This window comes from Stenotrophomonas sp. PFBMAA-4, from assembly GCF_030053215.1.
GTDB lineage: Bacteria > Pseudomonadota > Gammaproteobacteria > Xanthomonadales > Xanthomonadaceae > Stenotrophomonas.
Map to the genome: position 1 here is coordinate 1 of NZ_JASGBW010000006.1, position 56,852 is coordinate 56,852.

General features: G+C 67.4%; 49 protein-coding genes, 1 pseudogene and 2 riboswitches (1 of these 52 running past the window's edge). Of the genes and pseudogenes, 19 read left to right on the forward strand and 31 right to left on the reverse strand.

All coding sequences use genetic code 11. The features are described 5' to 3' along the window. Positions 1-93: 93 nt before the first annotated feature. Together QMZ26_RS05830 and QMZ26_RS05835 are read right to left on the reverse strand one after the other, a co-directional pair. Positions 94-324: pseudogene (locus QMZ26_RS05830) on the reverse strand (CDP-glycerol glycerophosphotransferase); the annotation flags it as partial. A 221-nt stretch (positions 325-545) separates the two neighbouring features. Then, positions 546-1,604 (reverse strand): CDP-glycerol glycerophosphotransferase family protein, encoded by a 1,059-nt coding sequence (locus QMZ26_RS05835; RefSeq protein WP_283220936.1) that lies wholly within the window; start codon positions 1,602-1,604, stop codon positions 546-548. Here QMZ26_RS05835 and QMZ26_RS05840 point away from each other — a divergent pair. Further along, positions 1,603-2,409: a glycosyltransferase family 2 protein gene (locus tag QMZ26_RS05840; RefSeq protein ID WP_283220859.1), complete on the forward strand. Its 807-nt coding sequence runs from the start codon at positions 1,603-1,605 to the stop codon at positions 2,407-2,409. The genes QMZ26_RS05835 and QMZ26_RS05840 overlap by 2 nt on opposite strands. Positions 2,410-2,609: 200 nt before the next feature. Here QMZ26_RS05840 and QMZ26_RS05845 read toward each other — a convergent pair whose 3' ends face one another. From QMZ26_RS05845 to def, 5 genes are all read right to left on the reverse strand, one after another. Then, complete coding sequence (locus QMZ26_RS05845; protein ID WP_283220860.1) at positions 2,610-3,914, reverse strand: O-antigen ligase; 1,305 nt, start codon at positions 3,912-3,914, stop codon at positions 2,610-2,612. A gap of 95 nt (positions 3,915-4,009) precedes the next feature. Next, positions 4,010-5,725, reverse strand: a complete 1,716-nt coding sequence (locus QMZ26_RS05850) for a glycosyltransferase family 39 protein (RefSeq protein WP_079223637.1) — start codon at positions 5,723-5,725, stop codon at positions 4,010-4,012. A gap of 22 nt (positions 5,726-5,747) precedes the next feature. Next, positions 5,748-7,079: a 16S rRNA (cytosine(967)-C(5))-methyltransferase RsmB gene (gene rsmB / locus QMZ26_RS05855; RefSeq protein WP_283220861.1), complete on the reverse strand. Its 1,332-nt coding sequence runs from the start codon at positions 7,077-7,079 to the stop codon at positions 5,748-5,750. Between the two features lie 4 nt (positions 7,080-7,083). Continuing rightward, a complete protein-coding gene (gene fmt, locus QMZ26_RS05860; protein WP_283220862.1) occupies positions 7,084-8,007 on the reverse strand; it encodes a methionyl-tRNA formyltransferase in 924 nt (307 codons plus the stop codon). Between the two features lie 121 nt (positions 8,008-8,128). Beyond that, positions 8,129-8,641 (reverse strand): peptide deformylase, encoded by a 513-nt coding sequence (def, locus tag QMZ26_RS05865; protein WP_079223642.1) that lies wholly within the window; start codon positions 8,639-8,641, stop codon positions 8,129-8,131. Between the two features lie 129 nt (positions 8,642-8,770). Here def and QMZ26_RS05870 point away from each other — a divergent pair, with 129 nt between their 5' ends. The 9 genes from QMZ26_RS05870 (at position 8,771) to QMZ26_RS05910 (ending at position 18,939) form a co-directional block, all read left to right on the forward strand. Next, a complete protein-coding gene (locus QMZ26_RS05870; RefSeq protein WP_283220863.1) occupies positions 8,771-9,898 on the forward strand; it encodes a LysM peptidoglycan-binding domain-containing protein in 1,128 nt (375 codons plus the stop codon). Positions 9,899-10,466: 568 nt separating this feature from the next. Further along, positions 10,467-11,600 (forward strand): DNA-processing protein DprA, encoded by a 1,134-nt coding sequence (gene dprA, locus QMZ26_RS05875; RefSeq protein ID WP_283220864.1) that lies wholly within the window; start codon positions 10,467-10,469, stop codon positions 11,598-11,600. 43 nt (positions 11,601-11,643) lie between these two features. Further along, positions 11,644-12,117, forward strand: a complete 474-nt coding sequence (locus QMZ26_RS05880; RefSeq protein WP_079223647.1) for a DUF494 family protein — start codon at positions 11,644-11,646, stop codon at positions 12,115-12,117. Between the two features lie 39 nt (positions 12,118-12,156). After that, positions 12,157-12,891, forward strand: a complete 735-nt coding sequence (locus tag QMZ26_RS05885; protein ID WP_283220865.1) for a GYF domain-containing protein — start codon at positions 12,157-12,159, stop codon at positions 12,889-12,891. A gap of 55 nt (positions 12,892-12,946) precedes the next feature. Beyond that, positions 12,947-13,903, forward strand: coding sequence for an RDD family protein (locus QMZ26_RS05890; RefSeq protein ID WP_283220866.1), 957 nt, complete (start codon positions 12,947-12,949; stop codon positions 13,901-13,903). A 249-nt stretch (positions 13,904-14,152) separates the two neighbouring features. Next, positions 14,153-16,630, forward strand: coding sequence for a DNA topoisomerase I (locus QMZ26_RS05895; protein ID WP_283220867.1), 2,478 nt, complete (start codon positions 14,153-14,155; stop codon positions 16,628-16,630). A 167-nt stretch (positions 16,631-16,797) separates the two neighbouring features. Further along, positions 16,798-17,358: a Sua5/YciO/YrdC/YwlC family protein gene (locus tag QMZ26_RS05900; protein ID WP_079223653.1), complete on the forward strand. Its 561-nt coding sequence runs from the start codon at positions 16,798-16,800 to the stop codon at positions 17,356-17,358. A 43-nt stretch (positions 17,359-17,401) separates the two neighbouring features. Beyond that, on the forward strand, positions 17,402-18,109 hold the full coding sequence (locus tag QMZ26_RS05905; RefSeq protein WP_108747460.1) for a DUF4124 domain-containing protein: 708 nt from the start codon (positions 17,402-17,404) through the stop codon (positions 18,107-18,109). Between the two features lie 104 nt (positions 18,110-18,213). Next, the gene (locus tag QMZ26_RS05910) at positions 18,214-18,939 is read left to right on the forward strand and encodes a hypothetical protein (protein WP_283220868.1); all 726 of its coding nucleotides are present in this window, start codon (positions 18,214-18,216) and stop codon (positions 18,937-18,939) included. Between the two features lie 109 nt (positions 18,940-19,048). Here the strand turns inward: QMZ26_RS05910 and QMZ26_RS05915 are convergent, their stop codons facing one another. Continuing rightward, complete coding sequence (locus QMZ26_RS05915; protein ID WP_079223656.1) at positions 19,049-19,825, reverse strand: SDR family oxidoreductase; 777 nt, start codon at positions 19,823-19,825, stop codon at positions 19,049-19,051. Between the two features lie 111 nt (positions 19,826-19,936). Here QMZ26_RS05915 and QMZ26_RS05920 point away from each other — a divergent pair, with 111 nt between their 5' ends. Then, complete coding sequence (locus QMZ26_RS05920; protein WP_079223657.1) at positions 19,937-20,143, forward strand: hypothetical protein; 207 nt, start codon at positions 19,937-19,939, stop codon at positions 20,141-20,143. Positions 20,144-20,225: 82 nt separating this feature from the next. On the opposite strand, the gene sppA is transcribed toward QMZ26_RS05920, so the two are convergent. The 4 genes from sppA to QMZ26_RS05940 form a co-directional block, all read right to left on the reverse strand. Continuing rightward, entirely contained in the window at positions 20,226-22,148 is a 1,923-nt protein-coding gene (sppA, locus tag QMZ26_RS05925; protein WP_079223658.1) for a signal peptide peptidase SppA, read from the reverse strand. A 115-nt stretch (positions 22,149-22,263) separates the two neighbouring features. After that, positions 22,264-23,628, reverse strand: coding sequence for an MATE family efflux transporter (locus tag QMZ26_RS05930; protein ID WP_283220869.1), 1,365 nt, complete (start codon positions 23,626-23,628; stop codon positions 22,264-22,266). A 177-nt stretch (positions 23,629-23,805) separates the two neighbouring features. Further along, positions 23,806-24,381 carry a DUF3106 domain-containing protein gene (locus QMZ26_RS05935; protein WP_200732503.1) on the reverse strand — a complete coding sequence of 192 codons (576 nt, stop codon included), beginning with the start codon at positions 24,379-24,381 and terminating at the stop codon, positions 23,806-23,808. Further along, on the reverse strand, positions 24,374-25,372 hold the full coding sequence (locus QMZ26_RS05940; protein WP_283220870.1) for a hypothetical protein: 999 nt from the start codon (positions 25,370-25,372) through the stop codon (positions 24,374-24,376). Before QMZ26_RS05940 ends, QMZ26_RS05935 begins: the two co-directional genes overlap by 8 nt. A 414-nt stretch (positions 25,373-25,786) precedes the next feature. On the opposite strand from QMZ26_RS05940, the gene QMZ26_RS05945 reads away from it, so the two are divergent. After that, entirely contained in the window at positions 25,787-27,964 is a 2,178-nt protein-coding gene (locus QMZ26_RS05945) for a primosomal protein N' (protein ID WP_283220871.1), read from the forward strand. A gap of 40 nt (positions 27,965-28,004) precedes the next feature. Here QMZ26_RS05945 and QMZ26_RS05950 read toward each other — a convergent pair whose 3' ends face one another. Beyond that, positions 28,005-28,625, reverse strand: coding sequence for a glutathione S-transferase (locus QMZ26_RS05950; protein WP_079223662.1), 621 nt, complete (start codon positions 28,623-28,625; stop codon positions 28,005-28,007). 82 nt (positions 28,626-28,707) lie between these two features. Next, positions 28,708-29,484 (reverse strand): NYN domain-containing protein, encoded by a 777-nt coding sequence (locus QMZ26_RS05955; protein WP_079225393.1) that lies wholly within the window; start codon positions 29,482-29,484, stop codon positions 28,708-28,710. Between the two features lie 108 nt (positions 29,485-29,592). On the opposite strand from QMZ26_RS05955, the gene QMZ26_RS05960 reads away from it, so the two are divergent. Both QMZ26_RS05960 and QMZ26_RS05965 read left to right on the forward strand, forming a co-directional pair. Beyond that, on the forward strand, positions 29,593-30,870 hold the full coding sequence (locus QMZ26_RS05960) for an NAD(P)/FAD-dependent oxidoreductase (RefSeq protein ID WP_200732506.1): 1,278 nt from the start codon (positions 29,593-29,595) through the stop codon (positions 30,868-30,870). Between the two features lie 59 nt (positions 30,871-30,929). Beyond that, positions 30,930-31,250: a DUF2004 domain-containing protein gene (locus QMZ26_RS05965; RefSeq protein ID WP_283220872.1), complete on the forward strand. Its 321-nt coding sequence runs from the start codon at positions 30,930-30,932 to the stop codon at positions 31,248-31,250. Between the two features lie 155 nt (positions 31,251-31,405). Here QMZ26_RS05965 and QMZ26_RS05970 read toward each other — a convergent pair whose 3' ends face one another. After that, a complete protein-coding gene (locus QMZ26_RS05970) occupies positions 31,406-31,816 on the reverse strand; it encodes a hypothetical protein (protein WP_283220873.1) in 411 nt (136 codons plus the stop codon). A gap of 74 nt (positions 31,817-31,890) precedes the next feature. Continuing rightward, positions 31,891-32,166, reverse strand: a complete 276-nt coding sequence (locus QMZ26_RS05975) for a GIY-YIG nuclease family protein (protein ID WP_283220874.1) — start codon at positions 32,164-32,166, stop codon at positions 31,891-31,893. A 40-nt stretch (positions 32,167-32,206) separates the two neighbouring features. Beyond that, positions 32,207-32,296: riboswitch (glycine riboswitch) on the forward strand. A 13-nt stretch (positions 32,297-32,309) separates the two neighbouring features. Further along, positions 32,310-32,413, forward strand: a riboswitch (glycine riboswitch). An 84-nt stretch (positions 32,414-32,497) separates the two neighbouring features. Between QMZ26_RS05975 and QMZ26_RS05980 the strand changes: the two genes are divergently transcribed. The 4 genes from QMZ26_RS05980 to QMZ26_RS05995 all read left to right on the forward strand — a co-directional run bounded on the left by QMZ26_RS05980 (position 32,498) and on the right by QMZ26_RS05995 (position 40,744). Continuing rightward, positions 32,498-33,115 carry a trimeric intracellular cation channel family protein gene (locus QMZ26_RS05980; RefSeq protein ID WP_079223669.1) on the forward strand — a complete coding sequence of 206 codons (618 nt, stop codon included), beginning with the start codon at positions 32,498-32,500 and terminating at the stop codon, positions 33,113-33,115. 308 nt (positions 33,116-33,423) lie between these two features. Further along, on the forward strand, positions 33,424-34,608 hold the full coding sequence (locus tag QMZ26_RS05985; RefSeq protein ID WP_283220875.1) for an MdtA/MuxA family multidrug efflux RND transporter periplasmic adaptor subunit: 1,185 nt from the start codon (positions 33,424-33,426) through the stop codon (positions 34,606-34,608). Beyond that, positions 34,605-37,682, forward strand: coding sequence for a multidrug efflux RND transporter permease subunit (locus tag QMZ26_RS05990; RefSeq protein ID WP_283220876.1), 3,078 nt, complete (start codon positions 34,605-34,607; stop codon positions 37,680-37,682). The genes QMZ26_RS05985 and QMZ26_RS05990 overlap by 4 nt, the downstream gene beginning before the upstream one ends. After that, on the forward strand, positions 37,679-40,744 hold the full coding sequence (locus QMZ26_RS05995) for an efflux RND transporter permease subunit (RefSeq protein WP_283220877.1): 3,066 nt from the start codon (positions 37,679-37,681) through the stop codon (positions 40,742-40,744). The genes QMZ26_RS05990 and QMZ26_RS05995 overlap by 4 nt, the downstream gene beginning before the upstream one ends. Before the next feature lie 63 nt (positions 40,745-40,807). On the opposite strand, the gene QMZ26_RS06000 is transcribed toward QMZ26_RS05995, so the two are convergent. The 9 genes from QMZ26_RS06000 to QMZ26_RS06040 all read right to left on the reverse strand — a co-directional run bounded on the left by QMZ26_RS06000 (position 40,808) and on the right by QMZ26_RS06040 (position 51,384). Beyond that, positions 40,808-41,344 (reverse strand): type II TA system antitoxin MqsA family protein, encoded by a 537-nt coding sequence (locus QMZ26_RS06000; protein ID WP_283220878.1) that lies wholly within the window; start codon positions 41,342-41,344, stop codon positions 40,808-40,810. Between the two features lie 28 nt (positions 41,345-41,372). After that, entirely contained in the window at positions 41,373-41,810 is a 438-nt protein-coding gene (locus QMZ26_RS06005; RefSeq protein WP_283220879.1) for a hypothetical protein, read from the reverse strand. Between the two features lie 510 nt (positions 41,811-42,320). Beyond that, positions 42,321-43,394 (reverse strand): 3-deoxy-7-phosphoheptulonate synthase, encoded by a 1,074-nt coding sequence (locus QMZ26_RS06010; protein ID WP_200732514.1) that lies wholly within the window; start codon positions 43,392-43,394, stop codon positions 42,321-42,323. 251 nt (positions 43,395-43,645) lie between these two features. Next, positions 43,646-43,915, reverse strand: a complete 270-nt coding sequence (locus QMZ26_RS06015) for a PAAR domain-containing protein (protein WP_283220880.1) — start codon at positions 43,913-43,915, stop codon at positions 43,646-43,648. A gap of 67 nt (positions 43,916-43,982) precedes the next feature. Next, entirely contained in the window at positions 43,983-44,318 is a 336-nt protein-coding gene (locus QMZ26_RS06020; RefSeq protein WP_283220881.1) for a hypothetical protein, read from the reverse strand. A gap of 186 nt (positions 44,319-44,504) precedes the next feature. Next, positions 44,505-46,190, reverse strand: coding sequence for a DUF2875 family protein (locus QMZ26_RS06025; protein WP_283220882.1), 1,686 nt, complete (start codon positions 46,188-46,190; stop codon positions 44,505-44,507). Between the two features lie 2 nt (positions 46,191-46,192). Then, a complete protein-coding gene (locus tag QMZ26_RS06030) occupies positions 46,193-48,178 on the reverse strand; it encodes a DUF3274 domain-containing protein (RefSeq protein ID WP_283220883.1) in 1,986 nt (661 codons plus the stop codon). Continuing rightward, on the reverse strand, positions 48,171-50,864 hold the full coding sequence (gene tssI / locus QMZ26_RS06035; RefSeq protein ID WP_283220884.1) for a type VI secretion system Vgr family protein: 2,694 nt from the start codon (positions 50,862-50,864) through the stop codon (positions 48,171-48,173). The genes QMZ26_RS06030 and tssI overlap by 8 nt, the downstream gene beginning before the upstream one ends. Positions 50,865-51,126: 262 nt before the next feature. Continuing rightward, positions 51,127-51,384, reverse strand: a complete 258-nt coding sequence (locus tag QMZ26_RS06040) for a hypothetical protein (RefSeq protein ID WP_079223682.1) — start codon at positions 51,382-51,384, stop codon at positions 51,127-51,129. 796 nt (positions 51,385-52,180) lie between these two features. Here QMZ26_RS06040 and QMZ26_RS06045 point away from each other — a divergent pair. Continuing rightward, positions 52,181-52,546, forward strand: coding sequence for a hypothetical protein (locus QMZ26_RS06045; RefSeq protein ID WP_283220885.1), 366 nt, complete (start codon positions 52,181-52,183; stop codon positions 52,544-52,546). 89 nt (positions 52,547-52,635) lie between these two features. Here the strand turns inward: QMZ26_RS06045 and QMZ26_RS06050 are convergent, their stop codons facing one another. From QMZ26_RS06050 to groL, 6 genes are all read right to left on the reverse strand, one after another. Beyond that, the gene (locus tag QMZ26_RS06050) at positions 52,636-52,977 is read right to left on the reverse strand and encodes a DUF6616 family protein (RefSeq protein ID WP_283220886.1); all 342 of its coding nucleotides are present in this window, start codon (positions 52,975-52,977) and stop codon (positions 52,636-52,638) included. A gap of 54 nt (positions 52,978-53,031) precedes the next feature. Further along, positions 53,032-53,769, reverse strand: coding sequence for a DNA alkylation repair protein (locus tag QMZ26_RS06055; RefSeq protein ID WP_283220887.1), 738 nt, complete (start codon positions 53,767-53,769; stop codon positions 53,032-53,034). Continuing rightward, positions 53,766-54,266 (reverse strand): MarR family transcriptional regulator, encoded by a 501-nt coding sequence (locus QMZ26_RS06060; protein ID WP_283220888.1) that lies wholly within the window; start codon positions 54,264-54,266, stop codon positions 53,766-53,768. Before QMZ26_RS06060 ends, QMZ26_RS06055 begins: the two co-directional genes overlap by 4 nt. A 76-nt stretch (positions 54,267-54,342) precedes the next feature. Next, positions 54,343-55,068 (reverse strand): Fic family protein, encoded by a 726-nt coding sequence (locus QMZ26_RS06065; protein ID WP_283220889.1) that lies wholly within the window; start codon positions 55,066-55,068, stop codon positions 54,343-54,345. Further along, positions 55,061-55,528, reverse strand: coding sequence for a hypothetical protein (locus tag QMZ26_RS06070; protein WP_100462233.1), 468 nt, complete (start codon positions 55,526-55,528; stop codon positions 55,061-55,063). The genes QMZ26_RS06065 and QMZ26_RS06070 overlap by 8 nt, the downstream gene beginning before the upstream one ends. Before the next feature lie 138 nt (positions 55,529-55,666). Next, a protein-coding gene (gene groL / locus QMZ26_RS06075) for a chaperonin GroEL (protein WP_006473018.1) crosses the window boundary here: on the reverse strand, positions 55,667-56,852 show its 3' portion. It continues 464 nt past the right edge of the window; only the last 1,186 of its 1,650 coding nucleotides appear in the window; its start codon lies off the right edge, out of view; the stop codon is at positions 55,667-55,669.

Sequence of the window (56,852 nt, forward strand, 5' to 3'; positions counted from 1 at the left end):
CCGGCATCCACGCATGGCGTGGATCTACTGTAGAGCCGAGCCCATGCTCGGCTTGCCGCAGCCGAGCATGGGCTCGGCTCTACATCACACCCATCACCGCTGCGACGGGCCCCAGTACCCCAGGTCCTTGCGGATCTGCAGGTCGCGTACCCAGCTGCCAAACGGCTTGCGCCGCAGCGCACCCATTTCGCCGGACAGGAAATCCTCGGTCGCGGTGATCACCCGCTCGCTGGAGCGGCCATCGCGGAACGGGTGGATGGCATCGGCATAACGCACGATCTCGGCCTGCAGCGCCGCCTCCGGGTGCAGCGCGCGCTGCAGCATCACACGGCCGGCGCCCATGGCGATGTGGCGCTGGCACTGAACTACCTGCCGCAGGCGCAGGCGCAACAGGTGATGGAGCAGCTGGCCGCAGCACTCGCGCGGCGCAAGCTGCGCTGGTGACGGCGGGACCGGCATCCACGCATGGCGTGGATCTACTGTAGAGCCGAGCCCATGCTCGGCTTGCCGCAGCCGAGCATGGGCTCGGCTCTACATCACACCCATCACCGCTGCGACGGGCCCCAGTACCCCAGGTCCTTGCGGATCTGCAGGTCGCGTACCCAGCTGCCGAACGGCTTGCGCCGCAGCGCACCCATTTCGCCGGACAGGAAATCCTCGGTCGCGGTGATCACCCGCTCGCTGGAGCGGCCATCGCGGAACGGGTGGATGGCATCGGCATAACGCACGATCTCGGCCTGCAGCGCCGCCTCCGGGTGCAGGGCGCGCTGCAGCATCGCCGGCAGCTGCGTTGCATCATCGAAGTCGATCATGTGCGGCTTGGGCACGCGGTTGCGGAAGGTCACCACCGGCTTGTGCTGGACGATGAACTCCGAAACGATCGAGGAGGTATCGGACACCAGCACGTCGGCCGCACGCTGGGCGGCCATCACCTGTTCCGGCTCGATGAAGCGCGCATTGGCACCGGCCAGCGCGCGGTAGCGCTCGAACAGTTCCGGCGGGCACTTGGGGTGCAGGGTCAGCAGCCAGTAGCGCTCACCGGCGGCGATATCGGCGGCGATCGGCGCCAGCAGATGCGGGGCCGCACTCAGCCGCTCGGTGAACGTCGAGCCGAACAGGATGACCGGACGCCCGCCGGCCGGCGCACGCAGCGCGGCACTCTCGCCACCATCGTCGCGGAACAGCGGATCGAGCTTCGGCCAGCCGGTTTCGGCCACCGCGAAGTGCCCCTGCTGATCGGCGATCTGCCGGAACGGTGCGGTGGTGGCCGGCCCCTGCGTGCAGTACAGGTCGAACATGCCGCGCACCCGGAAGTGGCCACGCGCACTGTCCCGTTTCTCCACGTTGAAGCCATGGAACAGCTGCACCTTGGCCCCGGCGAGGAAGGTCGGCACCCAGTTGGCGGCGCTGAACACCGCGCGCGGGCGCATCGCCAGGGCCTGCTTCAGGCCGATGCTGGGCACCCCGAGCAGGCTGCTGCCAGCCGCGCCGCCCTCGAACCAGGCGGCCACCTCCTGCCCGGACGCGTGCAAGGCCTGCGCCAACGGGGCGAGAATAGGCAGCGCATAGCGCTCCGTCGCAAACAACAGGTACCCGGCCATCATGTCCTCCACGACCGCTCCCATCGAACGGCCTCGCATCTCGGCGTGCATTATCGCGTTCAACGAGGCCGGGCGCATCGGCGACTGCCTGGCCTCGCTGGCCTTCTGCGATGAGATCGTGGTGGTGGACTCGCAGTCCACCGATGCCACCGTGGCCATCGCCGAGGCCGCCGGTGCCCGCGTGCTGCAACGCCCGTTCGATGGTTTCCGCAGCCAGAAGGCGTTCTGCGTCGAGCAGGCCCGCCACGACTGGGTGCTGTGCCTGGACGCCGATGAGCGCGTCAGCCCGGAACTGCGCACGGCCATCGAGCAGGCCCGCGACGGCGGTTTCAGCGGCCACGCCGGCTACCGCTTCGCCCGCCTCTCGGAGTATTTCGGGAAGTTCCTGCGCCACGGCAACGCCTACCCGGACCGGGTGATGCGCCTGTTCGACCGGCGTCAGGGCGGCTGGCGCGGCAAGCGCGAGATCCACGAGGCGGCCAGCGTCGATGGCAGCGTCGGCACCCTGTGCGGTGATCTCATCCACTACCCCTACCGCTCGCTGCAGCAGCAGCTGGCCAAGACCGAGAAGTACGCGCGGATGATGGCCGAGCACGAGTTTGCGCGCGGCAAGCGGGCCACGCTGGGCAAGCTGGTGCTGGCGCCGGCCTGGCGGTTCTGGCGCGGCTTCGTGTTCCGCGGTGGCTTCCGCGATGGCTGGCACGGCCTGGTCTACGCCTACGTGCGCGCCAACTACGTGCGGCAGAAGACCATCATGCTGTGGATGCTGGGCAACGGTCAGGCCGTGGCCGACCCGCGCAACGAATGATCCGGCATCTGTGCCGACCAACGGTCGGCACCCACCGGCAACTCTGGGCCATGCGGCATCTGTGCCGACCAACGGTCGGCACCCACCGGCAACTCTGGGCCATGCGGCACCCGTGCCGACCAACGGTCGGCACCTACCAGTAGATCCACGCCATGCGTGGATGAGCGCAACGGTCGGCACCTACCACGGCGGAACCCCCGTCAGGCCTTCGCCCGATGGCGTGCGCCTTCCAGCAGCGACAGGCCGGTCAGCAGGCCGACGATGGTCACGTAGAAACTGGCCGTCATCTGGTGGGCGAACATCGACTGGGTCAGCCCGCACAACGCGTAGGCAATGACGATCATCACGCCCGCCGCCGCCGGCCCGCGGAAAGTGGCCCGCCCGCTGCGCCGGTGCAGATGGACGAACACCCACAGAGGCACGCCGTACACCGCGATCAGCATCAGCAGGCCGGGCAGGCCCTGGGTCGCCGCCCATTCGGCCACGTCGTTGTGTGCATGGCCCAGGTGGCAGCGCTCTTCGTCGGGGTCTTCGCGGCAGGCCGGCACGCGCTGCATGGCGCTGTCGAAGTGGCCAATGCCCACACCCGTCAACGGATGGTCGAGGAAGGTCTGCCAGGCCACCTGCAGGCGCTCGACGCGCGCACCGGCAGAGGAATCGACGTCGCCCTGCTCCAGCTTCTGCACATCGCTGTGCAGTTCGGTCAGGCGCACCTGGTGGCGCAGTTCGGGCACCGACAGCAGCAGGGTGGCGCCGATGGCCAGCATGCCCGCCAGCACCGACAGGCGGGCCACGCCGGTCCGCCAGCGCAGGCTCAGGGCGAGGACCACCAGCAGCGCCAGCAACGCAGCGAAGACGCCGCGGCTGCCGGTCAGCACGATCGTGCCGCAGCCGGCCGCCATGCCGACAATCACCAGCGACCAGCGTCGCGACGGGCGGCAGAACACCAGCAGCACCATCAGCATGACCACGATGTCAGCCAGCACGATGGCATTGGTGGTCAGCTCGGCACGCGGCGCGCCCTGCAGCACCTGCACCAGCGACAGCACGAAGCTGCCCAGCAGGCCGGCCAGCGCGCCGCGCCAGAGCCAGCGCAGGTCCGGGCGCAGCGCACAGACCCACAGTGCGATCCACGGGATGACCAGGAACCGCGAACGGTTGTCGACATCACGCAGGCCCTGCTCGAACAGCAGCACCGACAGCAGGCCCAGCGCCACCGCCGCCAGCATCAGCGCGGTCAGCGCACGCACGGGCATGCCGCCCATGCCCCGCGCACGCCACAGCAGCTCTGGTGCCAGCAGCGTGCTGACCAGCAGGGTCAATGCATACGGCAACAGGTTCACCGGTACGGTCAGTACCAGCGCCGGCATGCAGAACAGGCCGATCTGCGCGATCCAGTGCGCAGCGCCAAGGCGACCGCCGGCAGGCGCGGGCAACGGATCGGCGCGGGTGGGGCTCAGGTTGTCCGGTGAAGCTGGCACGTCGGGATTGATCGCTGCGGTCATGCGGAAGAAAACGGCGGCCCATCTCGCAGACCGCCCGCCTGATGTTTTACTGCCTTTGTGCACGCTTGGGCAGTCTGGACAATCCAGCCGCCACGTTATTGCTCGTTTCTCTGCAACCGCCGTTCACGTTTCAGTTCGGCTTCGGTCGGCACGCAGGGGCCATGCACCGCTCCGGCCGGTACCAACCACCAACGGCGACGGTTGGCGACACCGGCCAGCACCGCCCCGTCGCGGTCCACGCAGCCCAGCAGCGCGTCCTCGTGGGCCAGCAGCCAGCGCCGCTGCGGCGACAGCTGTTGCCACTGCACGCCCGCCTGCAGCTGCTCATGCCAGGGCACGGTGAAACCAAAGGTTGCTGCCGGGCGGTCCACCATCAGCAGGTTCTGTTCCTTCCAGGCCACCAGGCCCAGCTCCGCATCGGCACCGATGCGCGCCCCGACCGAGCGCATCAGGCCGCGGGCCGAGCTGGAATCATTCAGCACCGGGTAGCCGACCAGGCTGTACAGCACCCACACCACGGCCAGCATCGAGACCAGCGCCAGGTGCCGCCGGGCCGGGCCGAACAGCAGCAGGCTGGCAATGCCGGCACCGCCCATGGCCAGCGCCGCCCACGCCATTGCCTCCATCGCCCCCGGGGCCAGGCCACGCTCCAGCACCAGCCTTGCCTCGAAACCGGGCGTGCCGAGCAGGGCCGACGCACCGGCGGCCAGGGTGCCCAGCGCCAGCAGCAGGGTGAAGCCGCCCAGCAGCCGCTGGACGTCACGCCGGCGCAGCAGCCCTGGTATCAGGGGCGCCAGGGCCAGGCAGAACATCGGCAGCGTGGGCAGGATGTAGACGTCGCGCTTGCCGTGCGGAATGGAGAAGAACAGCACGATCAGCAGCCACCAGCCCAGCAGCAGCAGGTAGCGTGCATCGCGCCGCTGCAGGCGCCGCCGCCACGCCGGGATCGCCCATGGCAGGGCCAGGAACGCCGGTATCCACATCGATGGCATCGTGCCCAGGAAGTACCACCACGGCTGGTGGTGATCCCACGACTGCGTGTAGCGCTTGGCCGTCTGCCGGAACAGGATGTCGTCCAGGTAGGCCTGGTACTCGCCCGACTTCGTCGCCAGCGCGGTCATCACCATCGGCACCAGCCACAACGCGGCGGCCAGCACGAAGGCCAGCGGCGCCAGCCAGAAACGCAGGTCGCGCGCATGCAGGCGCACCCGCGGCCAGTGCCGTGCCGAGGCGATCGCCGCCGGCAGGATCATCAGCAGCGCGAGCATGCCCACGCCCTTGGTGATGACCCCGATGCCGGCGAAGAACCAGCCCGCCCACCACCAGCGCCAGGCCGGCCCCAGCAGCAGGTGGCGCAGCAGCCCGTAGTTGGCCAGGGTGATGAACAGCACCAGCAGCGGGTCGATCTGCGCCTTCTTGGCCTGGAAGGTGAACTGCAGCGCGAACAGCAGCGCCCAGCCGGCGTACAGGCCGACCCGGCGCGTCCACAGCCGCCGGCCCAGGTCGACCACGCACCACAGGGTACCCAGCGCGGCGATCAGCGAGGGCAGCAGGAAGGCCACCCGCCAGTTGCCGATCACGCTGTAGAGGGTGGCCTGCCACCACATCAGCATGGGCGGCTTGTCCGAATACAGCTCCAGCCCCCGGTGCGGGAACAGCCACTGGCCGCTGTCCACCATCTGCTTGGCGACCAGCGCGAAACGTGGCTCGTCCGACGGCCAGGGGTCGCGCAATCCGAGCCCCGCGCCAAGCACAAGCAGGGCCATCACTACGAACAACCACGTCTCGCGTGACGCGCGGGTTTTCAGCATGAGGACTTGGACAGCGGAGAGGTCAGGCTGTTTTTAGCAGACGCGCGTAGAAGAATCCGTCAGCATCGTCTTCACCGGGCAGGCGCTGGCGGGCGATGCCCTCGCAGTCCAGGCCGAAAGCGTCATCCAGCGGCGCCGCCTGGGCATCCGGATGCCACTTCAAGAAGGCCCGCACCTGGTCCACGTTCTCGGCGCGCAGGATGGAACAGGTGGCATAGAGCAGCACGCCGCCGGGGCGGAGCATCGCCCAGCAGGCTTCCAGCAGGCGCGCCTGCACCCCCACCAGCGCCTCGACGTCCTCGGCACGGCGGTGGAACATCACGTCCGGTTGGCGGCGGATGACGCCGGTGGCCGAACACGGGGCATCCAGCAGGATGGCGTCGAACAGGGTGCCATCCCACCAGGCCGCGGTATCGCTGGCGTCGGCCACCTGGGTCTGCACGTGCTCGCCCACGCCGGTGCGCGCATAGGTGTCCTTGGCCCGGGCCAGGCGCCGCGCATCGATGTCCAGCGCCAGCAGGCGCAGGCTCGGGTCGCGTTCCAGCAGGTGCGCGGACTTGCCACCGGGGGCGGCACAGGCGTCCAGCACCCGCGAACCGGCCGGCGGCGCCAGCGCATCGGCCGCGCACTGCGCCGACAGGTCCTGCACCGACAACGCGCCTTCGGCAAACCCCGGCAGCTGGTTGACCGGGCTGGCCACGGCCAGGCGCAGCGCATCGGCGCTCAGCGGGCTGGCCTCGGCGGCAATGCCGGCCTCGGCCAGTGCGGCCAGCGCCTTGTCGCGGCCACCGAGCTGGCGGTTGGCGCGCAGCCACAGCGGGGCCGGCTGCAGGCTGGCGCTGAAGATCGCCTCGGCCTGCTGCGGCCAGTCGCGCTCGACCGCCTCGGCCAGCCAGGCCGGGAACGCGTCGCGCGCGGGTTGTTCGGGGAAGCCTTCGCGCTGCGCACGGCGCAGGATGGCGTTGACCAGGCCGGCCTGGCGCTCGCGGCCCAGCGCGCGCGCGGCGTCAACGGTGGCCGACAGCGCCGCATGGGCCGGCAGTTCCAGCACGTCCAGCTGGGCGAAACCGACCATCAGCAGGGTGCGCAGGTCGGCATCGCGCGCCGACAGCGGCTTCTGCATCCACGCCTGCAGCGCGGCGTCATAGGTGCTGCGACGGCGCAGCACGGCGAAGCACAGGGCTTCCAGCAGCGCGCGGTCACGGGTATCGGCCAGCTTGGGCAGGGCCCAGGCCAGTTCGGCCTTCAGCGAACGGCCACGGGTGAACACCTGGGCCAGCACGCGGGCGGCCAGCATGCGGGTCGCAGCGCCCGGCGCGGCCTTGGCAATGGAGAAATCGTTCTGCTTCGACACCGGCTTACGCTCCCACGCGCAGGTCGCGGCGCGCATTGAGGTAGTCGGCGGCGGTGATCGCCTTGCCGCCCTCGCGCTGCAGTACGCGCAGGCGCAGGGCGCCCTGCCCGCAGGCAATGTCGATGCCTTCGCGGCCGGCGGCCAGCACGGTGCCCGGGGCCTGGCCGTGGGCCAGATCCAGTGCCACCGCGCCATGGATGCGCACGCGCTCGCCGGCCAGTTGCGCCTCGGCGATCGGCCACGGGTTGAACGCACGCACGGTGCGCGCCAGTGCCTGCGCGTCCAGCGCCCAGTCCAGCTTCGCTTCGGCCTTGTCCAGCTTGTGTGCGTAGGTGACGCCTTCGGCCGGTTGCGGCCGCGCGATCGGCTTGATGCCCGCGCGCAGCAGGCCCAGGCCGTCGGACAGCACCTGCGCGCCCAGCGCGGCCAGCGAATCATGCAGGTCGCCGCCGGTGGCGGTGGCGGCAATCGGCAGCTCCTGGTGCAGCAGCACGGGGCCGGTATCCAGGCCCGCTTCCATCTGCATCAGGCACACGCCGGTGGTGGCATCGCCGGCCTGGATCGCGCGCTGGATCGGCGCGGCGCCACGCCAGCGCGGCAGCAGCGAGGCGTGCACGTTCCAGCAGCCGTGGGTCGGGATGTTCAGCACGGCGCGGGGCAGGATCAGGCCGTAGGCCACCACCACCATCAGGTCCGGCTGCAGGTCACGCAGCTGTTGCTGGGCGGCCTCGTCCTTCAGGGTTTCCGGCTGGTAGACGGGAATGCCACGGGCGACCGCTTCGAGCTTGACCGGCGACGGCGCCAGGCCACGGCCACGGCCGGCCGGGCGGTCGGGCTGGGTGTAGACGGCCACGACCTCGTGATGGCGCGCGGCCGCACGCAGCGACGACACCGCGAATTCCGGCGTACCGGCAAAGACAATCCTCATGGCTACCCCACTTGCAGGATGGATTCGTGCAGAAAGAACAACGGCGCCGTCGGCCGGCGCCGTACAGCCCGCGCCGGAAGCGCAGGCAGGGGCCGCCATGAAGGGCGGCCCGCGATGGCGGTCAGGCGACGTGCTTGCGCTGCTTGGCCAGCTTCTTGCGGACCATTTCGCGCTTCAGCGGCGAGAGGTAATCGATGAACAGCTTGCCGTCCAGGTGGTCCATCTCGTGCTGCACGCACACGGCCAGCAGGCCATCGGTGCTCAGCTCCTGCGGCTGCCCCTGGCGGTCCAGGAACTTCACCGTGATGGAATCGGCGCGGGTGACATCGGCGAAGATGCCCGGCACCGACAGGCAGCCTTCCTGGTACACCTGGCCCCCGTCCTTGGCGACGATTTCCGGGTTGATGAACACCCGCGGTTCGTTCTTCTCTTCGCTCACGTCGATGACCATGAAGCGCTTGTGGACGTCCACCTGGCTGGCGGCCAGGCCGATGCCCGGGGCGTCGTACATGGTCTGGAACATGTCGTCGATGAGGGTCTGGAAGGCCGGGGTGGTGACCTCGGCGGCATCGATCAACGCAGCCTTGGTACGCAGGCGCGGATCGGGGAACTCAAGAATGGGGAGCAGGGCCATGGCTGTTTCCGGGTTGGGGGCCGGGGATACGCCGGCATACGTCGCAGATTCTATCTGCAACGCTTGCCTTGCGCCCCGGTTTCTGGACTATAGTGCGCGAACCTGTTGGGGAATCAGGGCTTCGCACCTATGTTGCTTCGTTTTCGTACGGTCGTCGCTGCGGCGATGCTGACCGTGGCTGCCTATGCTACCGCCGTTGAAGTGAACGGCGGGCACCCGGACGCCTATGTGGTCCGCAAAGGGGACACGCTGTGGGACATCGCAGGACGCTTCCTGCAGAAACCCTGGCTGTGGCCCGAGATCTGGCAGGCCAATCCGCAGATCGCCAACCCGCATCTCATCTACCCGGGTGACGTGCTGAGCCTGGCCTACCTGGACCGCGTGACGGCCCAGCCCGGCCCGCGCACGGAAGCCCCGGTGACCGGCGTGCCGCTTTCGGAAGTCGAGCCCTTCCTGAAGCAGCTGAGCGTGGTCGACAGCATCGACCAGCTGCCCTACGTGGCCGGCCTGGAAGACAACCGCCTGCGCGCCACCAGCGGCCAGACCGTCTATGTCCGCCTGGCCGATGCCCAGGTGGGCCAGCGCTGGGCCGTGGTCCGCCCGACCGTGCGCTACGGCCAGCCCAAGCCGACCGAGGACCTGACCGCCAACGGCGATGTCACCCCGGGCAGCGGCAACCTGTGGCAGGCCTACAACGCACCCAACCACCGCCGCGGCGTGCTGGGCTATGAACTGGCCCAGGTCGGCCTGGGCACCCTGACCAAGGTGGCTGGCGGCAAGACGGAAGCCTCCACCCTGGTGCTGGACGCCAACACCAACGGCCGCGAAGTGCGCGCCGGTGACCGCCTGGTCCCGGTGGAAGCCCAGCCGTACGACCTGCAGTTCTTCCCGCATGTGCCGGCGGCCAGCCTGGAAGGCCTGGACGTGCGCGTGCTGGCCGTGACCGACATGTTCAATGCCGGCGGCCCGCGCGACGTCATCGCCATCTCGGCCGGCCGCAGCCAGGGCGTGGACAACGGCACGGTGTTCTCGCTGTGGCGCCAGGGCAGCCATGTCGCCCACCGCATGAAGTACCCGAATTCCTCGCGCATGGACGATTCGCCGTCCACCGGCGCGGGCCGGGTCAGCCTGCCGGACGAGTACGCCGCCCACGCAATGGTGTTCCGCACCTTCGACAACGTCAGCTATGCACTGGTGATGCAGGGCGTGAAGCCGGTGAAGGTGGGCTACAGCGCCCAGCACCCGGACGCGAAATAGAGTCGACCGTTGGTCGACTGCTCTCCCAACCGCCCGCGACAGTCGACCAACGGTCGACTCTACCCACCTTCGGCGGACTCCCCTGACAGCAACATGCGAAGGCGCCCCAGGGCGCCTTCGTCGTTTGGCAGGCCCCAACCGCCCGCGAAAACCCCGCGCTGCGCGCGGTAGTCGACTGACAGTCGACTCTACCCAGCGGGCGACCCCGGTAGAGTCGACCGTTGGTCGACTGCTCTCCCAACCGCCCGCGACAGTCGACCAACGGTCGACTCTACCCGCCTTCGGCGGACTCCCCTGACAGCAACATGCGAAGGCGCCCCAGGGCGCCTTCGTCGTTTGGCAGGCCCCAACCGCCCGCGAAAACCCCGCGCTGCGCGCGGTAGTCGACTGACAGTCGACTCTACCCAGCGGGCGACCCCGGTAGAGTCGACCGTTGGTCGACTGCTCTCCCGACCGCCCGCGACAGTCGACCAACGGTCGACTCTACCCGCCTTCGGCGGACTCCCCTGACAGCAACATGCGAAGGCGCCCTAGGGCGCCTTCGTCGCCCGTGGCCGATAGTCGGGCGATGCCTGATTCCACCCCCGCCCCCGATGCCCTCGCCCGCCTGGTCCTGGCCGGCGGCCCGCTGGCGCCACGCCGCGCCCTGCTGCTGGCCAGCGGCAATGCCGACGCCGCCCTCGCCCTGGGGGTGGCCGGCTGGCGCGCCCACGGCTGTTCGGCGGAACAATGCGCAGCACTGCAGCAGCCCGACCCCGCAGCGCTGGCCACCACCCTGCGCTGGCTGCAGCAACCGGGCCGGCAGTTGCTGGGCTGCGCCGACCCCGCCTTTCCGCCATTGCTGCAGGACATCCCGCAGCCCCCGCTGGCCCTGTTCGTGGCCGGTGACGCCAGCCTTGCCTGGCATCCCGCGGTGGCGGTGGTCGGCAGCCGCTCGCCGACGCCCACCGGGCGCGCCCTCGCCGCCCGCTTTGCTGGTTGCTTCGTCGAGGCCGGCCTGGCGGTGACCAGCGGCCTGGCGGCCGGCATTGATGCGGCCGCCCATGCCGCCGCGCTGGATGCGGGCGGGCGTACGGTGGCGGTCATCGGCACCGGCCCGGACCAGGCCTACCCGCCCGGCAATGTCCGCCTGCAGGCCCGCATCGCCGACGAAGGTGCCGTGCTGAGCGAGTACCCACCGGGCACCCCGGCGCGGGCGGGGCAGTTTCCGGCGCGCAACCGGCTGGTGGCCGGGCTGGCCCTGGCCACGGTGGTCATCGAGGCCGCGCAGCGCTCCGGCGCCCTGATCACCGCGCGCCTGGCGGCAGAGGCCGGGCGTGAGGTCGGCGCAGTGCCCGGTTCGGTGCTGAACCCGCGCGCGGCCGGCTGCCACCGGCTGATCCGTGAAGGCGTGGCCCTGATCGAGCGGCCCGAAGACATGCTGGAGCTGTTGGCCCCTGCCCTGCGCCAGCAACTGCCCGGCTTGCAAAGCCGCCTTGCCACCCCCACTGAACAGGCTTCGCCGGCAGACCTGCCGGACCGGTGGGCAAACGACCCTGACTACCAGAGCTTGTGGCAGGCACTGGACCACAACCCAAGCGGTATGGATTCATTGATCACGCGTTGTGGATTGACGGCGCCTGAGGTGTCCTCCATGCTGCTGGCCATGGAACTGGCGGGAATCGTGGTGTGCGTACACGGCCGCTACTGTCGAACTCCCTAGTTTCTTCACCTCCACAGCGTCGCCCGACGCAGGCCGAGGGGCAATGAAAGAGAGCATCCTTGACGTACTGTTGTACCTGTTTGAACACTATTTCAGCGAAGATGCGGACCTGATCCGCGACCGCGACTCGCTGCAGAATGGCCTGATCCAGGCCGGTTTCAGCCCCACCGAGATCAACAAGGCCTTCGACTGGCTCGACGCGCTGGCTGCCCAGCGGCCGAGCGTGGCGCAGGCTCGGGTCGACGGTCCCGTGCGCGTTTTCCACGGCCCCGAGCTGGACAAGCTGGACGTGGAATGCCGCGGCTTCCTGCTGTACCTGGAGCAGCACGGCATCCTCGACGCCGACCAGCGCGAGCTGGTGCTGGACCGTGCCATGGCCCTGGACCAGGACGAACTGGACCTGGACGACCTGAAGTGGGTCGTGCTGATGGTGCTGTTCAACCAGCCGGGCGCCGAAGCGGCCTATGCCTGGATGGAAACGCAGATGTTCATGGACGAGCCAGAACCCCTGCACTGACCTTACACTTGGGGACCGAGCGCATTCAGGAGCGTCCCCGTGAGTGAGTGGTTTCACGCCCAAGGCAACCGCCAGCAAGGCCCGTTGCCGGCGGAACAGTTGATCGAGCTTTTCCGCAGCAACGAAATCACCCTGGACACCCTGGTCTGGCGCGACGGGCTGCCGCAATGGCAGCCCTTGCGCAGCGTGGTCGACGAACTTGGCCTGATCGTGCCGGCCGTGGACGCCCCGGCCGCTGCCCCGCCACCGCCGCCGGCCGCTCCGCAACCGCCCATCCTGCCGCCGGAAGCGCCTTACCGCGCCGCCGCCAGCGCGGCCTTGCCGCCGCCGAAGAAGGGCCTGTCCGGCTGCGCGCTGACCGCCATCATCGGTGGCGTCGCCCTGCTGGTGCTGGTGCCGATCGTGGCCATCCTGGCCGCGATCGCCCTGCCCGCCTACAACGACTACACCGTACGCACCAAGGTCGCCGTCGCGGCCGATGCGCTGCACCCGCTGCAGGCGCAGGTTGAACATTTCGCTGAAGAGCAGGGGCGCTGCCCAGGCGCCAACGACGCCGGCTTCCCGGCCCCTGGCGACTTCACCCAGGTCGGCCTCTCGGCGGTGAACATCGGCCGCTTCAACAACGGCCACTGCGGTATCGAGGGGACGCTGGCGATGCCCGGCAAGAGCATCGACGGCGATCTGCTGTGGCTGGAATACGATCGCGACAGCGGCCGCTGGGAATGCACCGGCGAAAGCGACAACAAATACCTGCCGAAGGCGTGCCACAGCTGAGCCGCCGGCCGCGCAGGCTGCATGACTTCCAAGGACGACCCAACAGGGGACAGCAATGACTGAGTGGTATTTTGCCGAAGGACAGCAACGCCAGGGACCGTTCCCGGTCACCGAGATCCGCCAGCGCTTCCAGCGCGGACAGCTGACCCTGGACACGCTGGTGTGGCGCGAGGGCATGGGCCAGTGGGCCGCCCTGCGCCAGGTGGTGGACGAGCTGGGCCTGCAGACCCTGGCCGACGCCAGCGAAAATACCGCCTCGGGCGGCTTCGACCTGCGCGGTGACTATGCCGCCATCGATAACGGCACCGCGCCGCTGCCGGGTACCGGCGCCCTCAGCTCGCCCTACAGCGCCCCCAGCGCCGCAGGCGGCTATGCCGATACGGCGGTGGTGACCGGTGGCGAGGTGGTCTATGCCGGGTTCTGGAAGCGCTTTGCCGCAGCCTCCATCGATTCCATGGTGATGATCGGCGTGCTGGTCGTGGTGTTCGTGGTCGGCGCGATGATGTTCGGCGGCATGACCGCTTTCATGGGCGATCTCAACTCGCCGGAAAGCTCCCCGGGCATGATGCTGTTCATCGTGCTGGGCGTGTACGGGCTGCCGACCGTCATCCAGGCCGTGTACTTCACCATGATGCACGCCTCCGCCCGCCAGGCCACGCTGGGCAAGATGGCCGTCGGCATCAAGGTCGTCCGCACCGATGGCCAGCGCCTGGGCACCGGCCGCAGCCTGGGCCGCTGGGCCGCGCTGTTCCTGTCCTACGTGTTCAGCTGTGGCCTGGCCTACATCGTCTCTGGCTTCATGGCCGGCATGACCGCCCGCAAGCAGGGCCTGCACGACATGATCGCGGACACCCTGGTGGTGGACAAATGGGCCTACACCGACCACCCGGACCGCCAGCGCCACGAACTGGGCACGGTCACCGTGGTGGTCATCGTGCTGGCGATACTGGCCGCGCTGGCCTATGCCGGCCTGATGGTGATGAGCGTGGTGATGGCTGCCCGGCAGTCGTAAGCCCGGCCCCTGCCCCGGCCCGCGACAGGGCACGAGGGACGGGGAATCGCCATCCCGCCACGCTTTTCCTCACACCGGGCCGCTTGACACGGGTGGCTCGGGCGTGATTCCTCTAATAAGGAAACCTGAACGCCCGGCACATTACCGGGCGTTCAGTTTATGGATTTACCCGTGGCCGCTTCACTAATGCGGCCGTTTGCTCCACCCTAGCGGCCCCTTCCCCCGGTCCGCCCACAGACCTTTCCCGACATGCCCAAGCACCTGCTCATCGTCGAATCGCCGGCCAAGGCCAAGACGATCAACAAATACCTCGGCAAGGATTACACCGTCCTGGCCTCGTATGGGCATGTGCGCGACCTGATCCCGAAGGAAGGCGCGGTCGACCCGGACAACGGGTTCGCCATGCATTACGACGTCATCGACAAGAACGAAAAGCACGTCGATGCCATCGCCAAGGCCGCCAAGGGCGCCGACGACATCCTGCTGGCGACCGACCCGGATCGCGAGGGTGAAGCGATCAGCTGGCATATCGCCGAGATCCTGAAGGAACGCGGGCTGGTCAAGGACAAGCCGATGCAGCGCGTGGTCTTCACCGAGATCACCCCGCGCGCCATCAAGGAAGCCATCAACCAGCCGCGGGCCATCGCCAGCGACCTGGTGGACGCCCAGCAGGCGCGCCGCGCGCTGGACTACCTGGTCGGCTTCAACCTGTCGCCGGTGCTGTGGCGCAAGGTGCAGCGCGGCCTGTCCGCCGGCCGCGTGCAGAGCCCGGCGCTGCGCATGATCGTCGAGCGCGAGGAGGAGATCGAAGCCTTCATCGCCCGCGAATACTGGTCCATCGGCGCCGAGTGCGCGCACCCCAGCCAGCACTTCAACGCCAAGCTGATCAAGCTGGACGGGCAGAAGTTCGAGCAGTTCACCGTCACCGACGGCGACACCGCCGAGGCTGCCCGCCTGCGCATCCAGCAGGCGGCGCAGGGTTCGCTGCACGTCACCGACGTGGCCAGCAAGGAGCGCAAGCGCCGTCCGGCGCCGCCGTTCACCACGTCCACCCTGCAGCAGGAAGCCTCGCGCAAGCTCGGCTTCACCACCCGCAAGACCATGCAGGTGGCGCAGAAGCTGTACGAAGGCGTCAACATCGGCGACGAAGGCACGGTCGGCCTGATCTCGTACATGCGTACCGACTCGGTGAACCTGTCGCAGGACGCACTGGCCGAGATCCGCGACGTGATCGCCCGTGACTACGGCATCGCCTCGCTGCCGGACCAGCCCAACACCTACCAGACCAAGTCCAAGAACGCCCAGGAAGCGCACGAAGCCGTGCGCCCGACCTCGGCCCTGCGCACCCCGGCCCAGGTCGCACGTTTCCTAACTGACGACGAGCGCCGCCTGTACGAGCTGATCTGGAAGCGTGCGGTGGCCTGCCAGATGATCCCGGCCACGCTCAACACCGTCAGCGTCGACCTGTCCGCCGGCAGCGAACACGTGTTCCGCGCCAGCGGCACCACCGTGGTCGTGCCTGGCTTCCTGGCCGTGTACGAGGAAGGCAAGGACAACAAGAGCGCCGAGGACGAGGATGAAGGCCGCAAGCTGCCGGCGATGAAGCCGGGCGACCGCATCCCGCTGGAACGCATCGTGGCCGAGCAGCATTTCACCCAGCCGCCGCCGCGCTTCACCGAAGCGGCCCTGGTGAAGGCGCTGGAAGAGTACGGCATCGGCCGTCCGTCGACCTACGCCTCGATCATCCAGACCCTGCTGTTCCGCAAGTACGTGGAAATGGAAGGCCGCAGCTTCCGCCCGTCCGACGTCGGCCGTGCGGTGTCCAAGTTCCTGTCCAGCCACTTCACCCGGTACGTGGATTACGACTTCACCGCCAAGCTCGAGGACGAGCTCGATGCCGTCTCGCGCGGCGAGGAAGAGTGGATCCCGCTGATGGCCCGCTTCTGGGAACCGTTCAAGGAGCTGGTGGAAGACAAGAAGGAATCGGTCGACCGTGCCGAGGCCAGCGGTGCCCGTGAACTGGGTACCGACCCCAAGACCGGCAAGCCGGTCAGCGTGCGCTTGGGCCGTTTCGGGCCGTACGCGGCCATCGGCAGCACCGCCGAGGACGCCGAGGAGAAGCCGAAGTTCGCCTCGCTGCGCCCCGGCCAGTCGATGCACACCATCTCCCTGGAAGACGCGCTGGAACTGTTCCTGATGCCGCGCGCGCTGGGCGAGGACAACGGTGAGCCGGTCAGCGTCGGCATCGGCCGTTTCGGCCCGTTCGCCAAGCGCGGCAGCACCTACGCCTCGCTGAAGAAGGAAGACGACCCCTACACCATCGACCTGGCCCGTGCAGTGTTCCTGGTCGAGGAGAAGGAAGAGATCGCGCGCAACCGGATCATCAAGGAATTCGAAGGCAGCGACATCCAGGTGCTGAACGGGCGTTTCGGCCCGTACATCAGCGACGGCAAGATGAACGGCAAGATCCCCAAGGATCGTGAGCCGGCCTCGCTGACCCTGGCTGAAGTGCAGCAGCTGATGGAAGAAACCGGCAAGCCGGTGCGCAAGGGCTTCGGCGCCAAGAAGGCCGCTGCGAAGAAGGCACCGGCCAAGAAGGCGGCAGTGAAGAAGGAAGCCGCGCCGAAGAAGGCGGCGGCCAAGAAGGCCCCGGCGAAGAAGGCTGCAGCGAAGAAGGCTCCGGCCAAGAAGGCTGCAAAGAAAGCCGTCAAGAAGGCCGCGAAGTAGATCCACGCCATGCGTGGATGATCTGCCGGAATGTGCGGACCAACGGTCCGCACCCACGGTCACACTTGGCCGGCATGTGCGGACCAACGGTCCGCACCCACCACCCACCACCCGTTCTGCACGCCGCAGGGGGATAATGGAGCCCCACGTCGGGCCGGCCATCCCCCATGAAAGAACTCACCCTCGATACTGCTGTGGCCACGCTGCGCACGGGAGGCGTGATCGCCTACCCGACCGAAGCCGTCTGGGGCCTGGGTTGCGACCCCGCGCATGAGGCGGCGGTGCACATGGTGCTGCGCCTGAAGCAGCGCCCGGTCGAGAAGGGCATGATCCTGGTCGCCGCCGACCTGCCGCAGCTGGAAGGCTGGGTCCGCCTCGAGGCTCTGCCCGATGCGCGCCAGCGCGCGGTGCTGGCCAGCTGGCCCGGCGCCAACACCTGGATCCTGCCCGCCGGCCCCCGCGCGCGCCACTGGGTGACCGGTGAACACAGCGGCATTGCCGTGCGCATCAGCGCCCACCCGCTGGTGTCGGCTTTGTGCCGCGCCTGGGGCGGGCCGCTGGTGTCCACCAGTGCCAACCTGGCCGGTGAGCCGCCCGCGCGCAGCCGCGAAGAACTGGACCCGCGCCTGCTGCGGCTGCTGGACGGCCTCCTCGATGGCCAGACCGGTGGCCTGGCCCAGCCGACGCCCATCCGCGATGCGCTCAGCGGCAGCATCCTGCGCTCCTGATGCGCCGATTGCGCCGCCACGGCAATGCGTGCAGGCTGCAGCCATGAAGCTGCTGCGCCCTGCCCTGTGCCTGGCACTGTCGATGCCATTGGCGGCCCTTGCCGCCGATGACGTGCGGGTCTACCGCTGCGTCGGCAGCAATGGCGCCGTCGCCCTGCAGGACAAGCCCTGCAGCAGTGGCCGCCAGGAAGTGCGCGACCTGCAGCGGCCGCGCGACCCGCCGCCGCGTACCGCCTCCACCGATGTTCCGCCGCCGGCGCCAGCGGCGACGCCGGACATGGGCGTGCGCGAAGTGCGCCACGTCTACATACAGCCGCCGCAGCCGATGTACGAATGCGTACGCGACGACGGCAGCCGCTATACCAGCGACAACAACGAGGGCAATCCGCGCTGGGTGCCGGTATGGACCACGGTCTGGTACCCGTCGGGCCCCTATGGCGGGCAACGCCCGCGGCCGCCGGGCCCAGGCCCGGGGGGTGGCGCGATTGGCATCGGGCCGCCGCCCGGTGGTGCAGGCATCCCGGTGCACCGGCCTCCGCTCGGCTATGGGGTGAACGTGCCCGGCGGCAACGTGCTGGTGCGCGACGCCTGCACCCAGTTGCCGGCACGCGAAGTCTGCTCGCGCCTGCGCGACCGCCGCTGGGAGCTGGACCGCCGCTACAACAGCGCGCTGCAGAGCGAGCGCACCGCCATCAGCACCGAGCAGCGCGGCATCGACGCGCGCCTGTCACAGGACTGCAGCGGCGGCTGAGCACTGCGCTTTGGTAGATGCCCACCTTGGTGGGCACTCTGGTTTGCCCATGCCAACCAAGGTTGGCATCTACGGGGCAGTGGCCGCTGTTGTAGGCTGCTGCCATGAAAAAACTGATCTGGCTGGCGCTGTGCCTGCTGCCCGTCGCTGCGGCAGCCGACGAAATGGTGATCTACCGCTGCACCGGCAGCAGCGACGTGCCTGTCGTGCAGCGCGTGCCGTGCGCGGCCGGCATGAAACAGTCGATCGTGAAGCTGCCCGGGTCCGCACAACCCGCACCGCCGCCAGCCCCCGAACCCGCCGCTCCGGCACCGGCTGCAGCCGCGCCGCCAGCAGCCGCCCCGGTGCCGGCGCCGGCAACCCCCGCCCCCCCGCGCGCGGGCCAGGAACGCATCATCAGCGAGGCCTACATGGTCGAACGCGAAGGCGGCGATGCCATCCTCGACAGCGCCCTGCTGCCACGCCCCGGCGATGCGACGGTCGATGACACGGCGTCGCCCAAGCCGCCGCTGCCACCCATCTTCCAGTGCCTGGATTCGCAGGGCGGGCAGTACCTGCACGAGTACGAAGCCTCACCGGGTCGCTGCGAGCTGATGAACGTCAGCGGCCTGGGCGGTGCCACCCCGGTCAATGCCGCCAGCTGCGAGGTGGTCCGCGACCGCTGCACCGAAGTGGCCGAGGCGCAGCGCTGTGGCAGCTGGCAGCAGCGCTTCCGCACTGCACGCGGCCGCGAGCGCTTTGCCTCGGCGGACAACCGCGATGACGCACGCGCCGAGCGCGAACGGCTGCAGGCCGTGCTGGCCGCGAGTGATTGCCGGGTACCGGATTGAGTGTCCGCCGGGCATGGCCCGGCGCTACCCGTCCGGCGCCGCACCATCGGCGCTACCCGTCCGGCGCCGCACCATCGCCGGTAGCGCCGGGCCATGCCCGGCGAAAGCGTCAGAACCCGTAACGCAGGAAGCCACCGTCCACCGCGATGCACTCGCCGGTGACGTAGCTCGATGCTGGCAGGCACAGGAAGCCCACTGCTGCGGCCACTTCCTCCGGTTCACCAATGCGGCGCATCGGCGTGCGGTTGATCACTTCTTCGTAGTAATCGGCATCGGACAGCGGGCCGGACGTGCGCCGGGTGCGGATGTACCACGGCGCCACCGCGTTCACGCGGATGCCATCCTCGGCCCATTCCACGGCCAGGTTGCGGGTCATCTGGTGCATGGCGGCCTTGGTCATGCCGTACACCACGCCACTGCGCACATGGGTCAGGCCTGAAACGCTGCCGACATTGACGATGGCCGAGGACGCATGCCGCGCCAGCAGCGGGTGCGCATAGCGCGACAGCTCGAACGCCGAAAACAGGTTGGTCTCGAAGATCTGGCGCCACTCGTCCTCGGAGTACTCGGTCGCCGCCTTGGTGACGTTGCCGCCGGCGTTGTTGACCAGGATGTGCAGGCCATCGCTGTGGTCTTCCACCCAGTCCAGGATCTGCCGGCGGTCTTCGTCATCGGAAACATCGGCGGCCAGCGCGTGCACCTGCATCTGCGGATACACGTCGAGCAGTTCGTCGCGCGCGGTCTCCAGCATGTCGATGTCACGGCCGACGATCATCAGATCAGCACCGAAGCTGGCCAGTTCATGCGCGATCGCCAGGCCGATGCCGGCGCTGGCGCCGGTGATCAGGGCCGTCTGCCCATCCAGGCGCCACCGTTGCTGGGTCATGAGTCCTCCGGGGCCGCGCCCGCTGTATTTCGATGCCGCAAGGATACGCGTCACGGACGGCAGGTGACGACAGTGCGACACTGCCTGCATCACCCGCCCCGGAGCACCACCATGCGTCTGCTGATACCCGCCTGCCTGTCGGTCGCACTGCTGGCCGGTTGCCAGCGGCCGGCCCCGCCCAACCCCGAGAAGCCGCCGGAGCCGCAGGCGCTGGCCAAGGCCATCAACCAGCCGCTGGACCGCGCCAACGGCGTGCAGAAGACCGTGGACGACGCTGCTGCACGCGAGCGCAAGGCCGAGGCTGAGGCAACGCAGTAGCGGAATCCGCCGGGCATGGCCCGGCGCTACCAAAAAAAACGCCCGGCCGAAGCCGGGCGTTTTCATTGGCGGCAATCGCCGGTCAGAACCCGCAGAAGCAGTACGCCAGTGCCTTCACCGGTGCACCGTTGCCCTTCTCGCGCGCGGCGTTCTCGACGAAGCGCAGCTGGGTGTCCACTTCCGGCATCGTGCGCGCCAGCATCATCCGCGCCATGCCCGAATCGGCCAGCATCCAGGCACCGGCATGGCTGCCGGCGAAACCACTGATGAACTGCGCGAACGGGGTGGCGGGCTTCTCGACGTAACGCACGCGGTACTTGTCTTCATTGCCCAGCTTGGCACGGCTGGCGGCGTCGGCCACCGCGTCCTTCATGCCGCCGAAGGCATCGACCAGGCCGCGTTCCTTGGCCTGTGCGCCGCTCCAGACGCGGCCACGGGCCACTTCGTCGATGGCCTCGACCGGCTTCTTGCGGGCCTCGGCCACGCGGCCGGTGAAGTCGGCATAGCCCTTGTTGATCACCGACTGGATGACCTGGCCCACGGCCGGGTCCATCGGGCGGGTGACATCGAAGGCACCGGCGAAGCGGGTCGTGCCCACGCCATCGGTGTGCACGCCGAACTTGTCCAGCGCGCGGCTGAAGTTGGGGATCATGCCGAAGATGCCGATCGAACCGGTGATGGTCGACGGATCGGCGTAGATGCGATCGGCGTTCATGCTGATCCAGTAACCACCGGATGCGGCCAGGTCGCCCATCGACACCACCACCGGCTTGCCGGCAGCCTGCAGGGCCACCACTTCGCGGCGGATCTGCTCGGAGGCGAATACTTCACCGCCCGGCGAATCCACGCGCAGCACCACGGCCTTGACCTGGTCGTCGTCGCGCGCGGCGCGCAGCAGCGCCGAGGTCGAGTCGCCACCGATGCGGCCGGCCGGCAGGTCGCCACCGCTGATCTCACCGGATGCCACCACCACGGCCACCTGCGGACGGTTGTCCACCGGATTGCGGCGCGCGTCGAGCTGGCCCATGTAGGACGCGAAGTCGATGTTGCGGAAGCCGCCGTCGGCGTCTTCATCGGCCACGCCGCGCTCGATCATCAGATCCTCGAATTCCTCGCGGGTCTTCAGCGCGGTCACCAGCTTCTGCTGCAGGGCGAACTTGGCCAGGTCGCCACCGGCAGCGGCCACGCCCTCGGGCAGGGTATCGATGCCCGCGGCCAGCTGCGCCGGATCCAGGCGGCGCGCCTTGGCGATGTCGCCCAGGTAGCGCTGCCACACGTCGTTCATCCAGAACAGGTCGGCTTCCTTGGACGCCGGCGAGGCCGCATCCAGCACGTACGGTTCGGCGGCGGACTTGTACTCACCCACCTTGAAAAGGTGCACGTCCACGCCCAGCTTGTCCTGCAGGCCGGTGCGGAAGTACTGGCGGTAGCGGCCCAGGCCCTCGAGCACGACCGAGCCCATCGGGTCCAGGTAGACCTCGTCGGCCTGCGCGGCCAGCAGGTACTGCGACTGGCCCATGCTCTGGCTGAAGGCAACGATCTGCTTGCCCGAGGCACGCAGGTCCTGCAGCGCACCGGCCACTTCACGCAGCGAGGCGAAGCCGGACGGCTGCAGCTTGTCCAGTTCCAGCACCACGCGCTCGATCTTCTTGTCGTTCTTGGCCGACTCGATCACCCGCAGCAGGTCGCGCAGCTGCACTTCCTCGGCGCCGTTGTCGCCGACGGCCTTGGCCAGCGCGCGGCTGACCGGGTCGGCGCTGAACTGCTCGACCAGCTTGCCTTCAGGCGCAATCACCAGCGTGGTGCGGTCCTGCAGTGATTTGCTGGCACCGGCACCCATGCCTGCAGCGACGATGAACATCACCACCACCAACAGCAGCAGGCCGAAGAACACCAGGTTGAGGATCAGCCTGCGGGTGAAATTCATCACGTCCCACAGCCCGATGAAGAAACTGGCGACGGGGTTGCGATGCGCCGGGGGCAGCGGGGGCACGGGTTGGTTCATGGAGCGCTCCGGATGGCTTCTTGCCGTGGTAACAGCATAGCCGGTGCCGTGTGAGCCGGCATCGGACACAAGTCAGGGGTTCGCCCGTCACGGGGTGTGGTGACGGGCGCGACGATCATTCCAGGGCCGACTGGCCGATGCGCAGGCTGCTGCGGCGCAGGCGCCATCCCATCAGGATGGCAGCGGCGGTCAGGCCGACGATCAGGCCGATCCACATGCCCTGCGGCCCCATGCCCAGGCCCAGGCCGAGCCCGGCACCGAGCGGCATGCCCAGGCCCCAGTACGCGAACATGGCGATGAACATCGGCACGCGCGTGTCCTTCAGCCCGCGCAGCGCGCCGGCCGACAGCACCTGGATGCCATCGGGGAACTGGAAGGTGGCCGCGTACAGCAGCAGGGTCGACGCCAGACCGGCCACGGCCAGGTCGTTGGTGTAGACGCCCACAATGGCATCGTGGCCGAACAGCAGCACCGCCGCCGACAGCGTCTGCGTACCCATGATGATCGCGTAGCCGGCCCACGCCGCGCGGCGCACGCCGAAGCCATCGCCGCGGCCGACCGCATGGCCCACGCGCACGGTGGTGGCCTCAGCCACGCCCATCGGGATCATGAAGCACAGCTGCGCGACGTTGATCGCGATCTGGTGCGCGGCGGCTTCGTTGGCACCGAGGCGGCCGATCAGCAGCGCGGTGACGATGAACAGGCCGCCTTCCATCAGCACGGTGATGCCGATCGGCAGGCCGGTGCGCAGCAGGTCCCAGATCGCCGCCGGGCGCGGGCCCTCGAAGTGCGAGAACAGCTGCAGGTGGGCGAAGCGCTTGGTGAACCACAGGTAGGTACCGAAGGCGATGGCCTGCAGCCACATCATCACCGCCGAGGCGATGCCCAGGCCTTCGGCGCCCATTTCCGGGAAGCCGAACTTGCCGTTGGCCAGCACATAGCCCGTCGGCGCCAGCACCAGCAGGCCGCCGAAGCCGAGCAGCATGGTCGGCAGCGTCCAGTGCATGCCCTCGCTGAGATAGCGCATGCAGAAGTACAGGGTCAGCGCCGGGCCACCCCAGCGCACCGCATGCAGGAAGGCCGTGGCCCCCGGCACGATGTCCGGCGCGATGCCGAAGGCCGGCAGCAGCGGCGGCACCACGGTGAGGAAGGTGAACATGATCAGGCCCAGGCCCAGCGCCAGCCACAGCGCCTGGCGGAACAGCGGGCCGATCTCGCGCTCACGGCCCGCGCCGTGCAGCTGCGACACCGAGGCGGTGAGCGAGATGAGCGTGCCGATCGGGATCAGCATCGGCAGCCACAGCAGCGCGGTACCGATGGTCACTGCGGCCAGGGTGGCGGTGGCGTGGTGGCCGGCAATGACGTTGTCGACGAAGGAGATCAGACCGGTGGATACATGGCCCAGCACCAAAGGCAGGGCGAGCAGACCGGTCGCGCCCACTTCCTTGCGGAAGCGCGGCGTGGAGGTTGCAGTAGACATGGGAGTACAGGACGCCAACTACGGTTGCGCGCGAAGGGCACAGGCACCGGGTTGCGGCCGGTCATTTTACGGGCAAACGGTGCCGCCCGCTGGGTAGCGTCGACCGTTGGTCGACTGCTCTTCACGTGGATCCCGGCAACACGCGCGTGCTGCGCGATCGTCGACCAACGGTCGACTCTACTGGCCGGCCTGGCGCTTCAGCCAGGCGTCGCGCTCGGCCGCCGGCACGGCGAGGAAGGCGCTGCGCACGGCGTCGCGTTCCTGCGGCGGGGTGCGCTGGGCCACCAGTGTCAATTGCGTCAACTGCGCGGGACTGAGCTGCCGCAGCGCGGCCAACGCCGCCTCGCGCTGCTCCGGCGGCACCAGGCCGAACAGGCCGTGCAGCTTGGGGAACTGCATGCCCAGCTGCGGCCCCAGCCGCCAGCCATCGCGGAAGGTCTGGTCCTGGGCCTGGAACTGCTCGCGCAGGCGCTGCTGCTGTTCGGCCGGCAGCGCGGCAAAGCGGGCGGCCGCCTGGCGGATGCGTTCGCGTTCGCCCTCCGGCAGTGCCTTCCACGAGGCGTAATCGGCGCGACGCTGGCGCTGCTGCTCCGGGCTGAGCTGGGCGAAGGCGGCAGGCGAGCGCGTATCGGCCATCGATGCCGGCGTTGCGCCCGCTGGTGCGGGCGGCAGCGGAACCTCCAGCGAAGGCGGCGCGGCCGCCAGTGACAGCGGCAGGGCCAGCAGCATGCTGGCAAACAGGAATTTATTCATCGGCAGCAGCGGTTTCCAGCGCGGCACCGACCGGCTCGGGGCGGGTCGGCTTGGGTTCGGATTCATCCACGGGCAGCGGGCCGCCCGCAGCGCTCCACGCATACAGGTCGGCATCGGCGGCCAGCGGATAGTCGCGGTCGGCCAGCATGGCGGCATCTTCGGCCGCGTTGCCGTCAGCGCCGGCCGTCGGCAGCACATCGCTGGCCGGCAGGGATTCAACGGTCACCGGACCGGACTCGGCGACCACGCCTTCCGGCAGCGGTGCATCGCTGGCCGTCGCGTGATGCTGCCAGTAACGCCAGCCAAGGGCGGCCGCCAGCAGCACCACCACCGTCGCCAGCAGGATGGCCGGGCCGCGCCAGCGCGGCGCACCGTTGCTGGCGCGGCGGCGCTTGGGCGTGGCGCGCTCGTCGCGCTCCGGCGTGCGCCAGCTGGCGGTAGGAGGCTGGTTGTTCGCGGCCGGTGCCGAAGGCTGCTGCAGCTGCTGCAGGCGCTTGGCCGGCAGATCGCGGATGCGCAGCTGCACCTGCTCGGCCAGGCCGCGCCAGGCGGCGGCATCAGGCTGGCCATGGGCATCACGCGGGCAGGCGGCAGCCAGCAGCTGCTGGTAGCCCTCCTCATCGATGTCCAGCACGCGGGTGGCGATGCCTTCATCCAGGCTGCCGCCGACCCGCAGCAGCAGGGCCAGGCGCGGCAGCGGCGGCATGTCGCCCAGCGCGGCCAGCGACGGCGGCCATTGCCCGGCGGCCGGCTCGCGCAGGGCCTGGCGCTGGCCCAGCAGGGTCCAGAAGCGGGTCGGCCACTGCGCCATCGGCAGGTCACTGGCCACGGCGGAGAAGGCGCGCATCACCGCGACCAGGGTCTGCTCGGCGCGGGCGGGGTCACCGCACTGCAGCTCGGCAACCACCAGCGCGCGGCGCTCGACGCCACGCAGGAACGCCGACAGCGCGCCGGCCGCGGTCGAGGAAACAGGGGCGGGCACAGCCGTCATCGGTTACTCCAAAGGTCTGACGGCATGATAGCGGCAGCCCGTCGGCGGCCGGCAGGACTTGCGCCCACGGGCACTTCGTGCTGCAGGTTGTGCACAGCATCAATGCGGTCCCCGGCCGATTCGTTGTGAAGCCGCGGATTCACCTTGTTTCAGCAATGTTTCACAGTCAACTAATTGATTTTCATACTGTTTTTAGTATGGCTATTTTTTGACCAACCCGAGTGTAAAGCCGTCGCCATCGGCCTCACGCGCGCCCGCCGACCGGTAACGCACAACGTTATCCACAGAAGATGTGGATAAGACTGAATCTCTAATAGCCACCGATATTTAGGTGACATTTATGATTCACCGGCAGGCGCGGGCGACGCCATCGCCTCTGCCATCGGCCCCCGCCCTGCCCGTTACACTGCCCCGATGCTCGCCCCCATCCCGACCCTGCAGGTCGCCCTGCCCGTCCCGCTGCCGCGCCTGTTCGACTACCTGCCACCGGAAGGCCCGGGCCCGGCCGTGCCGGTCGGCTGCCGCCTGAAGGTGCCGTTCGGCAACCGCGAGCTGGTGGGGATGGTGGCCGGCCACGGCCAGGTGGACGACGGCCAGGGCCTGCGCCAGGCGCTGGCCTGGTGCGACCCGCAGCCGCTGCTGCAGGGTGAGCTGTGGCAGAGCCTGCAGTGGCTGGCCCGCTACACCCATTCACCCTTGGGCGAAGTGGTGAACACCGCCCTGCCCGGCCCGCTGCGGCACGGCGAGGCCCTGCCCGACACCCATCACTGGGGCTGGCAGCTGACCGCCGCCGGCCAGGCCCAGCGCGAAAAGCTGCGCGCCGGCACCCGCCCGCGACAACTGGCCGAACTGCTGGGCGAGGCCGTGGTCGACGAAGACGTGCTGGGCGCGCGCATGGACGACTGGCGCACCGCCGCGCGCAGCCTGGCCAAGCGCGAACTGGCCGAGCGCGTGGCCCTGAGCGTGGCGCCGCAGCATGCGCAGCCGCTGCCCGGCCCCACCCTGAACCCGGAGCAGGCCGAGGCCGTGGCCGCGATCACCGCCGCCGCGGGCTTCCACGCTTTCCTGCTGGACGGAGTGACCGGCAGCGGCAAGACGGAGGTCTACCTGCAGGCCATCATCCACTGCCTGGCGCAGGGGAAGCAGGCGCTGGTGCTGGTGCCGGAAATCGGCCTGACCCCGCAGACCCTGGCGCGCTTCCGCGGCCGCCTCGGCATCGCGGTGCATGCACTGCATTCGGGCTTGAACGACAACGAGCGCGCCCGCGTGTGGGCCGCTGCCTCGCGCGGCGAAGCACGGGTGATCGTCGGCACCCGTTCGGCGGTATTCACTCCGCTGCCGCAGGCCGGCCTGCTGATCGTCGACGAGGAACACGACGGCAGCTACAAGCAGCAGGACGGCATCCGCTACCACGCCCGCGATTTCGCCCTGGTGCGGGCCAAGGCGCTGGGCATTCCGGTGCTGCTGGGCAGCGCCACGCCGTCGCTGGAAACCCTGCACAACGCCTACGCCGGCCGCTACACGCACCTGCGCCTGAAGCAGCGCGCCGGTGATGCACGGCCACCGCGCGTGCGCATCCTCGATGTGCGCAAGCGGCCGCTGCACGATGGGCTCTCTGCCGACGTGCTGGCCGGTATCGGCGAACACCTGCAGCGCGGCCAGCAGGTGCTGGTGTTCAAGAACCGCCGCGGCTATGCACCGGTGCTGCTGTGCCATGACTGCGGCTGGACCGCGCCCTGCCAGCGGTGCGATGCGCCGATGACCGTGCACGGCGGCGGCCGTCGCCTGCAATGCCACCACTGCGGTGCGCGGCAGCCGGCGCCGCTGGCCTGCCCGGCCTGTGCCAGCCTCGCGCTGCAGCCGCAGGGCATCGGTACCGAACGCCTGGAAGAGCACCTGGTCAGCGCCTTCGCCGATTACCCGGTGGTGCGCATCGACCGCGGCACCACCTCGCGCCGCGATGCCCTGGAACAGCAGCTGGCGAAGCTGGGCAACCAGCCCGGCATCCTGGTCGGCACGCAGATCCTGGCCAAGGGCCACGACCTGCCCAAGCTGACCCTGGTGGTGGTGGTGGGCATCGACGAAGGCCTGTTCTCGGCCGACTTCCGCGCCAGCGAGAAGCTGGCCCAGCAGTTGATCCAGGTGGCCGGCCGTGCCGGTCGCGCGCGCGACCCCGGCGAAGTCTGGCTGCAGACCCATCACCCGGGGCACCCGTTGCTGGAAACCCTGGTGAGCGGTGGCTACCACCCGTTCGCGCAGGCCGAATTGAACCAGCGCCAGGCCGCAGGCTTCCCGCCCTTCGCGCACCTGGCACTGATGCGTGCCGAAGCCCAGCAGGTGGAGCATGCCAACGCGTTCCTGCTGGCGGCGCGGCAGCTGCTGGGCGAACAGAACGTGGTGGAAGCCTATGGGCCGATGCCGGCGCCGATGCCGCGCCGCGCCGGTTACCAGCGCACGCAGCTGCTGCTGTCGGCCATGCAGCGGCCACCGCTGCACGGCGTGCTGGCACAGCTGGTGCCGCAGCTGTATGCGCTGCCGGAGGCACGCAAGGTGCGCTGGTCGCTGGATGTGGATCCGACGGACCTGTATTGAAGGTCCGCCACATCCGCCGGGCATGGCCCGGCGCTACCCGTCAGGTCAGCGGCGACATCACGCCGCGCTGGTAGGCGGGGCGCTCGCGCAGGCGGGCATACCAGTCTGCCAGGTGCGGCAGCTCCGGGCGCTGGATCGGCAGTTCGTACCAGGCGTAGATCAACGAACCCAGCGGAATGTCGCCCATCGCGAATTTCTCGCCCGACAGCCACGGCTGGTTGGCCAGGGTCGCATCGGCCATCGCCAGGTAATCACCGGCGCGCACGATGGCGGCGCTGATGCGTGCTTCATCACGGTCGGCCGGCGCGGTGCGCATGATGCCCCAGATCAGTTCGGAGTACAGCGCGGCCATCCGCGAGGTGCTCCAGTCCATCCACTTCTCGGCCTGCGCGCGTTCCATCGCGTCTTCGGCGTACAGCGTGCCCAGCGAATAGCGCGCGCTCAGGTAGCGCACGATGGTGTTCGATTCCCACAGCGGCAGGCCGTGGTCTTCGATCACCGGCACCAGGCTGTTGGGGTTCATCGCCACGTATTCGGCCGACTGCGTGCCGCCATGGCTGCCGCCCACTTCGATGGATTCATACGGCAGGCCGATTTCCTCGGCGCACCACAGCACCTTGCGGACGTTGCTGGAATTACGGCGGCCCCAGATCTTCAACATTGCGGTTTTCCTTGCCTGCAGCGGTGCGCCACGGTGGCGCGGAGCCGCTACGATACGCCCATCAAACGCGATGCGCGTGGCATCACCGGTTCTTCTTCGGCAGCGCGCGCACGTAGGACGATTTGCCGTCCTTCTTCAGCTCGAACAGGCCGATGGCCGCCAGCAGGTCGCTCAGCTTGCCGTAGCCATAGTTGCGCGGGTCGAACGAGGCCTGGTTGCCGATCTGGCTGCCGACCGGACCCAGGTGCGACCAGCCATCCTCGCCCTCGGCGGCCGACACCGCACGCCGCAGCATCTTCACCAGGCGCGTGTCGTTGCGCAGTTCCGCGCTGTTCTTGCGCGGGCGCACCTCGTCGCTGGCCACCTGCCCGCTGGGCGCCTGCTCTGCCCCGGCCTCGGCATCGGGAACACTGGCATGGGTCTGGCCCAGCGCTTCCAGGTAAGTGAACTTGGAGCAGGCGTTGACGAACGGCTCGGGCGTCTTCTTCTCGCCGAAGCCATACACTTTCACGCCGTCGGTCAGCAGGCGCATCACCATCGGGGTGAAGTCGGCATCGCTGGACACGATGGCGAAGCCATCAAGATTGCGCGCGTACAGCAGGTCCATCGCATCGATGACCATGGCCATGTCAGAGGCGTTCTTGCCCTTGCTGTAGGCAAACTGCTGGATCGGGCGGATGGCGTACTCGTGCAGCACCGATTCCCAGCCTTTCAGGCGCGGGCTCTTCCAGTTGCCATAGGCGCGGCGCACGTTGGCCACGCCGTAGCGGGCCACCTCGGCCAGGACTTCGTCGATCTTCGATGCCGGCGCATTGTCGGCGTCGATCAACAGGGCGATGCGCTTTTCCGGTTCGGACATGATTTCCTCGGTGGGCTGCAGGCTGAGCGGAGTATCGCCCATGGCCACTGCCGGCCATGTGACGTGCGATGATGCAGGGCGACATCCATCCCCCTCTGGAGTACGTCGATGCGCCGCGAACCAGTCCCCCACCTGGTCATCATCGGCGGCGGTTTTGCGGGCCTCTGGGCCACCCGGGCCCTGGCCCGCGAGAAGATCAGGATCACCCTGCTCGACCGCCGCAACCACCACCTGTTCCAACCCCTGCTGTACCAGGTCGCCACCGCCGGCCTGTCCGCCCCCGATATCGCCGCCCCGCTGCGGCATATCCTCGGCCACCAGCGCAACGTGGAAGTGCGCCTGGGCGAGGTCGTCGCCATCGACAAGGCCGCCCGCCAGGTGCAGCTGGCCGACGGCAGCACCCTGGGCTACGACAGCCTGCTGCTGGCCACCGGCGCCACCCACGCCTACTTCGGCAACGACCAGTGGGCGGCCGATGCGCCGGGCCTGAAGACCCTGGACGATGCCATCGCCCTGCGCCGCAAGCTGCTGCTGGCCTTCGAACGTGCCGAGGCCGAACCGGACCCGGCGAAGAAGGCCGCCTGGCTGAGTTTCGCGGTGGTCGGCGGCGGCCCCACCGGCGTCGAACTGGCCGGCACCCTGGCCGAGATCGCCCGCCACACCCTGCGCAATGAATTCCGCCACATCGACCCGGCCAGCGCCAAGGTGCGCCTGGTCGAGGCCGGCCCGCGCGTGCTGTCCTCCTTCCCCGAGGTGCTTTCGCTGAAGGCCCGCCGGCAGCTGGAAAAGCTGGGCGTGGAAGTGCTGACCGGCACCCCGGTGAGCGACATCGACAGCCAGGGCTTCACGCTGGGCGAGCAGTTCGTGCCCGCACGCACCGTGGTCTGGGCCGCAGGCGTGGCCGCTTCGCCGCTGGCGCGCACGCTGGACGTGCCGCTGGACCGCGCCGGCCGCGTGCTGGTGCAGCCTGACCTGACCCTGCCCGGCCACCCCGAACTGTTCGTGGCCGGCGACCTGGCCGCGGTGAACCAGGCCAACGGCAAGCCCGTGCCCGGCGTGGCGCCCGCCGCCAAGCAGATGGGCAAGTACGTGGCCGATGCCATCCGCGCGCGCCTGCATGGCAAGCCGGCACCGGCGCCGTTCAAATACGCCGACTACGGCAACCTGGCCACCATCGGCCGCATGGCCGCCATCGTGCATCTGGGCAAGCTGCAGCTGTCGGGCATCCTCGCCTGGTGGTTCTGGCTGGCCGCGCACGTGTTCTTCCTCATCGGCTTCCGCAACCGCGTGGTGGTGCTGCTGAACTGGGCGGTGGCGTACTGGAGCTACCAGCGCAGCGCGCGCATCATCTTCGGCGATGACCAGGAAGACCGACGGCCGAGGTAGATCCACGCCATGCGTGGATGATTGAACCCCGCCTCCCAATCACTACTCAAAGGAATGCCATGACCACCCCCACCGCCCAGCAGAAACGCGCCCGCATCGCCCTTGAACAGTTGCTGGGCACCGAAGAAGGCGAAGACAGCGTCGACCTGTTCGTCCAGCATCATCTGGACGAGATCGAAGCCGATTACTGGAACGCGCAACTGGGCACGGCCACGCCGGCGGCCGGCGCGGTGCTGGGCCTGCTGCAGCCGCGCGAGCCGTGGGAAGACGAGGGTTCAGTGCACGTCGATTTCGAGCTGCCGGGCGACGTCTCGCAGTATGTGCTGAGTGTCGAACTCAATGGGGACGGCGAAGTGCTTGGCGTTTCGATGGAGAGCTGAGCACGGCGACGAGATCCACGCACGCCATGTGCAAATGAAGGTGTAGAGCCGAGCCCATGCTCGGCTCCTGAACTGCCAACGCAGCCGAGCATGGGCTCGGCTCTACGCAAGCGCGCCACATGGGCCGGAGGGCGTCATCCACGCATCGCGTGGATCTACATCAGGCCCATTTCATCGGCGCCCAGCTGCATGTACATGAACGCGGCGGCTTCGTCGGACATCGGCTGGCCCTGCGGGAAGCTGTCGAGCCAGGCGGTGATGCGCGCATGGCGATCCTTCAACGCATCGCCCATTGCCTGCTTCTCCGCTGCGGTCGCACGCGCCTGCATCTCCTCGCGCAGCAGGTCATCGCCGATGCCCCATTTTTCGGCCAGCGGAATCAGGTCGACCAGATCAGGCGGCACCCGGTCGCGGCGCAGGTGGATGGGCTCGGGCGTGGCCGGGCCACGCTGCGCGGCCAGCTCTGCGGCGCTGCCGATCTGCCCGTGCTGCAGCGGCGGCGGGGTCTGGGCGCAGGCCGGCAGGGCGGTACCGAGGGTCAACAGCAGCATCCAGCGGGGTTTCATCGAACCGCTTCCTGTGTCGATGGCTGTGGCGATCATGGCATGGCCGGATGTCCCCATCCACGCATGGCGTGGATCTACGGGACGGCCTCGGCTGGGGCCTGCAGCCAGGCCAGCTTGCGTTCGCGTGGCTGCTGCTTGAGCTGCCACTCGGCGCGGGAGGCGGCCGCACGGTCCGGGTACTCACGCACGGCCAGCACGCGCAGCGGCGGCCGGGCCCGGGTGTAGCGGGCGCCCTTGCCGGCCTGGTGGGCGGCGAAACGCGCCTGCACATCGGTGCTGATGCCGGCGTAATAGCTGCCGTCCCGGCATTCAAGCAGGTACAGGAACCACGGGCGGAGTGACGGGGCCATGCCCGGATTATGCCGTGCTGCACTGCAGCGGATATACTGGCGCCCGAATGCAGGAGAGAGGCGCCACGCTGGCGCCCGCCGAAGGCGCAGGCTCCCATGATCGCTCAGGCCGGTGGGCTGGAATCCCACCAACCATGCATTCGACTCGCCGAGCTGGAGAGAGGTCACCGGGCACGCCCGGGACGATCCGCCGAAGGGGCACGCGGCCTACGCCGCTGAACTCTCAGGCAAAAGGACAGCGGGAGCGGCACCGGTCATCGTCATCCCGTCATTGCGCAGGCAGTGGCGGTATACGCGCATGGCCGGCCCCACCGCGCCCGGAGCCTGTCCCATGCTGCTGTCCATCATCTATCTCGTTGCCATTTCCGCCGAAGCCATGACCGGTGCGCTGTCCGCCGGCCGCCGCCGCATGGACCTGTTCGGCGTGGTCATGATCGCCTGCGTCACCGCCCTTGGCGGCGGTTCGCTGCGCGACATCCTGCTCGGCCACTACCCACTGGGCTGGGTGAAGCACCCCGAGTACCTGGGCTTCACCGTATGCGCGGCGCTGATCGCTACCTGGGTGGCGCGCTGGATGCACCATTTCCGCCGCACCTTCCTGGTGCTCGATGGCCTGGGCCTGATCGCCTTCACCCTGATCGGCTGCTCGATCGCGCGCGAGGCCGGCCATGCCATGCCCATCGTGCTGATCGCCGGCATGCTCACCGGTGCCTTCGGCGGCGTGCTGCGCGACATCCTCTGCAACGAGGTGCCGCTGATCTTCCAGAAGGAGCTGTACGCGATCATTTCGCTGCTGACCGGCGCGGTGTACCTGCTGCTGCTGCGCTGGGGCGTGGCCGATGCGACGGCCATCCTGTGCTGCCTGGGCGGTGGCTTCGCGCTGCGCCTGCTGGCGATCCATTACCGCTGGGAAATGCCCAAGTTCGTGTACCACGACGAAGTGCATTGAGTGTGTCCGCCGGGCGTGGCCCGGCGCTACCGATGACCATGCGCTGTTCGTAGCGTCGAGCTTGCTCGACGGCTCCTGACTACGGCAGTCGAGCAAGCTCGACTCTACAAGAGCGGTCGGGCATGACCTTGGTCATGCGGCATTCGTGGGTCTGATTGGCTACCATTGACGCCCCGTCGCTCGCGCGGCGGCATCCAGCCACACCGCGTCGCGGTCCCGCCAGACACTCCCCTCCCCCGTTGCCCGCTGCGCATGATGCGCGACCGGGCGTACATGTCCCTGCGCGTGCGCAGGGCGCAGGATGCCCCATGTCCGCTGTTGAGCCGTCCCGTAGCACCCCGCCCCGTTCCCGCCGCGCGTGGGTGATCGCCGCCGCCGTCATCGTCGCCGGCCTGCTGGCCTGGTGGGCGTGGCCGCGCACCGAGGCAATCGCGGACGCAGGCCCGGGCAAGACCGTGCCGGTGCGCGTGGCCCGGGCCAGCGCCGAACCGCTGCAGCTGCGCCTGAAGGCTGTCGGCACGGTCACCCCGCTGCACAGCGTGGTGGTGCGCAGCCGCGTGGATGGCGAACTGCTGCGCCTGCACTTCCAGGAAGGCCAGCAAGTGAAAGCCGGCGACCTGCTCGCACAGATCGACCCGCGCCCGTATGAAGTGAAGCTGGCGCAGGCGCAGGGCACCCAGCAGCAGAACCTGGCCGAACTTGAGAACGCCGAGCGCCAGCTGCAGCGCTACCGCGAACTGCAGAAGCAGAACTACGTATCCGGGCAGGAACTGAGCGACCAGCAGAGCAAGGTGCGGCAGCTGCAGGGCCGTCGCATCAGCGACCAGGCCTCGGTGGACGAAGCACGCCTGCAGCTGCAGTACACCCGCATCACCGCGCCGGTCAGCGGCCGCGTCGGCCTGCGCCGCCTCGATGTCGGCAACCTGGTGCACGCCAGCGATACCGAAGGCCTGGTGACCCTGGCGCAGACCGCGCCGATCAGCGTGCTGTTCACCGTGCCCGAACCGGAACTGCCGGCCCTGCTGGATGCCGTGCAGGCCCAGGCCGGTCTGCCGGTGGAAGCCTGGGACCGCAGTGAAAGCAAGGCGCTGGCGCAGGGCACGCTGTCCAGCGTCGACAACCGCATCGACACCGCCACCGGCACGCTGAAACTGCGCGCGCAGTTCGACAACGCGAGCCTGGCCCTGTTCCCCAACCAGTTCGTCAACGTGCGCCTGCAGCTGGGCGAACAGCCGGCGCTGCTGATTCCCGATGCCGCCGTGCAGTTCGGCAGCCAGGGCAACTACGTGCACATCGTCGACAAGGACAACAAGGCGCAGCGCCGCACCGTGGTGCTGGGGCCGGCCGATGAGGGCCGCGTGGCCGTGCGCTCCGGCCTGCAGGCCGGCGACCAGGTGGTGATCGAAGGCATCGACGGCCTGGAAGATGGCACCGCGGTGGAAATCGTGGCCGAACCCGCTGCCACGGCGAAGGCGGCCAAGGCCGGCGCATGAACCTGTCGCGCCCGTTCATCCTGCGCCCGGTCGCCACCACTCTGCTGATGGTGGCGCTGCTGCTGTCGGGCGTGCTGGCCTACCGCCTGCTGCCGGTGGCGGCGCTGCCGCAGGTCGATTACCCGATCATCCAGATCACCACGCTGTACCCGGGCGCCAGCCCGGAACTGACCACGCGCACGATCACCGCGCCACTGGAACGCCAGCTCGGCCAGATTCCCGGCCTGAAGCAGCTGTCCTCCACCAGCTCCGGGGGTGCCTCGGTCATCACCCTGCAGTTCGGCCTGGACGTATCGCTGGACGTGGCCGAGCAGGACGTGCAGGCGGCGATCAATGCGGCCGGCAGCTTCCTGCCCGGCGATCTGCCGGTGCCGCCGGTGTACCGCAAGGTCAATCCGGCCGACACGCCCATCCTCACCCTGGCGGTGACCTCGCAGGCGCTTGCGCTGCCGCAGGTGCACGACCTGGTGGATACCCGCATCGCGCAGCGCCTGGCACAGCTGCCCGGCGTCGGCCTGGTCAGCCTGGCCGGTGGCCAGCGCCCCGCTGTGCGCATCCAGGTGAATCCGGCTGCACTGGCTGCCAACGGCCTGGGCATGGACCACATCCGCACCGCGATCGCTGCGGCCAACGTCAACCTGCCCAAGGGCAGTTTCGACGGCCCGATCCGCGCGGTGATGCTCGATGCCAATGACCAGATGCGCAGCGTGGAGGAGTACCGCGCCCTGGTGCTGGCCTGGCGCGAAGGCGCGCCGCTGCGGCTGGGCGACGTGGCCACCATCACCGACGGCGCCGAGAACCGCCAGCTGGCCGCCTGGAGCGGCACCACGCCGGCGGTGCTGGTGAACATCCAGCGCCAGCCCGGCGCGAACGTGATCGCCGTGGTCGAACAGGTGCGGACGCTGCTGCCGCAGCTGCAGGCCACGCTGCCGGCCGGCGTGCAGATGAACGTGCTGAGCGACCGCACCGAATCGATCCGCGCCTCCGTGCGCGGCGTGCAGAAGGAACTGGTGCTGGCCATCGGCCTGGTGGTGCTGGTCACCTGGGTATTCCTGCGCAACCTGCCGGCCACGCTCATTCCCAGCATCGCGGTGCCGCTGTCGCTCATCGGCACCTTCGCGGTGATGCTGCTGGCCGGCTATTCGCTCAACAACCTCACGCTGATGGCGCTGACCATCGCCACCGGCTTCGTCGTGGACGATGCCATCGTGATGCTGGAAAACATCGCCCGCCACCTGGAAGAAGGCGAAAGCCCACGCGAAGCCGCGCTGAAGGGTGCGGCCGAAATCGGCTTCACCCTGGTCTCGCTGACCGTCTCGCTGATCGCGGTGCTGATCCCGCTGCTGTTCATGGCCGACCTGGTGGGCGCGCTGTTCCATGAGTTCGCGGTGACGCTGGCGGTGGCGATCGGTATCTCGCTGCTGGTGTCGCTCACCCTGACGCCGATGCTGTGCGCGCGGTTCCTCAAGCCGCATGCGAAGACCGCGCACGCGCCGGATGTGTTCGACCGCATCATCGCCGTCTACGACCGCCAGCTGCAGTGGGTGCTGCAGCGCCAGCCGCTGATGCTGCTGGCCACCGTCGCTACGCTGGCGCTGACCGTGGCGCTGTACTTCGCCGTGCCCAAGGGCTTCTTCCCGGTGCAGGATGCCGGCCTGGTGCAGGGCATCAGCGAAGCACCGCAGGCCATCTCGTTCCAGGCCATGCGCGAGCGCCAGCAGGCGCTGGCGGCGGCCATCGAAGCGGACGAAGCGGTGGCCAGCGTGTCGTCCTACATCGGCGTGGACGGCAACAACGCCACGCTCAACACAGGCCGCCTGCTGATCGAGCTGAAGCCGCATGGCGACCGCGATGGCGCCGCCGTGGTGATGGAGCGCCTGCAGCAGCGCGTGTCGAAGATCCCCGGCATCACTCTGTACCTGCAGCCGGTGCAGGAGCTGGGCATCGAAGACCGCATCAGCCGCAACCAGTACCAGTTCACCCTCACCACGCCCGAACAGCAGACGCTGGAAACCTGGACGCCGAAGCTGCTGCAGGCCCTGCGCCAGCAGCCGGCCCTGCGCGATGTGGCCAGCGACCTGCAGATGCAGGGCCGGCAGGCGCGGGTGAACATCGACCGCGATGCGGCCGCACGCCTGGGCGTCAGCGTGGAAGCGGTGGCCGACGCACTGTACGACGCCTACGGGCAGCGGCAGATTTCCACCATCTTCACCCAGGCCAGCCAGTACCGCGTGGTGCTGGAAGCCGATCCGTCACGCCAGCCCGGGCCCGATGCCATCAGTGGCCTGCGCGTGCGCAACAGCACCGGGCAGACCGTGCCGCTGGGCGCGGTGGCGCGGGTGGAACTGGGGCCGGCCGCGCTGCTGCGCAACCACGTCGGCCAGTTCCCGGCGGCCACGATCTCGTTCAACCTGGCACCGGGCGCATCACTGGGCGAAGCCACCGCGGCCGTGGAAGCGGCGCGCGCGCAGGTTGCCCTGCCCGAAAGCATCGAACTGCGCCTGCAGGGCGCGGCGGCGGCGTTCAGCAGTTCGCTGTCGTCCACGCTGTGGCTGATCCTGGCCGCGGTGGTGGTGATGTACATCGTGCTCGGCGTGCTCTATGAAAGCTTCGTGCACCCGATCACCATCCTGTCCACGCTGCCCTCGGCCACGGTGGGCGCGCTGGCGGCACTGTGGGTGAGCGGGCGCAGCCTGGACCTGATCGCCGTGATCGGCATCGTGCTGCTGATCGGCCTGGTGAAGAAGAACGCGATCATGATGATCGACTTCGCGCTGGACGCGCAGCGCACGCGTGGCATGACGCCACGCGAGGCAATCCACCAGGCGGCGCTGCTGCGCTTCCGTCCCATCCTGATGACCACGCTGGCCGCGCTGTTCGGCGCGGTGCCGCTGATGCTCGCCAGTGGTTCCGGCGCGGAACTGCGGCAGCCGCTGGGCTGGGTGATGGTCGGCGGCCTGCTGGTCAGCCAGGTGCTGACCCTGTTCACCACGCCGGTCATCTACCTGGCCTTCGACCGCCTGCAGCGCAGGCGCTCGGCCACCCTTGCCACGCCTGAAGAGGCGCGCGCATGAGCCCCATCGCACGCCTGGCCCAGGCCTGCGTGCAGCGACCGGTGGCGACGATCCTGCTGGCGGTGGCGCTGGTCCTGGCCGGCCTGCTGGCGCTGCGGCTGCTGCCGGTGGCACCGCTGCCGCAGGTGGATTACCCGGCCATCGAAGTCAGCGCCAGCCTGCCCGGCGCCTCGCCCGAATCGATGGCCGCCACCGTGGCCACGCCGCTGGAGCGCGCCCTCGGCAGCCTGCCCGGCATCTCGCGCATCGATTCGGCCAGCACCCAGGGGCAGACCTCGGTGGAGCTGAAGTTCGTGCTCGGCCGCGACATCGACGAAGCCGCGCGCGAAGTGCAGGCGGCGATCAACCTCGCACGCGGGCAGCTGCCCAGCGGCATGCCGGGCATGCCGCAGTACCGCAAGGTGAATCCCTCGCAGGCGCCGATCCTGGCGCTGGCACTGACCTCGGACACGCTGCCGCCGGGCCAGTTGTACGACCTGGCCTCCACCGTGCTGGCGCAGAAGCTTTCGCAGGTGCCGGGCGTGGGCGAAGTGCAGGTGGGCGGCAGCGCCCTGCCGGCGGTGCGCGTGTCGCTGGACCCGAATGCGCTCAACCATGCCGGCCTGGCACTGGAAGACGTGGCCCAGGTGATCGAACGCGCCAACGCAGTGCGGCCGCTGGGTGCAGTGGGCGATGACCGCCAGCACTGGCAGCTGGAAGCACCGCTGCAGCTGCGCCAGGCCGCGCAGTACCGCGAGCTGGCAGTGAAGGTGAGCGACGACCGCACGCTGCGCCTCGGCGATATAGCGGTGGTGGCCGACGGGGTGGAAGACCGTTATGCCAGCGGCTTCCACAACGAACGCCCGGCGGTGCTGCTGATCGTCAGCCGCCAGCCCGGCGCGAACATCATCGCCACCGTCGATGCCATCCAGGCGCAGCTGCCGCAGCTGCACGCGCTGCTGCCGTCCAACGTCGACATGCGGCTGGTGATGGACCGCTCGCCGGTCATCCGCGCCACCCTGCACGAAGCCGAGCTGACCCTGGTGCTGGCCATCGCCCTGGTGGTGCTGGTGGTGCTGGCCTTCCTGGGCCACTGGCGGGCGGCGCTGGTGCCCAGCGTGGCCATTCCGGTGGTGCTGTTCGGCACGCTGGCGCTGGTCGCGTTGATGGGCTTTTCGCTCAACACGCTTTCGCTGATGGCCTTGATCGTGGCCGCCGTGCTGGTGGTGGACGATGCGATCGTGGTGCTGGAGAACATCGCGCGCCACCGCGAACTCGGCGCCGACCGCTGGCAGGCTGCGGTACGCGGCGCGGCCGAAGTGGGTGCCACGCTGCTGTCGATGAACGTCGCGCTGGCCGTGGTGTTCGTCTCCATCCTGTTCCTGGATGACTTCGTCGAGCGCCTGTTCCGCGAATTCTCGCTGACCCTGGTGGCGGCGATGAGCGTGTCGGTGGTAATTGCACTGAGCCTGGTGCCGATGCTGTGTGCGCGCCTGTTCGTCGATGACGCGCAGCACGCCTCGCGCTGGCAGCGTGGCAGCAACGCGCTGTTCGAGCGCGTGCGTGCGGCGTACCTGCGCACGCTGCAGGCCAGCCTGCGCCACCTGCGCTGGCCGCTGCTGGCCTTCGTGGCGGTCATCGCGCTCAACGCCTGGCTGTTCCAGCAGGTGCCCAAGGGCGTGGTGCCCAAGCAGGACACCGCACAGCTGCGCGGTTTCGCGCGTGGCGATGATGGCCTCTCGTTCCAAGCCATGCAGCCGAAGATCGATGCCTACCGCAAACTGCTGCTGTCCGACCCGGCCATCGAGGACATCATCGGCTATATCGGTGGCAGCAACGGCGTCAACAACGCCTTCATCATGATCAAGATGAAGCCGCTGGCCGAGCGCAAGGTGTCCAGCCAGGAAGTGATCGACCGCCTGCGCGCGCGCCTGCCCAAGCTGCCCGGCGGCAACCTGTACCTGTGGGTGGACCAGGACATCCGCCTGGAAGGGGGCGGCAGCAGCGGCCAGTACGAATTCCAGCTGCTGTCGGCGGACATGGCGCCGCTGCGCGAGTGGGCCCCGAAGGTCGGCGCCGCGCTGCGCGCCCTGCCCGAGCTGGTGGACGTGGAAGCGCAGGGCGAGGCCGGCATGCGCCAGGTGGTGCTGGACATCGACCGCGAAGCCGCCGCGCGCCACGGCGTGGACCTGCGCACGGTGGCCAGCATGCTCAACAACTCCTTCAGCCAGCGCCAGGTCGCCACGCTCTACGACAGCCTCAACCAGTACCGCGTGGTGATGGAGCTGGACCCCAGGCACACCCAGGACCCGGGCACGCTGGCGCGCCTGCAGGTGGTGGATGGCAGCGGCCAGCGCATTCCGCTGTCCACCATCGCCAGCTGGCGCTATGGCATGGCGCCGGACCGCATCTACCACAGCGAACAGTTCGCCTCGATCTGGATCGAATTCGCATTGGCGCCGGGTGTCGGCCTGGAGCAGGCCACGCAGGCCATCAACACCGCCATGGCGAAGCTGATGCTGCCGCGCACCGTGCAGGCCAAGCTGTCCGGCGAAGCCGGTGGCCTGGACAGCCTGCGCGCGCGCCAGCTGTGGCTGGTGCTGGGCGCCACGCTGGCGGTCTACCTGGTGCTGGGCATCCTCTACGAGAGCTTCCTGCAGCCGCTGGTGATCCTGTCCACCCTGCCCTCTGCCGGCATCGGCGCACTGCTGGCGCTGTGGGTGTTCGGCAACGAACTGAACCTGATCGCCCTGCTCGGCTTGTTCCTGCTGGTGGGCGTGGTGATGAAGAACACCATCCTGCTGGTGGATTTCGCCTTGGCCGGCGAGCGCCGTGGCCTGAGCGCGCACGACGCGGTGATGGATGCGGCACGGCTTCGCCTGCGGCCGATCCTGATGACTTCACTGGCGGCGCTGCTGGGCACGCTGCCGCTGATGCTCACCAATGGCGAGGGCTGGGAGCTGCGGCAGCCGCTGGGCATCGCGATCGTGGGCGGGTTGCTGGTCAGCCAGTGGCTGACGCTGTACACGACGCCGGCGATGTACCTGGCGTTGGCGAGGGTGCGGAAAAAGAGCGCCATGTAGAGTCGAGCCATGCTCGACTGCATTCTGCGTCAGTCGAGCATGGATCGACTACAGAAAGGCGGATCAGCGCGCTGATCGGGCAGGCCCTCTCGGCGTGCCGGGTGTGGCCCTACGGCTTCTCGCCACACGCCGTGCAGGCTTGGTTGCAGCTTCCCGCGGCGGGTCCAGCAATGGCACCACCGTGCCCGTGCGCTCGGCAAGCCACCGCACCACGTCCGGTTTCTCCGTCGCCAGCGCGAGCAGCATCGTCGTGGCATCGTCAGGATACGTTGCTTCATTCTCGTAGCGGGAAAACGCGATTGCGCCTTTTCCAAAGAGCTTGGCCGCTGCGCGCTGGGTCAAGCCATAGCGCCGCCGGAGCGCCAGCACATCTTCGCCCAGCAGCAGGCCCCCATAGTGTTCACGCCGTGCGGCAAGCCTGCTGAGGTTTTCGATCTGCTGCGCCGCACTGGTTACCGTAGCGCCACAAGCGGGGCACTGCATCACCAGCAGCTCGACCACTACGCGGTGGCCGCGTGGATTGAAATGCCGTTCGCGCGTGGATGCCACCAGTTGCGCCTGCTGGCAGGCGGGACACATCCGAGGGGTAGCTTTGTTCATGGTGTGCTCCGGTCAAGCGTATGGCGCTCTACAAATGGCAACTGAGAAAAACGATCCGCAGACTTCCATCCTGGCCAACTGAAAACTTGAGGTAGTAGTTGATGTCCGATCGGTTGATCCGGCACTTCCGCACATCGTCGTAGCGGATGGCGTAGGCGTCGCATGGATGCCAGTTGCCCCGCTGGTCTGTGCACCATTCCGATCTTCTGTAGCCCTCTGCGTGCAGGCACACCAGACAGTCCAGCAGATCGCCCAGCGTCCAACGCAGGTTTTCCAGATCCCTCTGTGCTTTGTGGATGGCCACCCAGACATCGTCCGGCTGCAACCCGCCTGTGTGCACGCATTGCTGCAAGGCCAGCAGATCAATCAAGGGCAACCCGCGAACACTGATCGCCCGGCGCGACGTCCCGGAGTTCTGGAGCCGCTGCAATTGTGTCGGATCAACCCTCCACAGCACCGGCTTCAATTTATCACCGTGATAAGTTTCGTCAAGTTCATAGCCACGCTTCCGCTCCTGCCGCCCTAGGTTGGCGCTCCCCGGACGGACAACCGTGAGGCGCAGGCAGGGCAAGGGGAATGGCCGTTTGCGGCAGAGAGCGCCGGGCGCGGGAGAGGCCCGTCTGCAGCCTGCAGATTCTTCAGTGGAATCAGTGAGGTATGGTTCCGATGGAAGCCTGCCAGGCGCAGGATCATCGATAGCCGGGAGCGCCCAGGCGGGGATGATGTGGTTGCCGACGGGTCGTAGCCGTCATGGGCGGGCAATCATCCACGCGTGGCGTGGATCTACTGCGTCAGTCGAGCATGGCTCGACGCTACAAAAACCGGTATCTCCACCCCGGCGATGTACCTGGCGCTGTCGTACTTACGCAGCGCCAGGCGCATCGCCGGTGCGGACGGGCCGGTCTCCAACTCCGACCGACCCTGATCGCGGCCGCACCCCCGCAGGCGCTGGCCGCCATCCACACATGTGCCGCACTCAAGCGGCTTCGGACACCTTCACTTCACGACGGGCGCGCACGGCAGCGGCCAAGCGCTCCAGCACCTGCACGGTGGTGTCCCAATCAATGCAGCCATCGGTGATGCTCTGGCCGTAGACCAGCGGCTGGCCTTCCACCAGTTCCTGGCGGCCACCGACCAGATGGCTTTCCACCATCACGCCCACGATGCGCTGTTCGCCGTCTTCCAGCTGGGTGGCGATGTCCTCGATCACTTTCGGCTGGTTTTCGGGGTTCTTGAGGCTGTTGGCGTGGCTGGCATCGATCATCAGGCGCGTCGGCAGCTTGGCCTTGGCCAGTGCCTGGCAGGCCTCGCCGACGCTGGCTGCGTCGTAGTTCGGCTGCTTGCCGCCACGCAGGATCACATGGCAATCCGGGTTGCCGGTGGTCGACACGATGGCGGTGCCGCCCTGCTTGGTGACCGACAGGAAGTGATGCGGGTTCGATGCTGCACCCACGGCATCGGCGGCAATCTTGACGTTGCCGTCGGTGCCGTTCTTGAAGCCGACCGGGCAGGACAAGCCCGAAGCGAGTTCGCGGTGCACCTGGCTTTCAGTGGTACGTGCACCGATGGCACCCCACGCAACCAGGTCGGCGATGTACTGCGGCGAGATCACATCGAGGAACTCGACGCCGGCCGGCAGGCCCAGCTTGTTGATGTCACGCAGCAGGCCGCGGGCAATGCGCAGGCCCTTGTCGATCTTGAAGCTGCCATCCAGGTCCGGATCGTTGATCAGGCCCTTCCAGCCCACCGTGGTGCGCGGCTTTTCGAAGTACACGCGCATGACGATTTCCAGTTCGCCGGCCAGCGCATCGCGCAGGGGCTTCAGGCGCTGGGCGTATTCGATGGCGGCGTGCGGGTCGTGGATCGAGCACGGGCCCACCACCACCGCCAGGCGGTCGTCACGGCCATGCAGGATCTCGTGCAGGGCCGCGCGCGAGGCGCTGACGGTGTCGGAGGCTTCATCGTCGCAGGGCAGCACCGCCAGCAGCTGGGCGGGCGGTGTCAGCGGTTCGATGGTGCGGATACGCAGGTCGTCGGTGTGCGGGGGCATTGCGGGGGTTCTCCGGAACGTTGGGGGTCCCCAGCGTGGCGACATGAAAAAAGCCGCCAGGTTCGCTGGCGGCTTTCGGGAATGCGTCTGAAGGTTTCTTCAGGGTGAACGCAGTCCTTCCTCCGCCTGGGGCTTCGGAAAGTAATACCAATAAAAGTTGGCGTGGACGGCGTTCATGGGGTGTATTGATAGCACAGCTTTTGCGCAGTGCAAAATGTTTCATCGGCAACTGCGGGAGCGGTTCAGGCAGCTCAGTCCACGCCGATGCGCAGCGCTGCCGCAGCGATGGCGTGGCAGCCGCAGGCAAGGCGATGCCCTTCCAGCACGATGGGCTTGCCTCCCATGAAGCGCGCCGGGTCGCCTTCAACAAATGGGAAGGTGCCCCCATGCAACGGGCAGGTGGCGTGATCCCCCACCACAGCGATGGGATGGCCATTGCCCCTGTGCGTGCCGTCGCACTGACAGTCCACCACTTCGCCACCGCTGCTGGTGGCGTCACCCAGACAGACAGGCGATTTCATTTCAGGGCAACGCGCGTAGGGTGCTGCGCCGGCCCAGACCCGCTGGAGTCTGGGTGCGCTACCGGGTTCAAGCTTCCACCAGGAAGATCAGCGTGAATATGCCGATCAGAGACCACGGGCCAAGAATCAGAACCAGCTGAAGCGTGAACCAGAATGACCTCCTGCCACGTTGCCACGGCTTCTGTTTGATGGCGTACAACCACATCAGGATGGTGGACGCTATTGTTCCCACGCCGACCACCCACATGACAACGCCAGCAACGGCGAGCGCCTCCATTCCACTAAGCCTGAGCGAGCGGAACCCGAACAGCGCCGCGTACACGGTACAAAGGAGAACTCCGGACATGAACAACCCAAACCGGTACCAAGCGGATACGTCACTGCGGGATTCTGATTCTTTCATGGCATTGGATTCTTGATTTCTGATGTGGCAATGGACTGATACAGATCGCACCGGTGCCGAGCAGCAATCGGGCGATGTCCGGGTAAACGGCTATGCAAAAGGCACTTGGAGCTGCAGGGTGACCGCGCACACGCACTACGGGGTCGACGAGCACTGCCTATGGCAGCTTCGAAATCTCAACATTGGTCAGCTGCCCCCACCTGGCACCCGCCACATGAAGGGATCGGCTGTTCGATGCTGGGCATCGTTACGCGCCTTTTCCCCGTCACTGGGCGGGCGCACCATCTGGATCGTCGCGCTGCCATCCGCACCGGCGTAGACCACGGCACTCACGCCGCCCTGGTGGTAGCTGGCAATAGCGCCCAGGCCGATCTGCACCACAGGGCTGGTAATGCCCACGTTGCCGATGCGGCGGCCGATGTCGTAACCCTCGTCCACGTTGTTCAACTCCAGGCCATGCCCGTCCGTGTTCAAGGAATGCAGGGCCGCATTCAAGGCAATACCTAGTGCGGTACCGTCGTGGCTGTCGTGGAAAATACGCACGGGGGCATGACCTTCGGGCAACGTTGCCAGCGCCTCTTTCCAGCCCTCGGCCAGCGCCTGGGCTTGCAGGGCGGGTCTCAGCGGCTTGCCCTCGGCATCGTGCAGCATCACCTTGATCGGCCGATGCAGATGCCCCAGTTGCGGCATGCGGTCGAACTCGTCGATCTGATGCTGCGGCCAGCGCACTGGCAGCCAAGGGGTCTGCGTGAAGTTGCCGGGGCCGACGTTGTTGGTGTGCTTCCAGAGTTCGGGGAGGGTTGCCTGCCACTCTTCGGTGGGGAGGGTGCCGGGGAACCAGGGATCCTGTACGCCACGTGCACGTTGCCGGGCCTCGTACTCCTCCCCGACGCGCCGCTCGGCCTCGAAGTAATGGAACCACAGCTTGCTCAGATCAAATCGCGTGTCCTGGTTGTTCTCGCGATAGGTGGGCGCATAGGGGCGCAGATAGCGGTCTACCCGATCGCTGCGCGCCAGGGTTAGTACTGCGGTGGTGTCGATGATATCGGGAACATAGTGGCCCTCTGAAATGAGAGGCTCATCCTGCGGACTGTAGCGGTCACGCATGACCTCTCCATCGCGCACTGCCAGGACGACTGCAGGCGGTTCAGGGTTTTCATCGAAGAAGTTATAGATCTTCTCGATCGTTGGCTGCGCACGCGTGGTGTTGGCATCCTGTTGCCACAGAAACAACGTAACGCCAAGCGAGCCACCAAATCGACCTGCGTCAATCAGCCCAGCCGCGCCCATGAACTCGAACTTCCCGACATTCGGCGGTTCCACAGCGAAGCTGGGGATCGGCCAGTAAGCAACCGCATCGCTGACCGCGTACTTGAACGCTGCGCCCATTCTTATCTCAGCGCTGTCTCGTCGCCATTGTTCCGAGTCCGTGTAGTCGAGTGGATCCTGCGAATAGATAGACGCAAAGTCACTTCGCTTCTCGCGGATCTTCTTCCAAACAGAAGTCTGATGGGACGCCCCAGGTGCCATGCCGATCCCGCGGATCTCCAGTGACCACGTTGGATCATCTCGATCAACCACTTCTAGCCCAGCGGCCGGCAGCGCGCCCGGCGGTGCCTCCAGGGGTGATCTGCTGGTCGCTGCGTTGAACGCCCAATGCCCACCAAACGCCAGTGCCACCAGAGCGCTGATTGCTGCCCCGCCCATGAGAACTGCCTTAGCCATATAGCCCATCTCCTTCATGGTCATCGCAGCGTCTCCGTCTGTTGTAAGCGCCAATGCCAGCAACAATGCGCCCCATGCCATGCTCAGCAGGCCGGCACACCAGGCGTAAGGTCTCGCACTTGGGCGCGCATCCTGGAAGTTCGGCATGCTCAGCCGCCTTCCGGGATGCGGCCATCAACCAGCGAGGGCAACCTTTTTAGATCTACCAATGAGGCAGGAGGGAACTCACCTGTCAGGTAGTACTTGCCCGAAGCCTTCACCAGATCTCGAACTCTCGGATCGAGCTCTGCCCACTTCGAATTCTTCTGCAATTTCTCCATTTCTTTATCCGTCATCCGCCAATCCGCCATCAACGTCAGCAGCTCCCGCCACTCCGGATCGTCCAGGCTGTGCCCTTGCCCGATCGCCACATCCATTGCGGTCACCCAGCGATGGTTCTCCGGATCACGCAGCACGCCAGAGTGGTAGCTGTTCTCGTCCAGAACCTCGTCGGAGCGACTCATCCAGCCCCCTATCTCGTTGGGTGTCATCTCGCGCTCTTTGCCCTTCCCCCAACCGGCGGAGCGCACGGCATGCGTCTTATCGCCGTCCTCTTTTCCCTCGTTGAACCGATCCTTTGCAGCCTTGTCGCTGAGCTTGTGCAACGCTTTCGGCAGCGGCAGGAAAGGGAAATCCGCATCCGACTTGCCCAATGCAAGCTGGGTACTGACGGCATCTGGCCTGTCCATGCCCGAGGTGGTGGGCGTCCCCTTGACGGCTTCCCCGCCGAACATCTGCGGCGCATGTGGCGGCACCAACGCCTCGCCATTGATCAGCACCTGGCTGCCCTCGGTCATGGCAATGGCAGCAGCCACCGTGCCCAGGCTTACACCACCCGCGTAGCGTGGTTCGCCTTTCGCGCGAAGCGCTTGGTGGGTCGGCGCATCGCCAATCATCACGGGCCTGCCATTCCGATGGCGCTTGGTCCACATCCGTTGCTTGAAGCCGATTTTCGCCAGTCGGGTCATGCCGGGGCGGCCGCCATCGACAAGATCGGGCACCCCCAGCGTGCCGATACCTGATACATCGGCCAGCCCTACCGTGGTGTCATCGGGGCTGAAGTACAGGTACACCTTGCCCCGGTTGTCGCGCTCTGGGAATACGACGGTGGATCCACTCTTGCCGAGCCGTTGCCCTTGACCGGAGCTCCAGCGTGGGCCCGCACGACCATACGATTTCGGTTTCCCGGCCGCGAGATCGTCCAATGAAGGCAATACATAGGGTGTCTTGGTCATCCGCTCGACAATGCGCTGCAGCGTGTGCAGTGTGTCTCCCCCGGGCCGCGTCCTCTCGGCAATGAGCGAATAAGGGCTGGCCACCATGATCGCGCAATCCGCGCAACGCTCGCCACGGTCGATCAGCAAGGCCTGCGACAGCAAAGTGATCAGCGTGCCTTGGCTGTGGCCCATGATGGTGATGGTTTCGGACGGGTAGATGCTGCGTATGGTGGCAATCAGCGCTGCCAACCGCTCGGCGGCCAGTACAAAGTAGCGCCGGTGCGGGCCAATACCCATGAACTTGGTATTGTCGAATGTCGCATTGGCAGCATGCCGCTTGATGCTGTCGTAGCCCTTGCCATACATCTCCGGCAGGTTGTTGGTGGCATTGGCAAAGAACCCGCCCGGCTTACCGAAGTGGCGATCAAGACGATTGCCATTCTTGTCCTGGTACTGAGTGCGCACCTTGGCGGGATCACCGTTCTCATCCCGGAGGATCTCGTTCTTTGCGGCGCGGTAGCCCAAGTAGAACGGGATCAGCACGCTCTTGGCAGTCTTGTCGTCGCGCTTGTAGAGATAGGTATCGGGGTCATCGAGAACGTCGACGTCGTCCTCGTCGTGCGTCCTGCGATCCTTGCTCTTCGCCACCCAGAACCGTTCGCCGTACCGCCCCGGCTTCAGATCCTGCCGGTCCAGCCGCTCATTCAGCCCTTGGCACAGTCCAGTCTCCACCGAGGCATAAGATGCACCCGGGTCATTCACACCATGCAGAAAGATCACCACGCCCGGCCGTGCCCGCGGGATGGCCACGTTCTTCGGCTGGGTAGCATTGGGCAGCAAGCGGGTGGCGAGGTTGTCCGTTACGATGCGCTCAGCCATCGGTTTCTCCTTGGGCATCTTCGATTTTCTGTCGCGCCTGTATCTGCACGCGCTGCATGCCATCACGCTGCACGGCTTCGCCCAGCCCTTCGGCGTCGGCAGTGCCCTGCACGGTGTCTCCATCGTCAAGCGACAGCGTGTGCTGCACGCCTGCGGCAACGGCCTGCAGATCGCCTTCGTAATGGAAGCGCAGCTGCCGGCTGGCCGGCTCCCGTGCAAATGCCGGCGTGTCGGCGCTTTCGGTCTTCGCGCCCAACCAGTCATGGCGCGCGGCGTGCACCACGGCGGCTCCGTCGGTGCCCAGCTCGATGCCGCCGCCAAGCGTGAGATAGCTGCCATCGTCGGCCACCAGACGGATACGCGGTGCGGAGATCACCACCTCGCCCTCGCCCGCCGCCATCAGCAGGTTGTTTTCCGCATGCGCCTGCAGATCGGCCTGCTGCGCCTGCAGGATCACATCGCCGTGGTTGGCGATCACCTGCAGGTGCTCATCCTGCGCGTAAAGGGAAAGCCCACGCCCCGCCATCAGCCGGGTGTGGCCGCCGCTGCTGCTCTGTACATCGTCGGTTGCCACCACATCGTGGTTGCGGCCGGCGTACTGCAGTTGGGAAGCAGGGGTGGCACTGACCAGCCCCCCTTCCGCCGCCACGGCCACAAGCGGTGCCCCTTCCCCTGGCGCGTTCGCATCGGGCCATTCGCGCAGGGCGCGCACAAGCTCCGCCATGCCTTCGTCCTCGCAGGCTGAGGCACCACGCGCGGTGGCCGCCTCACCCAGGCCCCGGAAGAGCTGGGTGCAGTCGTCCAGGAGTGCCAGCAGTTCCTGCCGGTCCAATTGCTCGCCCGACGCCATCTGGCGCGCATAGGTGCTGAGCAGCACCCCGTGCGCAGCGCGCAGGGCCAGTGCGGCATCGGTCCGCAGTTCGGCACCCTCGCCGCGCGGCTGGGCGTGTCCGTCCCTGCGTGGCGTGCTCAAGTGGCCCAGGTTCAGTTCGCTGGCAAATGGACTGGCGGCCAGGCGCGTACGGACTTCACCTGAAGTGTTGTCCATCAACAGCTCGCCGTAGCCTTCGCCGCCGTGCTCACGCGACTGCATGCCTGCCAGCGCGCGGTTGCCGGGCAGGCCATGCTGGCCACTGAACCTTGGCGGCGCCTGGCGTCCGTTATGCAGCGCGCCCACCACCACGGGGCGATCAATATCCCCGTGCAGGAAGGCGACCAGCACTTCCTGGCCGACGCGTGGCAGAAACTGGTACCCGAACCCATCCCCAGCCCCGGGCCAGGACACACGCACCCACGTTGAGGAGCGTTCGCTGGCCTCCGGCGTATCGGACGGGTGCTGGTCAGACTCCTGCCAGTGGAAACGGATGCGGATGCGCCCGAGTTCATCGGTATGGACCTCCTCGCCCGCAGGGCCCACCACGGTTGCGGTCTGCATGCCATGGACGGTGGGGCGATCGAACAGACCGGCGTAACGGGGTACCAGCGGTACGCCGGCGGCCACGGCGGTGAACCGCAGATAGTCGCCGTAACCGGCGGCCAGGTGTTCGCCGGCAATGGCCTCATCAACCGCAGGCGAACACAGCGCCACCTCCAGCAGGTTGTTACGCAGTTCGGTGTGCGTGGACGTAGTGATGAAGGCGGAAGGCTGCCGTGCCGTATCCGCACTGGCGGATGGATCTTCGAGCACGAAGCTGCTGGCGATGGGAAGGTCGCTGGGCGGTCCCTCGCCATGGAACGTAGCGGCTTTCATCTCTTCGGCCTGCATGCGAAGGCGGGCGTACGCGCCCAGCTCGCGGTCGTGGTCGGCGTAGTACGGTGCAAGTGCCTGGTAGTCGCTCAGGGAGCGGCCGGCCTGATGGCTCCCACTGCCCTGCTCCACAACGGTTTCATCCCGGCCACGCAGCGCGCAGGCGGGACGATAGTCGTGGCTGGCCAGTGCGACGCTGTGCGTGGTGAGCTGGCTGACCCGTTGCCACTGGCTGATCCACTGCTGGCGGCCCGTTGATGCAGCGCCCGCCGCCAGGAGCTGCAGCGACCGGGGCGGCTCGTCTGGCAGGCTACCGGCATCGGTCAGGACCATGTGATGGCCACCGCTGTCGTCGCCGCCATCGAACCTGAAGAAGTACGTGATGCCCTCTTCGGCGAGCAAGCGGTCGATGAAATGCTGGTCACTTTCGTTGAACTGCACGCAGTAGGACCGCGGGCTGTAGTGCCGGTCGAGCAGAGTGCGATAGGAGAAACAGGCCCCGATGACGGGATTTCGGGCCATGTGCTCGTCAAGGATGGCAGCGACGATCTCTGGCACGGTCCGGTCCTGGAACACCCGGCAGGTACGGCGGCGATCGAGCATCGACAGGGCCGACTCCACCGTCAGCTCGACCGTCGAATAATGCCCGCTGCCGCCGCCCGCAACGATGCCTGACACCACGCCACACAGCCAGCGCCGCTGCTGGCCACCGGTGTCGATGCCGAACGCCACGATGCGTCCTTTCAGCGCATCGGTGTCAGCGGCGGCATCGTTGCCCCGGCAAAGGACATCCAGCCGGAAAGATTCATTCAATGCGTCGCGGTAGCGGAGCGCATGCGGCCAGAGTGCAGGTGCCGGGGCCCGCCCAGGCCAGCGGATATCGATCCGGCGGCTTCGGGAATCCACGGGCACGGGCCCGGTCAGCAGCCGTCCATTCATGAATCACGTCCTTGGGAATGCGTCAATCAGCCGGGCTACACTCTGCCCGGCAGCGCACTACCAATGGTTGCATTCTTGTGGGACGCGGCCGGTTGCGACTCGGCCAGAGTCAGAAGCGATTCTGAGTGTCGCAATTGAACCGAGATTGTTTACGTGTCCATTGGCGACACACGCCATGGCACCTGGAGGCACAGGACGGACAGGGCCATTTGCGACTCACTCGGCGTGAAGGCGCGTGCCCGCACCTGAAAGGGAGCGATACCTAACGGCTGTGGACTTCCACGTCCAGCAGCAGGCCCTCGTGGATGTCCACCCAGCGTTCCACCACGCGGTCCAGTTCCTTCTGCGCCTCGTCCAGTTGCTCGGGGTTGAGCAGCGCGCGGGCGGTGTAGAGATCGGAGACGAGCTGTCGCAGGGTCGATTCCAGGATGGCGACCGACGGCCCTTCCAGCCCCGGCAACTGCAGCGCGGGGCTTTCGCCAAGGGTTCCGTACAGCGTGACCTGGAGCTTGCTCTGCATGATCGACTTCCCTGCGGGTGGACATGGGCAGTCGTCATGTTTACCGCGTATTGGTGACAGGCGCATGTGCCCTGGCGTGATCGCCCCTGCTGCTGGATGGCTTGAGCCGCAGAGCGCCCCCGCCAGCGGGCCCAGTCCAGGCAGACGTTGCGCGCATCCGGATCGATGGCTATGTTCGGGCACGACTGCGCAGACAGCAGAAAATTTGTCGGTGCCGCTGCGAAACTCGCGAGGAGTACATGAAGGGAAAATGCTGACGTTCGGATTGTTCGTTTGAGTACGGAAATCCGTCAGTGTGGCCCTCCTTCCTGTGCAGTCTATCCAGTTGGATTTCCAGCTGCGTACTGTCCGATACCTGATCTCCGCACCGGCTGTCGCAATTGAACCAAGTGGCAGCGTGCTGCGTGACGCATCCGTTCCTTCTCACGCGCGAAGTTCAACGCCAGAAAAATGTAGGTGAAACAGCGGATTTCATAGCCTCCGGCGTATGCAATACTGCGGCGCGCTTTGATGGCTGTCGCGGATGCCCTTGGTGTTGCGCGCAGGCATGTGCACAAGATGGATTGCCACCGACAAAGGGTGGCCGGGTCGGCAAAGCCCGTAGAGGTGTTGTAAACGCTTGCCAGCCGGCGTCGCCTTGTGCGGCGCCGGCTGGCAATCCGTCCGCGTTCCATGGCGGGCGGTGCGTGGGGGTGCTTGCACCCGCCGGTATCAACATCTCCCGGTCTTTGCCGCCACGTACCGTCCGCCACCTATTCCGGTGGCGCTGCCGTCTTCTCTGTACGGAGCACATGCCATGAACGCAAAGCACGTCCCTTTCCCGGGCCGCAACCACGACGATCCGACCAGCACCAACGCCGACGACGCCGCGCCTGATCCCCATAGTTTCATTGCCAGCCTGCAACGCATCGGCGCGGGTGCCGGCAGCGATGGCCATCCTTGGCCCGAGCCCAATCTGGCGATCGGCCGGCGCATCCAGTTGTCCGATGGCGATTGCGCGCTTGCCGGGCTGCGTATCGTGCATGAAGTGCTGCTGGCCGCCGAGCGCAGCCGCCAGAACGGCGGGCCGGAACATGATGTAGGCCCGCGCGTGATGGAAGGCCTGATGATGGCCTGCCTGGAACTGGGTACGTACGCGGCCGAGCGGGTACGGCCGCGGTAGTCAGGCGCTGGCGGATGACTGGGGAGACGCCGGGCATGGCCCGGCGCTACCTGGCTGCGTGGGAGGCTTCATCCACGCATGGCGTGGATCTACTCGTGGGTCGCCAGATCGTGCAGGTGCTGCGGCATGGCGTCCACGGCGCCTATCGTGTTGGTGGTGGTGAAGTACTCATGCCAGCCTGTGGCGCTGATGCCGGCGACCAGTGCATCGGCGTCGGCGCGGCTGGTGCACTGCCAGACGGCGTAGAACTGATCGGCGCTGCCATGCGGTACATCGTGGGCGACGCGGCCCATTGCCAACGGCGTGATGCGCGCTGCGTCGAACTGCTGCATGCCGGCGCTGATGCGGGCGAAGAAGGCGCTGCGTTGCTCGGGCGGGAGTGCAGCCCAGGCGGGAGTTGCGGTGTAGTGCTCGATGAGGATGTGGGGCATTGGGGCCTTCCTTGGGTTGGTGGTGTTGGATCGTCCGCCGGGCATGGCCCGGCGCTACCGAAGGGAGCGTTGGGCGCGCTTGCGGATGTACGTGTTTGCTGCGCTGCTGTGTTCGCGCTGCCAGCGCGCGCAGAGGTCGCGCACCCACTCGGGTTGTGTCTTGCTGGCATCGTTGAGCCAGTTGCCCACCGAGTCCTGCACGTAGCGCTCGGGGTCGTTCGCCAGGGCTTCCAGCAGCGGCAGTGCGTGTTGCGGTTGTTGCTTGAAGAGGGCGATGTGGCTGGCCCAGACGCCGCGCGGGCGCAGTGCTTCGCAGGCGAAGCGGCGCAGGTAGGGCGAGGCTTCATGCGCCCACGGCAGCAGCAGTTGCAGCGCCTGCTGTGGCGCCGCCACGAGATCGGTACGCACTGCCAGCCACGCCCATTCGCGTACGCCGAAGTGCGCGTCATCGGCCAGTGGCTGCATCGCCTGCAGTTTCCCGGCCAGCGCCAGCGTGGCATCACTGCCGATGAGGTAGCAGGCCCAACCGCGTACGGTGTCCGAGCGATGCGACTGCCAGCGCGCGGGATCACCCTGCCCTGCTTCGCGCAGCAGTGTTGCCGCCAGCGCCATGCGTTGGGTGATGCCCTTGCTGGCGGCAGCGCGCATGCGCTGCACGGCGGCGTCTGGCAGCGCCGCAACCGTGTGCAGCAACGTTGCGAAATCCACGGCAAGACATTCGGCCAGATGCGTGCTGGCCGCCTCGCCGATATCCAGTTCGTGCCTCCGCTCGGCGCTGATGGCAGCGCTCATGGCGTGGCCTCGCGCCCACTGTCGGTGTGCAGCCAGACCTTGCCCAGCAGCTGCGAAAGCTGCGCTTGTTCGGTGGCATCCAGGCCATTGAACAGTCCGCCGATCCAGTGCGTGTGCTGGTTGAACAGTTCCTCGGCAAGGCGTCTGCCGCGTGCGGTCAGCACGATCTGCAGGCGGCGGCCGTCCTCGGCATCGTGCCTGCGCTGCAGCAGGCCTTCGCGCTGCAGCCCGTCGAGCAGGCCGCTGATGGTGGCGCGGGTGACGCCTGCGCGCTCGGCCAGCTCGTGCGGCGGCAGCGTGCCGCCGGCGCCGTGCAGCAGGAACAGCACAATGAAGCGGCCTTCGCTGAGGCCGTGTGGGGCAAGCCGGGTGGCGCAGTCGCGGTCGATGGCGGTGGACAGGGAAAGCAGCTGGAAACATAGACGGAGCTGAGCCAGGTTGGCGTGGCCGCGGCGGGCAGCCTCGTCGATGAGGGCGGTGTGTTTTGCTTCCAGCATGACACTCACATCAATGATTAGGCGACTAATTATATTGGTATGAGCTTACCAATCAAGCCTGTGCTCGTTCACTCCACTAGGGGATCGGGTAGTTGCGCGCCTGCTCGAATGCCTCGTAGTCCGCCTCAACCTGCGGATCCTGATACGAAGCGGCCAGGTCGGCACCCGCGTTCTCACCGTCGAGCCCGCGCAGTTCCATGATGCTGCGGTTCCAGACATGTCTGCCAGCGACTGGGCCCAGATAGGGTGCGAGATAGGCATCGAGATGGCCTTGGCCAGGCTGTTCGATTTCCTCCGTCAATGCAGCCAGGTAGGCGTTCTTGCCTGTCCGCGTCCAGTCTACGGATATGCCCGCACGGTGACAGAGTTCGGAGTGGACAACCAGCATCGTGCGGCCATTCCCATCAAGAAATGGATGCCCATACGCGAAGATCCCCATGATCTCACCCGGGCATTCGCGCATCCTCTGCGTGTCATTTGCAAGCCGAAGCGCATACGCGACCGCCCGCCGGCACTCCGAAGGATGACAGAAATGGACATCACCCTTGCTGACATGCTTTCCCGGCACAAGCATCTGCCGATCCTGACCCGCCCACGGGTAGAGTCCCTCGAACAGGATCCGATGGACCTCCAGGAAAGCGTCATAGTCCACCTCCTCAACCTGCTCGAGAAAGGCAAGTGCGGCCGGCAGTTGCGCGCGGAACAGTTGATGTTCCGCAATCTTGATCAGATCGGGATCCTTCTCACCTTCGTGATTCCGCAGATAGCCTGCAGATGCGAAATCACCGAAGGCATCAAACATCCTTGAGCCTGCGATGATGCTCCATCACCAGCTTGACCATTTCGCGCGCTGGCAGCTTGCCATGGCGCGTCAATGCCACCAGTAGATCATCCGTCTCATCGCTGGCCACGCTATCGCCGGCGAGCGACGTCACCGCCGTCGCCCAGGCGTCCATGTAGCCGACCGTATGAACAACCCCCTCCTGCTTGGCGCGCATCCGCGCCCAACGGGTAACGCCGGTCAGTGGCGGTCGCTTCGAAGGGTGAAGCCCTGCCAAAAGCGTGTGGCGTCCCAATCTCGCAATCGCAGCGGGCCGCGCGTAGATACCGCGCTGGATGCGCTCCAGCTGTCGTGATTCCACCAGCGCCTTCAGTGCCGCCCCGACCTGGCGGCGCCCACCCAGACCATCAAATTCCGAGCGAAGGAATGCCTCCGCTTTCCGGGGCCTGATCTTCCGAAGAATCTGACCTTTGATGTCCATGTAAGCATGCTAACACAGCGAAGGTAAATTCATTTATATCAAGCAGTTGGAAGATTTCATGGCAGGCATCGCGATCCGCATCCACAAAAAAACCCCGCCTTCCGGCGGGGTTTTTCATTACGTCGGGAACGCGTGGACTTAGAAGTCCATGCCGCCCATGCCACCCATGCCGCCCATGCCACCGGCGCCACCCATGGCCGGCTCGTCCTTCTTCGGAGCTTCGGCAACCATGGCTTCGGTGGTGATCATCAGGCCAGCGATCGAGGCAGCGTTCTGCAGCGCCGAACGGGTCACCTTGGTCGGGTCCAGGATGCCGAACTGCAGCATGTCGCCGAACTCGCCGGTGGCGGCGTTGTAGCCGAAGCTGCCGGTGCCTTCCTTGACCTTGTTGATGATGACCGACGGCTCTTCGCCGGCGTTGGCCACGATTTCGCGCAGCGGGGCTTCCATCGCACGCAGGGCGATCTGGATGCCGTGGTTCTGGTCTTCGTTGGCGCCCTTCAGGCCAGCCAGCGAGGTGACCGCACGGACCAGGGCAACGCCGCCGCCCGGGACCACGCCTTCTTCAACGGCTGCACGGGTAGCGTGCAGGGCGTCATCGACGCGGTCCTTCTTTTCCTTCATTTCGATTTCGGTCGACGCGCCGACCTTGATCACGGCAACGCCGCCGGCCAGCTTGGCAACGCGTTCCTGCAGCTTCTCGCGGTCGTAATCCGAGGAGGTGTCCTGGATCTGGGTCTTGATCTGGCCGACGCGTGCGTCGACGGCAGCCTTGTCACCCACGCCATCGATGATGGTGGTGTTTTCCTTGGAAACCTGCACCTTCTTGGCGCGGCCCAGGTCCTTGATGGTGGCCTTTTCCAGCGACAGGCCAACTTCTTCGGAGATCACGGTGCCGCCGGTCAGCACGGCCATGTCTTCCAGCATCGCCTTGCGACGGTCGCCGAAGCCCGGAGCCTTGACGGCCACGACCTTGACGATGCCACGGATGGTGTTGACCACCAGGGTAGCCAGCGCTTCGCCTTCGACTTCTTCGGCAACGATCAGCAGCGGCTTGCCGGCCTTGGCGACGCCTTCCAGCACCGGCAGCAGGTCACGGACGTTGGAGATCTTCTTGTCGTGCAGCAGGATGAACGGGTCATCCAGGTCAGCGGTCTGCGACTGCTGGTTGTTGATGAAGTACGGGGACAGGTAGCCGCGGTCGAACTGCATGCCCTTGACCACGTCCAGCTCGTTGTCCAGGCCCGAGCCTTCCTCAACGGTGATCACGCCTTCCTTGCCGACTTCCTTCATCGCGTCAGCGATGATCTGGCCGATCGACTCG

Coding starts and splice junctions, on each gene's coding strand:
- QMZ26_RS05840 (WP_283220859.1), top strand. CDS start 1,603: ATGTCCTCCACGACCGCTCCCATCGAACGGCCTCGCATCTCGGCGTGC.
- QMZ26_RS05835 (WP_283220936.1), bottom strand. CDS start 1,604: ATGATGGCCGGGTACCTGTTGTTTGCGACGGAGCGCTATGCGCTGCCT.
- QMZ26_RS05845 (WP_283220860.1), bottom strand. CDS start 3,914: ATGACCGCAGCGATCAATCCCGACGTGCCAGCTTCACCGGACAACCTG.
- QMZ26_RS05850 (WP_079223637.1), bottom strand. CDS start 5,725: ATGCTGAAAACCCGCGCGTCACGCGAGACGTGGTTGTTCGTAGTGATG.
- fmt (WP_283220862.1), bottom strand. CDS start 8,007: ATGAGGATTGTCTTTGCCGGTACGCCGGAATTCGCGGTGTCGTCGCTG.
- def (WP_079223642.1), bottom strand. CDS start 8,641: ATGGCCCTGCTCCCCATTCTTGAGTTCCCCGATCCGCGCCTGCGTACC.
- QMZ26_RS05870 (WP_283220863.1), top strand. CDS start 8,771: ATGTTGCTTCGTTTTCGTACGGTCGTCGCTGCGGCGATGCTGACCGTG.
- dprA (WP_283220864.1), top strand. CDS start 10,467: ATGCCTGATTCCACCCCCGCCCCCGATGCCCTCGCCCGCCTGGTCCTG.
- QMZ26_RS05880 (WP_079223647.1), top strand. CDS start 11,644: ATGAAAGAGAGCATCCTTGACGTACTGTTGTACCTGTTTGAACACTAT.
- QMZ26_RS05890 (WP_283220866.1), top strand. CDS start 12,947: ATGACTGAGTGGTATTTTGCCGAAGGACAGCAACGCCAGGGACCGTTC.
- QMZ26_RS05895 (WP_283220867.1), top strand. CDS start 14,153: ATGCCCAAGCACCTGCTCATCGTCGAATCGCCGGCCAAGGCCAAGACG.
- QMZ26_RS05900 (WP_079223653.1), top strand. CDS start 16,798: ATGAAAGAACTCACCCTCGATACTGCTGTGGCCACGCTGCGCACGGGA.
- QMZ26_RS05905 (WP_108747460.1), top strand. CDS start 17,402: ATGAAGCTGCTGCGCCCTGCCCTGTGCCTGGCACTGTCGATGCCATTG.
- QMZ26_RS05910 (WP_283220868.1), top strand. CDS start 18,214: ATGAAAAAACTGATCTGGCTGGCGCTGTGCCTGCTGCCCGTCGCTGCG.
- QMZ26_RS05915 (WP_079223656.1), bottom strand. CDS start 19,825: ATGACCCAGCAACGGTGGCGCCTGGATGGGCAGACGGCCCTGATCACC.
- QMZ26_RS05920 (WP_079223657.1), top strand. CDS start 19,937: ATGCGTCTGCTGATACCCGCCTGCCTGTCGGTCGCACTGCTGGCCGGT.
- sppA (WP_079223658.1), bottom strand. CDS start 22,148: ATGAACCAACCCGTGCCCCCGCTGCCCCCGGCGCATCGCAACCCCGTC.
- QMZ26_RS05930 (WP_283220869.1), bottom strand. CDS start 23,628: ATGTCTACTGCAACCTCCACGCCGCGCTTCCGCAAGGAAGTGGGCGCG.
- QMZ26_RS05935 (WP_200732503.1), bottom strand. CDS start 24,381: ATGAATAAATTCCTGTTTGCCAGCATGCTGCTGGCCCTGCCGCTGTCA.
- QMZ26_RS05940 (WP_283220870.1), bottom strand. CDS start 25,372: ATGACGGCTGTGCCCGCCCCTGTTTCCTCGACCGCGGCCGGCGCGCTG.
- QMZ26_RS05945 (WP_283220871.1), top strand. CDS start 25,787: ATGCTCGCCCCCATCCCGACCCTGCAGGTCGCCCTGCCCGTCCCGCTG.
- QMZ26_RS05950 (WP_079223662.1), bottom strand. CDS start 28,625: ATGTTGAAGATCTGGGGCCGCCGTAATTCCAGCAACGTCCGCAAGGTG.
- QMZ26_RS05955 (WP_079225393.1), bottom strand. CDS start 29,484: ATGTCCGAACCGGAAAAGCGCATCGCCCTGTTGATCGACGCCGACAAT.
- QMZ26_RS05960 (WP_200732506.1), top strand. CDS start 29,593: ATGCGCCGCGAACCAGTCCCCCACCTGGTCATCATCGGCGGCGGTTTT.
- QMZ26_RS05965 (WP_283220872.1), top strand. CDS start 30,930: ATGACCACCCCCACCGCCCAGCAGAAACGCGCCCGCATCGCCCTTGAA.
- QMZ26_RS05970 (WP_283220873.1), bottom strand. CDS start 31,816: ATGAAACCCCGCTGGATGCTGCTGTTGACCCTCGGTACCGCCCTGCCG.
- QMZ26_RS05975 (WP_283220874.1), bottom strand. CDS start 32,166: ATGGCCCCGTCACTCCGCCCGTGGTTCCTGTACCTGCTTGAATGCCGG.
- QMZ26_RS05980 (WP_079223669.1), top strand. CDS start 32,498: ATGCTGCTGTCCATCATCTATCTCGTTGCCATTTCCGCCGAAGCCATG.
- QMZ26_RS05985 (WP_283220875.1), top strand. CDS start 33,424: ATGTCCGCTGTTGAGCCGTCCCGTAGCACCCCGCCCCGTTCCCGCCGC.
- QMZ26_RS05990 (WP_283220876.1), top strand. CDS start 34,605: ATGAACCTGTCGCGCCCGTTCATCCTGCGCCCGGTCGCCACCACTCTG.
- QMZ26_RS05995 (WP_283220877.1), top strand. CDS start 37,679: ATGAGCCCCATCGCACGCCTGGCCCAGGCCTGCGTGCAGCGACCGGTG.
- QMZ26_RS06000 (WP_283220878.1), bottom strand. CDS start 41,344: ATGAACAAAGCTACCCCTCGGATGTGTCCCGCCTGCCAGCAGGCGCAA.
- QMZ26_RS06010 (WP_200732514.1), bottom strand. CDS start 43,394: ATGCCCCCGCACACCGACGACCTGCGTATCCGCACCATCGAACCGCTG.
- QMZ26_RS06015 (WP_283220880.1), bottom strand. CDS start 43,915: ATGAAATCGCCTGTCTGTCTGGGTGACGCCACCAGCAGCGGTGGCGAA.
- QMZ26_RS06020 (WP_283220881.1), bottom strand. CDS start 44,318: ATGAAAGAATCAGAATCCCGCAGTGACGTATCCGCTTGGTACCGGTTT.
- QMZ26_RS06025 (WP_283220882.1), bottom strand. CDS start 46,190: ATGCCGAACTTCCAGGATGCGCGCCCAAGTGCGAGACCTTACGCCTGG.
- QMZ26_RS06030 (WP_283220883.1), bottom strand. CDS start 48,178: ATGGCTGAGCGCATCGTAACGGACAACCTCGCCACCCGCTTGCTGCCC.
- tssI (WP_283220884.1), bottom strand. CDS start 50,864: ATGAATGGACGGCTGCTGACCGGGCCCGTGCCCGTGGATTCCCGAAGC.
- QMZ26_RS06040 (WP_079223682.1), bottom strand. CDS start 51,384: ATGCAGAGCAAGCTCCAGGTCACGCTGTACGGAACCCTTGGCGAAAGC.
- QMZ26_RS06045 (WP_283220885.1), top strand. CDS start 52,181: ATGAACGCAAAGCACGTCCCTTTCCCGGGCCGCAACCACGACGATCCG.
- QMZ26_RS06050 (WP_283220886.1), bottom strand. CDS start 52,977: ATGCCCCACATCCTCATCGAGCACTACACCGCAACTCCCGCCTGGGCT.
- QMZ26_RS06055 (WP_283220887.1), bottom strand. CDS start 53,769: ATGAGCGCTGCCATCAGCGCCGAGCGGAGGCACGAACTGGATATCGGC.
- QMZ26_RS06060 (WP_283220888.1), bottom strand. CDS start 54,266: ATGCTGGAAGCAAAACACACCGCCCTCATCGACGAGGCTGCCCGCCGC.
- QMZ26_RS06065 (WP_283220889.1), bottom strand. CDS start 55,068: ATGTTTGATGCCTTCGGTGATTTCGCATCTGCAGGCTATCTGCGGAAT.
- QMZ26_RS06070 (WP_100462233.1), bottom strand. CDS start 55,528: ATGGACATCAAAGGTCAGATTCTTCGGAAGATCAGGCCCCGGAAAGCG.